Raw genomic sequence first — 48,472 nt, 5'->3', positions numbered from 1 at the left:
AATAACGGGCTTGCGAAAGCCAACTTGCACGGGGCGAATGATCAAAAAGTGCTCGCTGGCGGTGATAGGGAAAGTGTCGGCGCCGGCTTCACGGATTCAGGAATAATTCTTGACGACGAAAACCACGAAGACGCTGGCGTTAGTATTGCCAAGGGGGATCCTGATAATCTCAAAGTTGGGGATGTGATCGAGATAAGGATTTCTCAACCAAGGCCAGGCCTTGGGGTTTTGGCATTTGATATTGATGATATCTTAAAAGCAGGTGTTATCCAGGAGCCTAATAACTACTTTTTAGCTTCAGAAAGCTATGCTAAGAAAGATAGCAATCCACCAGATTCAATAGTGAAGTATAGAAGGATTTTGAGTTTTATAAGTTCTCTTGAAAAAGCTGCTGCATATTTTGACAAAGAAAATAAAGAGCTAGTCTTTGTGGATTCCGGAAAAATCTCTATACCTGTGATTTATTCATTTGGAGATGTCGATGATTTAAAAGTTGATGTCGATTTTATTGCATCTTTTTTCGAGGGTGATGTTCACGAAGAACAAAAAAAAGAAATATTATCTTCTTCTCTTATTTCTTTAGTGTCTGGTTTGCCAAAGGAAGAAAGATTTTCAATATTGTTGCGCCGCTTTTCAGATATTGAAGGCAATGCTAAGGAAGGCTATAGAATCTTCTGTTCAGGATTTTCTTACGAGATTGTCAAAGGTAAAATACAGGATGCGAAACTTGATTTTACTAAGCGCATTCATGATATTTTTTCGAGCATACAAAACCAGGTTCTTAGTATTCCAATTGCCACAGTAGTCGTAGCCACGCAAATGAAGGCTTCAGATGACAGTAATAGCCAATTGCTAATAAATCAAGGAGTGCTCTTTGGTTGTTGGATGTTTTCTATAATTGTCTTAACGCTGATCTTTAATCAATGGTCTTCGATTAATGCTATAAAATCCGAGGTGGTTCGGCAAAAAAGAAAAATGGCTGAAGAATATCCGAGTATTGAGAGTATTTTTGAGAGGGATTTTAGTTCTTTGTTAACCAGGATAGTCGTTCAAAAATGTATATTTATATCATTGGCTGTTTTAGTTGCTTTTGGACTGGTTGCTGCACATTTGATATTTAACTCTTTCCTGCCTGAAGCAGATAAAATTATCATGGATGGAGGTCTTAGTATTTCTGGTATTTTTTGTGTTTTTAAGAATTCCTTGGTGAATATGTTTAGTATTAATTGATCATCATAGCCTCTTTATGCCTATGCCTATGCCTATGTCTATGCTTACAATGTTGCGTCCGGCTGTTTTTTGTACAGTGTTAGTTATTAGATAAGTGATAGAACTAACGCTAGTTGAGGTCGCTAAATATTGAGCAGGCACAGGGCCACAGCATGCGAGTGAATTACTTGGGGCCTGCCGTGGTGGGTGTGGAGCACCCCGCGGTAGCGGAGATGGACCGGAGGAAGTTTCCACCGAGTTGTTTTCTGGTCGAGATTAGCGACGAGGTGCCTCCAAGAAGTGCCCCCAGGAGGGCCATGGATGGAAGGCGACGTGCTGGTGGTGGACGAAGCCCGCTCGTAGGGCCACGCCGATCTAGTGGTGGCGGAGGTAGAGGGCGAGTACAGGCTCTTCAAAACTCACCGCTTTGGCAGCCGCTGCCACTTGTTGCCGCCTTGGGTTGATTCATTATGGCGAGCAAGTTTCGTGGTGTAGTGTTCAGTAAGGCGCGGTGTTGGGCGGTGTAGCACCGTCTTGCTTCTGCATAATGCAAAACCGCCCGTTTAGGCTTACTGAACGGACGGTTTTGCTTATGGACTCAATGGGAAAATCTCTCTTCGCATAGTGTTGTGCTGGCTCCGGTTTACAGAGAAAACATACCCTAATATGCCGTCAATCACACTTTCATTATCAGTCAGTAAAGCTTGCTGCCTTAGCTCAATATAACGCTTATTGGTAAGCTTCGTAGTGTGCTGGGAAAGCCCGATATTAAACGCTGTGATTTTCTCAGATACTTGAGGGGCTTTCTTACTACCAAAAAAAAGCCGCGAAGCTTCGGACTTCGCTACGAGTGTATCACTGATTTGTTGCAGCTCAGCAGGGTCGTTACCAGAGATGATAATGTCGTCAACGTAAACACTGACGTTGTACTGGGTTGAAAGGGAGTGAAGATACCTGCCCAAAGCGCTATCGACTAAGCATATTGATGCCAAGATAGTAGACTGCGGATAACCATAGGGAAGATGGTATTCATACCGACCTTCATTGGTCACTCGCACGGTGGATTTAACAGTAATGTCTCTTGCCTTAGCATAGGGGAAACGCTTTTTCAGTGAGCGAGTGACCCTGCTTCGATTGATCACGCCAAAGAAATTCTCAATGTCCACATTCAGGAAATATTGATCATCAACATGCGATTGGATAGCAGCCACATGGCCGCCTTCATGCAAGTGATAGTAGAAAGGTGGGGCGTTAAATTTACTGGCAACGAGCGCTTTGATTTGCCGCCCTTTCTCAAGCGTCTCTTGGGTGGGAATGTATACCCACCTGCCAGGCTTGACCTGGAAGCGGTCTTTCCATGGTGGCGTCATAAATACGTGTGTAGTTAATGGCCATGCTCAGAAGTTCTAATATCTGCATCGCTTTTTCAGAGCACCACCAAGAAAGGTGGATAATCTTAATTGCGAGCAGTAGGCGCTTCTGAGCTAGCCGAGAAGGCTTATCTATCTTCATTTTCTCGGACTCCTCTGCATGTCTTGGCTTTTCTAGCGCAAAGCGCATGGCTCAATAACCAACCGGCGATAACCATGGAACATCGTAGCAATGTTACAGGGAAGCCCAGCAAGTCACATTGTGACACGAGGAGAATAGGCGGCATGCAGCAACAGCCTATCGCCAAGACCCTCTCATTAATACCAGCAAAGCAACCTTCGATGCAATAAAAACAAGCGGGACGGACTCCGCCTCGCCAGAAGGATGCGGCACCGATACCCCCGGCCATGGAATGGCTGGGGGTTTTTGTTTAAGGCTTAGCTGGCTTGTTTGTTCCTGGCCAGTTCGGCCATGGCAACGCGGGATAGAAAGCCGGAGCGCGTTTTGTCGCCGGGGTGGCGGGCCACGAAGTCGTCGATCTGTTTGACCAGGAGGTCGGGCAGGGTGACGTTGATCTTGTGGCTTTTGCCCAGGTACGGGGTGACGTCGATATCGACGACGGCCCAGATCCAGCCGGTGAAGTCGGGATTGTCCATGTGGTGTTCGATGGACGTGGCTTCGGGGAGGGGATCGCCGTACTCGACCGCGACTTCCAGCCAGCCATCGATGGCTTCTTTGGCGTTGGCCAGGGCCTCTTCGAAGGTGTCGCCTGCGGAGTGGCAGCCGGGCAGGTCGGGTACGATGATGCCATAGGCGTGTCCTTCAAAGCACTTCTCAAGCCTGGTCTGATATTGGGTAAATGCTTGCATCACTTTGCGTTTTTTGTGGTCAAAAGCGGTATGGTAGGTATCCGCCAATAACAAGGGGAAGACGTGGTGATGGGGAAAGCGCTAGGTTACGCAGGAGCCGCTCTGCTGGGTGCGTTGATGTTGCAGGGCTGCAGTGGTCCCGAAGAGGAGGCGCCGGCAGAGGCGGTGCAGGTGGAAGAGACCTCCGCGGCCGAGCCAGTGGCGGAAGCCGAGCCTATCGAGCCGCTGGAGGTGGAAGTCTCGACCTCTGCTCAACTACTCTCTGACCGCCGATTGATGATTGCGGGCCAGACCAACTTGCCGGACGGAGCCCAGGTGCAGGTCGTGGTCGAGCGTGAGCTGAGCCGCGTGCGCTGGCAGGCACGTACTCAAGTCAGGGAAGGGCAGTTCGAAGTCGGGCCGCTGGGTACGGGAAGTGGGTTGCCGGATGGCGGTTACGTGGTGCGAGTACAGCTTTCCGAAGCCGCTGTACAGCCAGCCAGCGTGCGGGCACGCATTGGTGATCTGGGTGAGCATTTGGCGGGAGAGCTGGTCAGCCAGTCCCGCCATGGGTTGGGTCAGGTGGCCACCTACTCGCGGCGTCTCTTGATAGGCAGTGAACCAAGACGAACGCGCGACCAGGTGGACGTGTTTGAGGACAATTAGGGACGGGGAGGTAAAGATGCTTTAGGCAGCACACCAGTGGGCAAGCAGAACGGCATGGATCGACGTGCTATTGGGCGCTTTTGTATAGTGCTCAATGACGTATTGATCATCCCGTTGTACCAGGTAATGCCCAGCCTTGTGAAACACGTGTGTCGGGCCGAGGAGCAGCAGGTCTCCCGCCGACGCTGGTGAAAAATCTGTTTCCTTGGCAGGTGTCACCATCACGCAAGGTGCTTTCCAGTCGATCTTCAACGGCAGGTGATGCGGCACGGTGATAGCAGTGGCCTGAACCTGTTCCCAGGGGAGGGGACCAGTATGGTTCAGGGTGAGCAGTTGCGGCGCGCTGTCTCCTTCCAATAGGGTAGCAAGCGAGCAATCCAGTGCGTCCGCGAGCGCCACCAGGCGTTCATGGCCGATCTGTTTGATTGCCCCAGATTCCCAATAAGAAATGGTGACATCCGACACGCCAACTTTACGTGCTAGGGCAGCTTTGTTGAGCTTGGCCCTAAGCCTCAGTTGCTTGATACGTGAGCCTAGCGATTCCATTTCATCTTCCTATCGATGAGCTAAATCAGCTCGTTAAATGTACTTCCACCTATTCGGTGGCGCTCAGAACACGCTGTAAACGATGAGAATCGTTCGCATGCATGAACACGAATCATGGGTACTTCACCATACTAAGCGATTGTGCTTTAACGCGCATCTTCCACACCGTGAACATTGAGCTTGGGTTATGACGCTTTTGAGGCAAACTCGTTCCCCTGCGGGTGCTGTTGGATATAGCTGGGGCGCGTATAATGTGGCGATGCATTTACCGCCACAAGGATAGATTGATGACCGTACGTACTCGTATTGCGCCTTCCCCCACTGGGGACCCGCACGTAGGCACGGCCTACATTGCGCTGTTCAACCTCTGCTTTGCCCGTCAGCACGGTGGTCAGTTCATCTTGCGCATTGAAGATACCGATCGGGTGCGTTCTACCCCTGAATCAGAACAGATGATTCTCGACTCGTTACGGTGGCTGGGGCTCGAGTGGGACGAAGGCCCTGATGTAGGCGGCCCGCATGGCCCTTACCGTCAAAGCGAGCGCGGCGAGATCTACGCCCAGTATGCGCAGCAGCTTTTGGATGTAGGCCATGCCTTCAAGTGCTATCGCACCAGTGAAGAGCTGGACGAGCTGCGTGAATCCCGCAAGGAAGCAGGCCTGCATCTGGCCCTGAAGCCTGCAGACCTGGCGCTGGATGCCGCCGAGCAGGCGCGTCGTGAACAGGAAGGCTGGCCGTATGTCATCCGCATGAACGTGCCCAGTGAAGGCGTTTGCGTGGTCAGTGACATGCTGCGTGGCACAATAGAAGTGGACTGGACGCAGGTGGATGCACAAATCCTGATGAAGTCCGATGGTATGCCCACCTATCACCTGGCCAACGTGGTCGATGACCATTTGATGGGCATCACCCACGTGCTGCGTGGTGAAGAGTGGATCAACTCGGCACCCAAGCACCAGCTGCTCTACGACTACTTCGGTTGGGAAATGCCGCAGCTCTGCCACATGCCGCTGCTGCGCAACCCGGACAAGTCGAAGCTCTCCAAGCGCAAGAACCCGACCTCGATCAACTATTATCGTCGCATGGGTTTCCTGCCCCAGGCCGTCACCAACTATCTGGGTCGGATGGGGTGGTCGATGCCGGATGAGCGCGAAAAGTTCAGCCTGAGCGAAATGATGGCTGAGTTCGACATTCAGCGGGTATCGCTGGGTGGGCCGGTATTCGATCTGGAGAAGCTGACCTGGCTGAACGGCGTTTATATTCGTGAAGACCTGGATGACGATGCGTTGCTGCTGGCGCTGCGCGAGTGGGCGTTCAACGATGCCTATGTCAAACAGATCCTGCCCCAGGTTCGCCCGCGGGTAGAGACGCTCTCGCAGGTGGTTCCGCTGGCGGGCCATTTCTTCTCTGGGCTGCCCTCGTTGGAAAAGCAGGATTTCGATGCTATCAAGCTGGAAGACGAAGAGCTGGTGAAGCTGCTGCAATTCCTGGTATGGCGCTTCGAAGCCGTCAATGCCTGGCACAAGGAAGCGCTGCTGACGGAAGTCAAACACCTGGCGGAACACTTCGAGCTCAAGATGAAGGCGTTTCTGGCGCCGGTGTTCATTGCCATTACGGGCAGTGCTTCCAGCACGTCCGTCATGGACGCCATGGCGATTCTCGGGTCGGACGTGACGCGGGCTCGCTTGCGCCACGCTATCGAGGTATTGGGTGGCGTATCGAAAAAGCAGGCGAAACGCTTCGAAAAAGAGTTCCGCGACCTGTAAACACTCGACCTGTACAGAGGGGCAGGGAGCGTCAGATGAGCGGCAAGCGAGATATTTGACGCTTCTTGCGAAAACAGGGTTGACGAAGGCGAGCGTAATCAGTAATATACGCTCCGTCTTCACGACATGTGGGGCCTTAGCTCAGCTGGGAGAGCGCAACACTGGCAGTGTTGAGGTCAGCGGTTCGATCCCGCTAGGCTCCACCATCATTAGCCCATGCTAACGATGTATCATGATGTAAAAAGGTAGATACGTCCCATTCGTCTAGTGGTCTAGGACACCGCCCTTTCACGGCGGGAACAGGGGTTCGAACCCCCTATGGGACGCCACCTTCTTCTGGTTTTTTGTATTTCCCCCTTTTAAAAGTCTCGATAGCAACCCAATGTCGCGTTGCTTTTTCGGCTGCTTCCTGTTTGGCGTTTTAGCCAATTTATCGCTTTTTTTGTCAATATTGTGCTTGACTTGTCCACTTTTGCTCGTCTGGGTAAAGGGTTGTGCACAGCCTCGTGAATATGACATAAAAAATCAGCGTCTTAGCTTAATCTCTTTTAAATCAATGGCTTATTAGAGGTTAAAAAATGACCAATTTAAGGCTGGGTCACTGTTCATGGCGATTACGGGACGTTTTGTAGTGGTTGTGAACAGGGTTATCCACAGATAGTGTGGAAAACCCTGATCCGGCTGTCAGCGCCAAAATGTCAAGCGCTATTCGCCTTTGCGGAGACGCTTCAATAGCGAAGAGGTGTCCCATCGGCCACCCTGCATGCGCTGCACGTCGGCATAGAACTGATCCACCAGTGCGGTGACGGGTAGCGTGGCGTCCAGTCTGCGCGCCTGCTCCAGGCAGATGCCCAGATCCTTGCGCATCCAGTCGACGGCAAAGCCGTGCTGGTACTCATCGGCGATCATGGTCTTGTGGCGGTTCTCCATCTGCCAGGACCCTGCGGCACCTTTCGAAATCACCTCGATCACTTGATGCTGATCCAGACCGGCCTGTTCGGCAAAGTGCAGCCCCTCTGCCAACCCTTGTACCAGGCCGGCGATGCAGATCTGGTTGACCATTTTGGTGAGCTGGCCGCTGCTGGCGGGGCCCATAAGTGTGACAGCGCGAGCATAGTGGTCAAGCACGGGGGCGACGGCATCGAAAGGGGTCTGTTCACCGCCGCACATGATGGTCAGCGCGCCGTTTTCTGCGCCCTGCTGGCCGCCGGATACCGGGGCATCGATAAAGTGAAGGCTCTTCTGGCGACAGGCGGCATCCAGCTCCAGTGCCAGGTCGGCTGAGGCCGTGGTGTGGTCCACCAGATAGCTGCCTGGGGCCATGGACTGCAGCACGCCGTGTTCGCCGGTGGTGACCTGACGCACGTCGTCGTCATTGCCCACGCACACCAGCACCAGATCGGCGCCCTGGGCCGCCTCGGCGGGCGTGGCGTGGGCCGTGCCGCCGAACTGATCGGCCCATGCCTGGGCTTTGGCGGCCGTGCGGTTATAAACGCGGGTAGTCAGGCCCTGCTTGGCCAGGTGTCCTGCCATGGGATAGCCCATGACGCCCAGGCCGATAAAGGCAACGGTAGTAATAGAAGACATAAAGCACCTTTGTTGTTGATGGGGGAGTGGTGTCATGAAGGGGGTAGGCTGCACGCAAAAGGCCACCCGTGGGTGGCCTTTGTGTCGTTCAGTCATCGCCGTACAAGCCGCCGATTACTTCTTGGGGTAGTCACGCTGGTCATGACCAATGTAAAGCTGGCGCGGACGACCGATCTTGTAGCTTTCGCTGAGCATTTCGTGCCAATGGGAGATCCAGCCAATGGTACGGGATACCGCGAAAATCACGGTAAACATGTTGGTCGGAATGCCCATGGCCTTGAGGATGATGCCGGAGTAGAAGTCGACGTTCGGGTACAGCTTGCGCTCGATGAAGTATTCGTCTTCGAGGGCGATCTGCTCCAGGCGCTTGGCGATCTTCAGCTGCGGGTCATCGGCCAGGCCCAGCTCGGCCAGTACTTCGTCGCAGGTCTCTTTCATGACCTTGGCGCGCGGGTCGAAGTTGCGGTAAACGCGGTGGCCGAAGCCCATCAGCTTGAACGGGTCGTTCTTGTCTTTTGCCTTGTCCACGAAGCGCTGAATATTCTCTTCGGAATCGTCGCCGATTTCGTCGAGCATGTTCAGCACGGCTTCGTTGGCGCCGCCGTGTGCTGGGCCCCAGAGTGCCGCGATGCCCGCACTGATACAGGCAAACGGGTTGGCGCCGGTAGAGCCTGCCAGGCGTACGGTGGAGGTGGAGGCGTTCTGCTCATGGTCCGCATGCAGCATGAAGATGCGGTCCATGGCTTTGGCGTACACCGGGTTGATCTTGTACTCCTCGCAAGGGTTGCTGAACATCATGTAGAGGAAGTTCTCTGCATAGCTCAGGTCGTTGCGCGGGTAGTTGAAGGGTTGGCCAACGTTGTACTTGTGCGACATGGCGGCCAGGGTAGGCATTTTGGCAATCAGGCGAATCGCGCTGATGACGCGGTCTTCTTCCTGAGTGATGTCCATGTGGTCATGGTAGAACGCTGCCAGACCACCGACCACGCCACACAGGATCGACATCGGGTGTGCGTCGCGACGGAAGCCCTTGAAGAAGTTGTTGATCTGGTCATGCACCATGGTGTGATTGCGAATGCGCGATTCGAAATCGGTGTACTGCTCTTTTGTGGGCAGTTCACCAAACAGCAGGGTGTAGCACACTTCGACGAAGTTGGATTCTTTTGCCAGTTGGTCGATGGGGTAGCCGCGGTGCAGCAGTACGCCCTTGCCGCCATCGATGTAGGTGATTGCGGACTGGCAGGAAGAGGTGGCCATGAAGCCGGGGTCGTAGGTAAACAGGCCTTCGGCGCCCAGGCCGCGCACGTCGATGACGTCGGGGCCAAGTGTGCCGGAATACATGGGTAGTTCGATCGTCTTGTCGAGACCGTCTACCGTCAATGTCGCTTTCCTGTCAGCCATGATGGCCTCCTTTCGAGTTCGGTTTGGGACGTAAAGTCGTTGTTTCGCATGCCGCGCCGGCGAAAAGGCTTGCCCACTATAGAAGTGTGCGACATTTTGTCAATTAGCCTAAATGCTAGACATGCTTATACAGGATGTGTTGTTTTGGATAATAATTGTATATGATTGATCGGGATCTATAGTACCGAAGTGACAGAGGATTGACGATACGTTAACAGGCTTATCAAACCGTCCATCTAATGTCACTATAACCATGCTGCATCGCAAAATCGACTCAGACCATTGGCTATTTTCTTGCACCATGGTCGAGTTAAGTCTGAGATCGGTTTGTCAGCAGGGGCTAAGGTTCTTATAATCCACGGCGCGCGACCGGCAGGTAGGTGGTCGTGCCCGACTTGGCAACGGCCGAGCCCCTTCCAGCAACCACTGCCCGCTCGGGTTATGCCCGACCGTCGCTGAGCGGGCCAAGAGAGTGTGTATAACGCCGTGAATAGCAAACGACCCGTAAACCTAGACCTGACTACGATACATTTCCCACTGCCAGCGCTGACGTCGATTACGCACCGTATTACCGGCGTGATCCTGTTCGTCGGGCTGATCTTCGCTTTCTGGGCGCTGGGTAAATCCCTGTCATCTCCGGCTGGCTTTGACGCTGTCAGCAATGCCCTGGCGAATAACGTCCTCGCCAAGTTTGTGGCTTGGGGGCTGCTGTCTGCCCTGGCATTCCACTTTGTGGCAGGCATCAAGCACCTGCTCATGGATGCCAACATTGGCGTGACCCTGGAGGGTGGTGTGAAAAAAGCACAGGCTACGGTCGTAGTCAGTGCGGTTCTGATTATTCTGGCAGGAGTTTGGGTATGGTAACCAACATCACGAGTTTTGGCCGTAGCGGTCTGTCCGATTGGCTGATGCAGCGGGTATCCGCCGTCATTCTGGCCCTTTACACGGTCTTCATCGTCGCTTACCTGCTGTTTAATCCGAACCTGGATTACTACACCTGGAGTGGGCTGTTCGAGCAAACCTGGATGCGTATCTTCTCGCTGCTGGCCTTCATTTCCATTGCAGCGCACGCCTGGATCGGTTTGTGGACAGTCACTACCGATTACCTCAAGTCCACTCGCCTGCGCGTGGGTGCCCAGACGCTGATCATTCTGGCCATCTTCGTATACCTGGTGTGGGGCATCCAAATTCTGTGGGGAGCTTGATCTATGTCTAACCTTCGTAGCCTGACGTTTGACGCCATCATCGTGGGTGGCGGTGGCTCTGGCCTGCGTGCCGCTCTTGAACTGGCCAAGTCCGGTAAAAAGACAGCGGTACTGTCCAAAGTGTTCCCGACACGCTCCCACACGGTTTCTGCTCAGGGCGGTATCACCTGTGCGATTGCCTCCGCCGACCCGAACGACGACTGGCGCTGGCACATGTATGACACCGTCAAGGGCGGCGACTATATCGCTGACCAGGACGCTGCCGAGTACATGTGTTCGGAAGGCCCCAAGGCCGTCTTCGAACTCGAGCACATGGGCCTGCCGTTCTCGCGTTTCGACAATGGCCGCATCTATCAGCGTCCGTTCGGTGGTCAGTCCAAGAACTTTGGTGAAGGTGGTCAGGCGGCACGTACCTGCGCCGCCGCCGACCGTACCGGTCACGCGCTGCTGCACACCCTGTACCAGAACAACCTGAAGAACAACACCACGTTCCTGAACGAGTGGTACGCGGTGGATCTGGTCAAGAACGCCAACGGTGACGTGGTGGGCTGTATCGCCATGTGCATCGAAACCGGCGAAGTGGTGCACGTCAAGTCGAAAGCCACCGTGCTGGCGACCGGCGGTGCCGGACGCATCTACGCGTCGACCACCAACGCCCTGATCAACACGGGTGACGGCATCGGCATGGCGCTGCGCGCTGGTTTCCCGATGCAGGACATGGAAATGTGGCAGTTCCACCCGACCGGTATCTACGGTGCGGGCACGCTGGTCACCGAAGGTTGCCGTGGTGAAGGTGGCTACCTGGTCAACAAGGATGGCGAGCGTTTCATGGAGCGCTATGCGCCCAACGCCAAAGACCTGGCGGGCCGTGACGTCGTGGCGCGTTCCATGGTCATGGAAATCCTCGAAGGCCGCGGCTGTGGCGAGAAGGGCGACCACGTGTTCCTGAAGCTGGATCACCTGGGTGAAGAAGTACTTGGCAAGCGTCTGCCTGGCATCGTCGAGCTCTCCAAGACCTTCGCTCACGTCGACCCGGCCAAGGACCCGATCCCGGTCGTCCCGACCTGCCACTACATGATGGGCGGTATCCCGACCAATATTCATGGTCAGGCGATCACCCAGGACGAGAGCGGCAACGACAAGATCGTCAACGGTCTGTTCGCGTGTGGCGAAGCTGCCTGTGTATCGGTACACGGTGCCAACCGTCTGGGCGGCAACTCGCTGCTGGATCTGGTGGTCTTCGGTCGCGCCGCGGGTATGTTCATCGAAGGTGCACTGAACGAAGGCGTCGAATACCTGGATGCTTCCGAGTCGGACATCGAAACCGCCATGAAGCGCATCACTCGCTGGAACGAGTCTGAAGGCGGTGAAAGCATTCCTGAGCTCAAGGCCGAGCTGCAAAGCATCATGCAGAACTCTTTCGGTGTATTCCGTGAAGAGAAAAACATGCAGGAAGGTGTCAAACAGCTGGCGGAACTGCGTGGCCGCATCGACAATGCGCACCTGCCGGACAAATCCAACGCCTTCAACACTGCCCGTGTCGAAGCGCTGGAGCTGGACAACCTGATGGAAGTGGCAGAAGCAACGGCGATTGCTGCCCTTGAGCGTAAAGAGAGCCGTGGTGCCCACTCGCGCTACGACTACCCCGACCGTGATGATGTCAACTGGCTGAAACACTCGCTCTACTTCCCGGCTAGCAAAGAGCTGAAGCAGCGCGACGTCAACTTCAAGCCGAAAACAGTCGATACGTTCGAGCCGAAGGTTCGCACCTACTAATCTCCGCACCGACGAGAGGGAGACACCATGTCAAATCTTCAGGTATCCGTGTATCGCTACAACCCGGAAACCGACTCCGCGCCCTACATGCAGGAGTTCCAGGTCGATACCAAAGGTCGCGATCTGATGGTGCTGGATGTACTGCACCTGATGAAAGAGCAGGACAGTGGCCTGGCCTATCGCCGCAGCTGCCGTGAAGGCGTGTGCGGTTCCGATGGCATGAACATGAACGGCAAGAACGGCCTGGCGTGCATCACGCCGCTGTCGGACGTCGTGAAAAACAACAAGCTGACTCTGCGTCCGTTGCCTGGCCTGCCGGTCATCCGCGACATGGTCGTGGACATGGGCTTGTTCTACAAGCAGTACGAGCGCATCCAGCCGTATCTGCAAAACGACACGCCAGCGCCTGCCATCGAGCGTCTGCAGTCGCCGGAAGAGCGCGACAAGCTGGACGGCCTGTACGAGTGTATCCTGTGCGCCTGCTGCTCCACGTCCTGCCCGTCGTTCTGGTGGAACCCGGACAAGTTCGTGGGCCCGGCGGGTCTGCTGCAGTCATACCGCTTCCTGGCCGACAGTCGCGATACCGCCACGCGTGAGCGTCTGACCAGCCTGGAAGACCCGTTCTCGGTATTCCGTTGCCGCGGCATCATGAACTGCGTGGCGGTATGCCCGAAAGGTCTGAATCCGACTCGTGCAATTGGTAAAATTCGTGAAATGTTGCTCGCAGATGCGACGTAACTCATTAATCCTGTGAAAAAAAAGCGACTACCACGTAAGTTGCATCACAAAGCTACTTAAATCGTGGCGCTTCGCTTGTTATCATAGGGGCTGTCATGGTGCGGCGACGCGCCGCACCATGGATCAGCCAAGTTTAAAAGCCGGTGCGACGAGTACCGGCTTTTGAGCATGAACTGGTAATGAAACGCGTCATCATACGTGTATGAACAAGGGCTACCGGCCTCAGGTCGGCGCCGCCGGCAAACGTCCCGCCCCGCCGGCAGGGCAATAGCGATGTCGTTGCACGCATGCAGCGATGCCGATACCACCCCATCAGTGCAGGGTGACCGAGAGATGCAACAAGGCATAATGGAGTTGATGTGGCGTTCCTCTCACGTTAGTGGTGGCAATGTCCACTACGTGGAAGCGCTTTACGAGCAGTACCTCGCCGATCCTGATTCTGTCTCAGACGAGTGGCGCAGCTATTTCGATCAGTTGCCGCGTGCTGAAGGCAGTGCCTCCCACGATGTTCCACTAAGCCCCATTCGTGATCAGTTCTACCAGCTTGGCCGTGAAAGTCGCCCATGCCGGGTAGTCGCCGCGTCCGACAGCGGTGAAAACAAAAAGCAGGTCAAAGTCCTGCAGCTGATCAACGCGTATCGCTTCCGTGGCCATCAAAAGGCCAATATCGACCCGCTTGGTCTGCGTAATCCCACCCCCGTCCCCGACCTCGACCTGTCATTCCATCAGCTGTCCAAAGCTGATCTTGATACCGAGTTCCAGACAGGTTCTTTCTTCCTGGGTATTGATAAAGCACCGCTGCGCGAGATCGTCGACGCGCTGGAGCAGACCTACTGCCGCTCCATCGGCTGCGAAATCATGCACATCGTGGATACCGAAGAGAAGCGCTGGCTGCAGCGTCGTTTCGAATCGGTACGCAGCGCGCCCAAGTTCAGCGATGACGTGCGCAAGCACGTACTGGAGCGCCTGACGGCTGCGGAAGGTCTGGAAAATTACCTGGCCTCCAAGTACCCGGGTACCAAGCGCTTCGGCCTGGAAGGTGGCGAGTCGTTCGTACCGATGATGGACGAACTGATTCAGCGCGCCGGTGGCTACGGCACCAAGGAAGTCGTGATCGGCATGGCCCACCGTGGCCGCTTGAATCTGCTGGTCAACATCCTGGGCAAGAACCCTGCGGATCTGATCGACGAATTCGATGGCAAGAAAGTCATCGAGCGTGGTTCTGGTGACGTGAAATACCACCAGGGCTTCAGCTCCAACGTCATGTCGCCTGGTGGCGAAGTCCACCTGGCCATGTCGTTCAACCCGTCGCATCTCGAAATCGTCGCGCCGGTGGTGGAAGGCTCGGTACGTGCCCGCCAGGATCGCCGCAACGACGCTGACGGAAGCAAAGTGCTGCCGATCAACGTTCATGGCGATGCTGCCTTCGCGGGGCAGGGTGTGGTCATGGAGACATTCCAGATGTCCCAGACCCGCGCCTACAAGACCGGTGGCACGGTACACATCGTCATCAACAACCAGGTGGGGTTCACGACCTCCAACCCGGCCGATGCACGCTCCACCGAATACTGTACTGACATTGCCAAGATGGTTCAGGCGCCGATTTTCCACGTCAACGGCGATGATCCGGACGCGGTCATTCACGCCACCCAAGTGGCCCTGGATTACCGTCAGCAGTTCAAGAAAGACGTCGTCATCGACCTGGTGTGCTACCGCCGTCGCGGCCATAACGAAGCCGACGAGCCATCGGGCACCCAGCCGCTGATGTACGCCAAAATCAAGGACCACCCCTCCTCACGCACGCTGTATGCGCAGCGTCTGATCGAGCAGGGCGTGCTGTCCGAAGACGACGCCAAAGCCATGGTGGAAACCTACCGCGATGATCTCGTGGCAGGCAATCACGTGGCTAACGCGCTGGTTCAGGAACCCAACAAGTCGCTGTTCGTCGACTGGGCTCCCTACCTGGGCCATGAGTGGACCGGCAATGCCGACACCACCTTCGACATGAAACGCCTGCAACAGCTGGCGGCGAAGATGTGTGAGATCCCTGACGGTGTCGAAGTACAGCGTCAGGTCGCCAAGATCTATGAAGACCGCCGCAAGATGCAGGCGGGCGGCATGGGGCTCAACTGGGGCTTCGCCGAAACGCTGGCCTATGCCACGCTGCTGGATCAAGGCCACCCGATCCGGATTACCGGTCAGGACGTTGGCCGTGGCACGTTCTCGCATCGTCATGCGGTGGTGCACAACCAGAAAGACGCGACGACCTACGTGCCGCTGCAGAACATGGCCGATGGTCAGCCCCGCTTCACCATCCACGACTCCTTCCTGTCGGAAGAAGCCGTGCTGGCGTTCGAGTATGGCTACTCCACCACGGCTCCCAACGATCTGGTGATCTGGGAAGCGCAGTTCGGTGACTTCTTCAACGGTGCCCAGGTCGTGGTCGACCAGTTCATTTCCTCTGGTGAGACCAAGTGGGGTCGCCTGTGTGGCTTGACCATGCTGCTGCCCCATGGCTATGAAGGCCAGGGCCCCGAGCACTCTTCGGCACGCCTTGAGCGCTTCTTGCAGCTGTGCGCCGAGCACAACATGCAAGTGTGCGTACCGACGACGCCTTCACAGATTTACCATCTGCTGCGCCGTCAGGTGATTCGCCCGCTGCGCAAGCCGCTGGTGGTCATGTCGCCCAAGTCGCTGCTGCGCCACAAGGAAGCCGTGTCCAGTCTCGAAGATCTGGCCCATGGCAAGTTCCACATGGTGCTGCCCGACCAGGGCAACCTGGATGCCGAGAAAGTCACTCGTGTGATCATGTGCGCTGGCAAGGTCTACTATGATCTGGCCAACTGGCGTGCTGAGAACGAGCGTGACGATACGATCATCCTTCGTCTTGAGCAGCTCTACCCCTTCCCGAAAGAAGAGCTTCTGGAAGTGCTCCAGGCATACGCCAATGTGGAAGACATCGTCTGGTGTCAGGAAGAGCCGCTGAATCAGGGCGCCTGGTACTCCAGTCAGCACCACATGCGTGCCGTGGCCGACCTGTTGAAAGACGGCCTGGGTCGTGAGTTGAAATTCGCAGGGCGTCCTGCCTCGGCTGCTCCGGCAGCGGGCTACATGTCCGTCCACACTGAACAGCAGCGCCAGCTGGTGGAAGACGCTTTTAATATTTAAGCGTCCGCCAGGCTTAGAGAACATATAAGGGAAACGACATGGCTACTGATATCAAAGCGCCAACCTTTCCGGAATCCGTTGCCGAAGGCACCGTGGCCGCGTGGCACAAGAAGCCGGGTGACAGCGTCGAACGCGACGAGCTGATCGTTGAAATCGAGACCGATAAAGTGGTGCTTGAAGTCGTCGCACCGGAAGCGGGAACCCTGACCGACGTGATGGCCGAAGAAGGCGATACCGTCGAGTCCGAGCAGGTATTGGGCAAGATCGGCGAAGCGAGCGGTGCTGGCAGCAAGAAAGAGAGTGCCGCCAGCGATGACAGCGCCGAGAAGGCCGAGTCCAAAGAAGCCGCCAAGCCAGCCGGTGGCAAGCAGCACGACGTGAAGGCGCCCAGCTTCCCTGAGTCCATTCAGGAAGGCACCGTGGCGACCTGGCACAAGAAAGTAGGCGAAGCGGTCAAGCGTGACGAAGTGCTGGCCGACATCGAAACCGACAAAGTCGTGCTGGAAGTCGTGGCGCCTGCCGATGGTGCCCTGGCGGAAATCAAGGCAGAAGAAGGCAGCCAGGTTGAGTCCGAAGCGATTCTGGCAACTTTCGTAGAAGGCGGTGGCAGTGACCAGGCCAGCGCTTCTTCTTCCAGCAGCGCTTCCAACGACGCTGACGATGAAGGCGCCGATGAGAAGGTGGGTGACAAAGTGTTGGCACCGGCTGCTCGCAAGATGGTTGCCGAGCACGATCTGGACGTTTCCAAGATCGAAGGTACCGGCAAAGGCGGTCGCATTCTGAAAGAAGACGTTCAGAAAGCCGTCAAGGATGGTTCGGCCAAGAAAGCTGCCAAGTCCTCTGCGCCGGCCAAGGCTGCGGCGGCTCCGGCGGTGGCGGGTGAGCGCGAAGAGAAGCGCGTACCGATGACCCGTCTGCGCCAGACCATCGCCAAGCGCCTGGTTCAGGCACAGCAGACCGCGGCGATGCTGACCACGTACAACGAAGTGGACATGACGGAAATCATGGCCCTGCGTGCCCAGTACAAGGACACTTTCCAGAAGACCCACGATGTCAAACTGGGCTTCATGGGCTTCTTTGTAAAAGCCGCTTCCGAAGCGCTCAAGCGCTTCCCGGACGTCAATGCCTCCATCGACGGCACCGACATCGTCTACCACGGTTATCAGGATATCGGTGTCGCCGTTTCCACCGACCGTGGCCTGGTGGTACCGGTACTGCGTGATACCGACAGCATGAAGATCGCTGACGTCGAGCGCAGCATCGTCGACTTCGGCAAGCGTGGCCGTGACGGCAAGCTGGGCATGGACGACATGATCGGTGGTACCTTCACCATCACCAACGGTGGCACCTTCGGTTCACTGATGTCGACGCCGATCATCAACCCGCCGCAGACCGCTATCTTGGGCATGCACAAGATTCAGGATCGCCCCATGGCGGTGAATGGCAAGGTCGAGATTCGCCCGATGATGTATCTGGCGCTCTCCTACGACCACCGCATGATCGATGGTAAAGATGCGGTAAGATTCCTGGTGACTATCAAAGAGCTGCTGGAAGACCCGGCTCGCTTGCTGCTGGACGTATAACGAAGCGCGTTGATCCGCCTTCGCTGTTGATGAAACGTTCTCTGCAATCGCACTTTGCCTCCTGCCCGGTTTAGATCAACCCGGGAGGGGGCAACCAAGCTAAAGGAGCCAACATGGCTGACAAGTTTGATGTGATCGTTATCGGTGCTGGCCCTGGTGGCTACGTAGCGGCTATCCGCGCTGCGCAGCTGGGCCTGAAAACCGCCTGTGTTGAAAAATGGATTGGCAAGGAAGGCAAGGTCGTCCACGGCGGCACCTGCTTGAACGTAGGCTGTATCCCGTCCAAAGCGTTGCTTGAAGCGTCGCACAAGTTCGTCGAAGCCAAGCACGATTTCGACGACATGGGTATCGAAGCCGGTGACGTCACCATGGACGTCAAGAAAATGATGGCCCGCAAGGACAAGATCGTTAAGAACTTGACCGGCGGCATCTCTGGCCTGTTCAAGGCCAACGGCGTGACCGCCATCGAAGGTACCGGCAAGGTCGTATCTGGCAAGCAGGTCGAAGTCACCGATCTGGACGGCAACACCACCGCCTACGACGCCGACAGCATCGTCATCGCGGCAGGCTCCGTACCGGTGGAAATTCCGCCCACGCCGCTGACCGAAGGCCTGATCGTCGACTCTACCGGCGCACTGGAATTCCAGGAAACGCCCAAGCGCCTTGGCGTGATCGGCGCTGGTGTCATCGGCCTGGAGCTGGGCAGCGTCTGGAACCGTCTGGGTTCTGAAGTCACCGTTCTGGAAGCGATGGACTCCTTCCTGCCGATGGTCGACACCACGATTGCCAAAGAGACTCAGAAACTGCTCAAGAAGCAGGGTCTGGATATCAAACTGGGCGCCCGTGTGACCGGTTCCGAGACCAACGGTGAAGAAGTCATCGTCAAGTACACCGATGCTGACGGCGAGCAGGAAATCACCTTCGACAAGCTGATCGTATGTGTCGGCCGTCGTCCTTACACCAAAGGCGTTGTGGCCGATGGCGTGGGCGTCGAGCTGGACGAGCGTGGCTTCATCTTCGTGGACGACCAGTGCCGTACCAACGTGCCGGGCGTTTACGCGATTGGCGACTGTGTTCGTGGCCCGATGCTGGCCCACAAGGCCTCTGAAGAGGGCATCATGGTGGCGGACATCATCGCCGGTCACAAGGCCGAGATGAACTACGACACCATCCCCAGCGTCATTTATACCTTCCCGGAAGTGGCCTGGGTCGGCATGACCGAGCAGGACGCCAAGGCCAAGGGTATCGAAGTCAAGACCGGTAGCTTCCCCTTCGCAGCCAGCGGCCGTGCCATGGCCAACAACGCCACCGAAGGCAGCGCCAAGATCATTGCCGATGCGGAAACCGACCGTATTCTCGGTATGCACATCGTGGGTCAGCACGCCGGTGAGATGATCGCCCAGGGCGTGATCGCCATGGAATTCGGCTCCAGCGCCGAAGACCTGGCATTGACCTGCTACGCGCACCCGACCATGTCGGAAGCCGTGCACGAAGCTGCTCTGGCGGTAGAAGGTCATGCCATTCACATGGCCAACCGCAAGAAGCGCAAGTAATTCGCTAAGCAACAACCAAGCGCCACCGTCAGGTGGCGCACCACTTTCATGGCGGCGTGGCAACTCGCCGTCATGAAAGTACGGGGATGACCAGCACCTGCAAGATGTTCTTCAGGGCGACTGATCATCGTTCGAGTCACATGCAACCAATGGCATGAATCGATGAACCTTCACGAGTATCAAGGTAAACAGCTGTTTGCCGATTATGGTCTGCCAGTGTCCAAAGGCTTTGCCGTGGACACTCCCGAAGAAGCAGTAGAAGCGTGCAAAAAGATCGGCGGCGACATGTGGGTCGTCAAAGCCCAGGTTCACGCTGGCGGCCGCGGTAAAGCGGGCGGCGTCAAGCTGATCAAGGACCCGGCAGAAGCCAAAACCTTCGCCGAGCAGTGGCTGGGCAAGAACCTGGTCACTTACCAGACTGACGAAAAAGGTCAGCCGGTTGCCAAGATTCTGGTAGAGACCTGCACCAACATCGCCGACGAGCTGTACCTGGGCGCGGTCGTTGACCGTACCACTCGTCGCGTCGTGTTCATGGCCTCCACCGAAGGCGGTGTCGAGATCGAAACCGTCGCCGAAGAGACGCCGGAAAAGATCCTCAAGGCCGAAATCGATCCGCTGGTCGGCGCACAGCCCTACCAGGCGCGTGAGCTGGCGTTCGCGCTGGGTTTGGAAGGCGATCAGGTGAAGCAGTTCACCAAGATCTTCCTGGGTCTCTCCAAGCTGTTCCACGACAAGGATCTGGCGCTGCTCGAGATCAACCCGCTGGTGATCACCGACGAAGGCAACCTGCACTGCCTGGACGCCAAACTGGGCCTCGACAGCAACGCCCTGTACCGTCACCCGGACCTGCAGGCGATGCGCGATCCTTCCCAGGAAGATCAGCGTGAAGCCGACGCCGCGAAGTGGGAACTGAACTACGTGGCCCTCGACGGTAACATCGGTTGCATGGTCAACGGCGCTGGCCTGGCCATGGGCACCATGGACATCGTCAACCTGAGCGGCGGCAAGCCGGCCAACTTCCTGGACGTTGGCGGCGGCGCGACCAAAGAGCGCGTAGCCGAAGCGTTCAAGATCATCCTGTCTGACGACAACGTCAAAGCCGTTCTGGTGAACATCTTCGGCGGTATCGTTCGTTGCGACATGATTGCCGAAGGCATCATCGGTGCCGTTGAGCAAGTCGGCGTCAACGTGCCGGTCGTCGTTCGCCTGGAAGGTAACAACGCTGAATTGGGCGCTGAGAAGCTGGCGTCCAGCGGTCTGAACATCATCGCTGCTACCAGTCTGACCGACGCGGCTCAGCAGGTTGTCAAAGCAGCGGAGGGCAAGTAATGAGTATCCTGATCGATAAGAACACCAAGGTCATCTGCCAAGGGTTCACCGGTGGCCAGGGCACGTTCCACTCCGAACAGGCGATTGCCTATGGCACGCAAATGGTCGGCGGTGTTACGCCGGGCAAAGGCGGCCAGACGCACCTGGGCCTGCCCGTGTTCAACACCGTGAAAGAAGCGGTCGAGAAAACCGGCGCAGAAGCCAGCGTGATCTACGTACCGGCAGCGTTCTGCAAAGACTCGATCCTTGAAGCGGCCAACGCTGGCATCAAGCTGATCGTGTGCATCACCGAAGGTATCGCGACCCTCGACATGCTCGAAGCGAAAGTAAAATGCGACGAGCTGGGCGTACGTCTGATCGGCCCGAACTGCCCCGGCGTGATCACCCCGGGCGAATGTAAAATCGGCATCATGCCGGGTCACATTCACCAGCCGGGTAAAGTGGGCATCGTATCGCGTTCCGGTACTCTGACCTACGAAGCGGTCAAGCAGACCACTGACCACGGTTTCGGCCAGTCTACCTGTGTCGGCATCGGTGGTGACCCGATTCCGGGCTCCAACTTCATCGACATCCTGGAGATGTTCGAGAAGGACCCGAAAACCGAAGCGATCGTGATGATCGGTGAAATCGGCGGCACCGCTGAAGAAGAAGCCGCGGCCTACATCAAGGCCAACGTTTCCAAGCCGGTGGTTTCCTACATTGCCGGTGTGACAGCACCTCCTGGCAAGCGTATGGGCCACGCTGGCGCCATCATCTCTGGCGGTAAAGGTACTGCCGACGAGAAATTTGCTGCCCTGGAAGACGCCGGTGTCAAAACCGTACGCTCCTTGGCGCAAATTGGCGATGCACTGAAAGAAGTGACCGGCTGGTAAGCCGCGCACTTTTTCACAGCGCTAAAAAAGGGCACCTTCGGGTGCCCTTTTTGCGTTTTATGAAGGCTGTCGGAGTATTGGAGTGGGTCAACCCTGGCGCAATAGGCGAGTGCTGTAGAGCAGTAGCAGCGGTGCTCCGGCAGCAAGATAAAGGTGGTAGCTGATGAGCCGCCACACCAATACGGCGGCCGCGGCCTGCTCACGTTCCATCAAGGGTAGCAGCAGGCTTCCCACCCCCACTTCAGCAGCCCCGGCACCGCCAGGAAGAAAGCTGAACTGGCTGGCAGCCATGGCCAGCATCTGGGTTAGAAAGGTCCAAAGCCAATCGGCATGCCCGCCGATGCCAATCACCGCCAGATAGAGCAAGCTGTAGCGCAGCAGCCAGTGCATGGCCGTCAGCACCAGCATGGCTGCCAGCGTGGCGTTAGGTAGTGCCAGTGTGATACGCAGCGCGTAGCGGCAGCGCAACAGTCTCCGGACCAGCCAGCGCCTGCGGCCAGGGCGGAGCCATGCCAACAGTCCGATCAGCCATTGACGACGAGTCCGCAGCAACTTGGGTAGGTAGCTCATCATCAGCGAGACACCTACCGCTAACAGCACGAGCCCTAGTAGCGAAAGCTGAACCAACCCTTGGTGCGGCCATTGGGCGTTACCGAAAACTGATATTGCCATCAAGCCACTGAGCATCACCAGAAAGAACAACAGGTCGCACCCCTGGTCGATGAGGAACACCGCTGCGCCTTTTGAGGGAGAAAATCCCCGCTGGGCAAGTAGCAGCAGCAAGGTGGCCGGGCCGCCGCTGCCGCCGGGTGTTGCGCATAGTGCGCACTTGGCGGCCAGTTCAATGCCCAGCGCACCACGCTGACCAAGCTGACCAGCACGGCCGTTGAGCATCAGGCGCAGACGGGTGGCGTTCAAATTCCAGCATAGCGCCGCCATGGCGATCATGAGCAGCAGCAGGCCCAGAGGGAACTGCGCTACGTGTTCGAATGCCTGTCTGCCTCCTGCAAGCGATGTCAGTACCAGCGGTGCCACCAGAGCTACTAGCAGTAGCACACCGTGAAGCGGGCGAAAGCGCAGCAGTCGTTGAGGTTTAGCGACGGAGGGCGAGGGCATGGGGCTGTTCGAGTCCACAGAGGTCGACATAGTGTGTGAGCAGCGAGCCAATCACGCTATCCCAGCTGAACTGACGCTCCACATAGTGGCGTGCGAAGCGTCCGCTGGCGACAATGTCATTGCGAAACAGCGCGGAACAGGCGTCCGCCATCGCGGCTGGGTCAAGTGGCTGGCAGAGCACCCCGGCTCCAAGCGGTACGTTTTCCATCAGTGCGCCCGCCCGGGCGCCAATCACTGGTATGCCACTGGCCATTGCTTCCTGTGCCACCAGTCCAAAGGTTTCCCGAGTCCCCGCATGCAGCATCGCATCGCTGCTGGCAAGCGCCCTGGCGACCTCATGGCTTCCGCAGCAACGGTTCACCACCGTGACATTGCTTGGCACTTGGGTGGGCATTCCAGGGCCCATCAACAGCAGATGGTAGTCGCTGCCAAGTGCTCGCATGGTGGCTAGCAGCACATCGATATTTTTTTCCCGAGAGAAGCGGCCAACAAAAATCAGCAGCTTCTTATTCTCAGGAATGCTCATGGCTGCTCGAAAGTCGGGGTCGCGTCGAGAGGGATGGAACTGCTCCAGATCGACCCCTAGTGACTGCACGCGTACGTTGGGAACACCCCATTCAGTCAGGCGTTCAGCCATGGCGTGGCACGGCGCCAGCACGCTATCAAAACGCTGGTAAAGGTCCACCACATAGCGAACCAGCCGCTGACGAACATGGCGGCCAAATCGGTCACCCATCAAGTGAGGTAAGTCAGAGTGGTAGAACCCCACGACTGGCACGCCCAAGTGTTGGCCAGCTTCCAGCGCTGCCCAGGCGGTGACGTAAGGGTCGCCTGCTTCGATCAACGTGGGGGAGAGATTGATCAGCGCATCTTGCCAAGGGCGACGGCGGACTGGAAATCGATAGCCTTGGCCAAGAGGTAGATGCAGCGCTGGCAACGTATGGTGATCCCCTAAGCTATCACGCTCAGCTCCAGGCACCAGCAGGCTTGTGCGCAGGCCTGCCGTTCGGGAGAGCACGCGATGCTTGGCCTGCAAGTAGGTGCGAACCCCGCCACTTGCTGGGGCGTGAAACATGGTCACATCGGCGATATGCAAGGTAACCTCCGAGCCACATAAGGGTCAAAGAATCACCTTAGGGAAGAATTACGTCAATTCTGCGACAATATCCTGGCGCGGTAGAAATAAAAACGCCACGGACGAACCGTGGCGTTAGCAGACGCTGGGCTGCAAATGAGTGATTAAACAGCGGGTTTCGCCACCAGCGAGCGGGTCTCTTCACGGGCTTCCGTGAGCGAGACACGCAGGCTGTCGCCCAGTTTGAAGCGCTCTTCGCCTTCGATCTGAATGCGGCCCTCTTTATCGTCGATCACCACCTTGTCGCGGTCGCTATGCATCAAGGGGGCAGGCACGAAGGCCGTGGCGCCGTTTTCGATCAGACGCACCCGCATGCCGCCACGATTGATGGCCATGATTTCGGCCTCGAAGGTATCCTGGTTCTGTGCTGCCGGGGTCAGGTAGCGAACGTAGAGCCAATCTTTCACGTCACGCTCGGCCATGCGGTTCAGGCGGCGGCGTTCGGTGAGCTGCTCGGTGAGCTGCTGGCTGGCCTCTGCCGGGGCCTGTTCACCCTTGAGCACGCGCTTGATCAAGCGGTGGTTGACCATATCGCCATACTTGCGGATCGGCGAGGTCCACGTGGCGTAGGCGGGCAGCCCCAGGCCGAAATGCGGGCCAGGCTGGGCCGACATGCTGGTGAAGCCCTGGAAACGGCGCAGGCGGGCATCCAGCCAGGCGTCGTCACGGCTTTCCAGTGCGCGCTTGAGCTCTTTGTAGTGCGCCAGCTCGGTCAGTGCTTCCTGGGCCACGTCGATCTCCTGACTGGCGAGGAACTCCTGGGCCGCTTCGGCTTTTTCGGGCTCGAAGGCGCGGTGCACGTTGAAGATGCCGTGGCCGATATGGCTGGCCAGGAAGTCTGCACAGCAGGCGTTGGCCGCAATCATCGACTCTTCGATCATGCGGTTGGCGATGCGCCGGTCTTCGGTACGCACGCCCAGCACGTTGCCTGCTTCGTCCAGATCGAACACGTAATCCGGACGGTCCTTGAACACCAGCGCGTGCTCGTTGCGCCAGGCGGTGCGGGCTTCCGTCATGGCCTGCAGCGCTTTGAGCTGCTCGGCAATCTCTTCGGCCGGTGCCCAGTCGCCCTGGCCTTCGATCCAATCAGAGACGCGCTCGTACACCAGCTTGGCGTGGGAGGTCACGTTGGCGGCAAAGAAACGGTAATCGCCCAGGCTGCCGTCGGCGTTGATGTCCAGCGTACACGCCAGGGCCGGGCGCTCCTGGCCTTCCCACAGCGAGCACAGGTCATCGGCCAGCTGCTCCGGCAGCATGGTGACGTTCTGGCCCGGCAGGTAAACCGTGAAGGCACGCACACGCGCTTCCAGGTCGGCCGCGTGCTCCTCATCCACATACGCCGTGGGGTCGGCAATGGCCACGCTCAGCTGCCAGCCGCCTTCCGGACGCGCCACCACGTGCAGGGCATCGTCCATATCGCGGGTCTTCTCACCATCGATGGTGAAGAAGGGGCGTTGCGTCAGGTCTTCCCGAGTCAGGCCCTCATCGCGCAGCGGCCAGTCGCTACCGGCATCCGGGCACTCCTGCTCCAGCGCGTGGCGCGCCAGGGTGACACGCCACGGCACGGCGGGGTTGTCGACCTTGGCGACCAGCTCGTCGATTTGGGCAAAGAAGCCGCGATCGTTCTCCTTGAGCGGGTGACGCACCAGACGCGCCACGACCCAGTCGCCGTCGCCAATGCTGTCTTCGTCCAGGCTGTTCTTGATGCGGGCTTTCAGCACATTGCGAATCGAGGGGTGATCGGGCACCACTGCCAGGCGGCCTTCGCGCTTTTGCACGCGGGCGATGAAGCGGTCCAAGCCCGCTTCGATCAGCTTCTCCGGCTCGACGGATTTTTTGTCGCCGTTCTCATGAATAACGGCTTCGACGCGGTCGCCGTGGAGCACCTGCTTCATGGCAGGCGGCGGCACGAAATAGGATTCGCCGCTGTCGGTTTCAAGAAACCCGAAGCCTTTTTCGGTGGCTTTGATCACCCCTTCGGCGCGGGGAGTGGTTTCACGGATCTGTTGCTTGAGCTGGGCAAGCAGGGAGTTATTTTGAAGCATGTGTTCGATCAGTTGGCGAGAGTAGGGTGCCACTATACGGATTCCCGTTGGCTGCGCCAATCGTTGCCCTTGGGTAAGTCACGCCCGCTCAGGCGGGTCAATGACTTACCCGCTTGCGGATGAATCGGTTAAGCTGAGGCTCACTTCATGCGCCACGCCCAAGGAGCCTGTATGACCCCACGCCTGATTGTTTCCGACCTGGACGGTACGCTGCTGGGTAGCGACCACCGGTTACACGACAGCACGGTAGACGTACTGCGCGCCCTGGTGCAACAGGGTCACCATGTGGCGCTGGCCTCGGGCCGTCACTACCACGACATGCGGGTGTTTCGTGAGGAACTGGCCATTCCGGCCCATTTGATCAGCACCAACGGTGCTTACACCCACGCCCCGGATGACCGCTTGATCAGCGCGTCTCACCTGGCACCTGAACATGCACACACCTTGATTCATCTGCCCCGGCCTCCGCAGGTGCGCCTGAGCCTGTATCGCGATGATGGCTGGCATGTCGATGCCGAAGCGCCGCACCTGCTGTCGCTGCATGCCTCCACCGGGTTCACCTATGACGTGGTGCCACCCGAACAGATGGACCGCCACGGGGTGGGCAAGGTGCTCTATCTGGGTGACCCTCAGGCGCTGGCCGAACTGGAGGCCCAGGCCCACGCGGCACACGGTGAGGGGCTGCACATCACTTACTCCACGGTGGACTCACTGGAGATCATGGCGGGCGGGGTGAACAAGGGCGTTGCGCTGGCGGCGCTGCTGGAGTCATTGGGCCTCACCGCCGCCGACTGCCTCGCCTTTGGCGACAACCTCAACGACACCGAGATGCTGACCCTGGCCGGGGAGGCGCAGGTCATGGCCAACGCCCACCCGGCGCTGTTCGACCGTGTGCCCGATGCCCGGCGCATTGGTCATCACGGGGAAGCGGCGGTGGCCCAGTGGTTGGCTGAGCGTTTCGGGCTGTCGGGTTAGCTCTGCCACCTTAGTCGAGAGCCGCTTGCGGTAGCGACAGCGCTCCACCATCATCTAGCCCCTAAAACGATAACAACCCAGGGGCGCTTTCCACGATGACAACCACGCCTGCGACCTTGATGGTGGTCGATGATGACCCGGAAATCCGTGAGCTGCTGGCGGATTATCTGGGGCGCCACGGTTATCGGGTGTTCACGGCCGAAGGGGCGCAGGCGCTCTATCAGCAGCTTGCCGAGCAGACGCCGGATTTACTGATCGTCGATGTGATGATGCCGGGGGATGATGGCTTTACCATCTGTCGCGAGTTGCGCAAGCACAGCGACTTGCCGATCATCATGCTCACCGCCAGTGCGGACGATACCGACCGTATCCTGGGGCTGGAACTAGGCGCCGACGACTATCTTGGCAAGCCCTTCAACCCCCGTGAGCTGCTGGCGCGTATCAAGGCCGTGCTGCGTCGAAGCCGCACGGCAGTGGGCCCTCAGGAGGCTCGCTGGGTGCGCTTTGGCGAGTGGCAGCTGGACCGCATGACCCGTGAGCTGGTGGACCAGGCGGGCGAGCGTACGGCTCTGTCAGGTGCCGATTTCCAGCTGCTTCAGGTATTTCTGGAACGTCCCGCCCAAGTCATTACCCGTGACGACCTGTACGCCTTGACCCGGGGCCGAGACGCCCCGCCTCTGGACCGTTCCATCGACGTGCACGTGTGTCGGCTACGCCAGCGGCTGGGTGAAGATGCCCAGCACTCGCAGCTGATTCGTACGGTGCGCGGGGCGGGCTACGTGTTGACCGCTCAGGTAGACACCGCCCTGTGAAGCGCTGGCGACGCTGGCTGCCCGCCAGCCTGCGCGGTCGTTTCGTGATCATCATGATTGCAGGAGTACTGGCCGCCCAGGTGGCCAGCTACGCGATCTGGACCTCGCAAATGCGCGCTAGCCAGCTGGAGCAGCTCGATGAGCTCTCCAGCAACATGGCCTTCAGCATTGCGTCCACCATGCGCTTTTTTCGTTCGCTGCCGGTGGACTATCGCCATATCGTGCTCGACCAGCTGCGCAACATGGGAGGCACGCGCTTTTTTGTCAGCGTCAACCAGCGGCGCATCCCCGTGGAGGACATTGGCAGCGGCCCCGAAAAAGCGGTGGTGGTGAACAATGTCCACACGATCCTCACCCAGCAACTGTCGATCGACGATGTCGTGGTGGAGTTCTCCCGCCCCGAGACCCTGCGGGTATTCAATAATGAAGTGCTGCTCTACGACCTGCCGCCGCGCTGGGGCCAGCACAGCCTGCTGATGGAGCCGCTGTCGCCGCCCATTCTGGTGGTGCAACTGGAGCTGGCCCCGGATACCTGGCTCTACGTGGCGACCCTGCTGGGCGTACCGGACATTTTCAGCGGTTACCGCTGGCTCTCTGAAGAGCGTCTGCTGGCGGGGCTGGTGGTACTGCTGACCGTGCTGGCGCTGTCGCTGTTGGGCATCACCAGCGTGACCCGACCATTGGCACGGCTGTCGCGTGCAGCCCGTCGGCTGGGCGATGATCTGGACAGCCCGCCGCTGAGAGAGAGCGGCCCCAGAGAGGTGGCGGCCACCGCCGTTGCCTTCAACCGCATGCAGCGGCGTATTCGTGAGCAGGTAGAAGAGCGCGAACGGCTCTTTTCGGCGATTTCCCACGACCTTAAAACGCCCATCACCCGGCTGCGCTTGCGGGCCGAGATGCTCGATGACCCGCAGCAGCGAGAGCGCTTCTGCGCCTCACTGGATGAACTGGCGGAGCTGGTCAAGGGCGCGCTGGCCTCCGTGAAAGGGCTGGACCTCCACGAAGAGCCTGAACCCACTGACATGACGGCGCTTCTCGAGGCGTTGGCAGACGAGCTGCGTGTGCAGGGGAGCGACGTGCGGATCAGCGGTCAGGTGCCGCCGCTGACCGTCAAGCCGCTGGCCATGAAGCGGTGCCTGGCGAACCTGCTGGAGAATGCCGTGTTCTACGGCCAGCACGCCAACGTGGTATTGGAGGAGCAGGCGGGTGAGGTCAAGGTTCAGATTCATGATCGTGGCCCCGGTATCCCGGCGGAACAGAGGGAGCGGGTGTTCTCCCCCTTCGTACGCCTGGAAGCTTCGCGCAGTCGCCATACCGGGGGCAGTGGGCTGGGCCTGGGCATTGCGCGGCACATTGCTCGTGCCCATGGCGGCGACATTCGCTTGGCCAACCACCCCGCAGGGGGCCTCGTGGCCACCTTGACCCTGCCGCGCCAACCCACCGTGACAACCCTGTAAGCCCGACTATTACAAGGTTGTAATACTATGCAGGATTCGGTAACTCCCGTTGTGACGTAGGGTGACGTACTCTGCCATGAGCCGCTGCCTGCCAGTTGGGTTGTGCAGGTAGCGCGGCACTCTGTGTTCTTCATGACACCTCATAACAACAACAGCAGGAGCTATCTCATGCGTATTCTCTCACCCGTCTTCAAAAAATCTGCCCTCGCGCTGGCCTTGGCGGCTGGAACGGCCATGGCAAGTACTGCCCAGGCCAGCGAGGTGGAAGTGCTGCACTGGTGGACCTCCGGCGGTGAAGCCCGCGCCGCCAACGTGCTCAAGGAGCTGCTCGAAGCCGAAGGCTATGGCTGGCAGGATTTCGCCGTGGCCGGGGGCGGCGGTGAAACCGCCATGACGGTGCTGAAGTCTCGGGCCATGTCGGGCAATCCGCCGTCGGCTGCACAAATCAAAGGGCCGGAAATTCAAGAGTGGGGCGAGCTTGGCCTGCTGGGTGACTTGAACGACGTCGCCGAGGCCGAAGGCTGGAACGACCTGCTGCCGGGCATCGTGGCCGATATCATGCGTTACGACGGCCAGTACGTGGCCGTCCCCGCCAACGTGCATCGGGTCAACTGGCTGTGGGCCAACCCGGACGTGCTGGAGGCCGCAGGTGTCGAGATGCCCACCACGCTGGAAGAACTGTTTGCTGCCGGAGAAGCAATCCGTGAAGCGGGCTTCGTGCCGCTGGCCCATGGCGGCCAGGCGTGGCAGGACGCCACCGTGTTCGAAAGCGTAGTGCTGGGCAGCCAGGGCACCGAGTTTTATCAGCAGGCGCTGGTGGAGCTGGACCCGGAAGCCCTGGGGGGCGAGCAGATGGTTGCCGCGCTGGAAGATTTCAAACGCCTGCGTAGCCTGATGGATGAAGGCATGCCGGGGCGCGACTGGAACATTGCCACGGCCATGGTGATCGAGGGAGCCGCCGGTTTTCAGCTGATGGGCGACTGGGCGAAAGGCGAGTTCACCGCAGCGGGCCTGACGGCGGGAGAAGATTATCTGTGTGCTGCCGCCCCGGGTAGCGAAGACGCCTTTACCTTCAATATCGACAGCCTGGCCATGTTCCGCGTCACCGATGACGAGGAGCGGGATGCCCAGCACACGCTGGCCCGGCTGGTGCTGGAACCCACCTTCCAGGAAGCCTTCAACCTGGCCAAGGGGTCCATCCCCGCGCGGCCTGACCTGGACATGAGCGATTTCGACAGCTGCGCACAGCAGTCGCTGGCAGATTTCCAGCGTACTGCCGAGCAGGGCGGGCTGGTGCCCAGTATGGCCCATGGCATGGCCGTGCGTGCGGATGTGCAGGGCGCCATCTTCGATGTGGTGACCAACTACTTCAATGACGCCAACATGCCCGCCGAACAAGCCGCCCAGCGGATGGTCAGCGCCGCCCAGGCAGCGGCCTTTTGATCACGTCACCCTGACGCGAAGCGCCAAACGCGCTTGACCTTGGTGATCGGCGCCGCCGCAATGGCGGCGCCGACGGATGACGGGTGAGGAATTCCCATGACGAAACCTACTACGCGTGCCGCGTTGCCGCCTACGGCGTCCGGTCGGCTGCAGGCGTGGCTGCCGAAGCTGGTGCTGGCGCCCTCTGTCGCGGTGTCGCTGTTCTTTGTCTATGGCTTCATGCTATGGACGTTCGTGCTGTCGCTGACCAACTCACGCATGCTGCCCAGCTACCAGTTCGTCGGTTTTGGCCAGTATGCCCGGCTGATGGCCAACGAGCGCTGGTGGGTCGCTTCCACCAACCTGATGGTATTTGGCGCGCTGTTCATACTGATCTGCCTGGTGCTGGGAGCGCTGCTGGCCATTCTGCTGGACCAGAAGATTCGCCAGGAAGGCGCGCTGCGTACGGTGTATCTCTACCCCATGGCGCTGTCGTTCATCGTCACGGGAGTGGTGTGGAAGTGGCTGCTCAACCCGCAGCTGGGCATTCAAGCCATGGTGCGCAGTTGGGGCTTCGAGTCGTTTCGCTTTGACTGGATCGTGGACCCCAATATGGCCATTTACACCCTGGTGATTGCCGCCGTCTGGCAGGCCTCCGGGTTCGTGATGGCGCTGTTTCTGGCGGGGCTGCGTGGTATCGACGACAGCATCGTCAAGGCCGCCCAGCTCGATGGGGCCAGCCTGCCGCGCATCTACTGGCGGGTGGTGATGCCTTGCCTGCGTCCGGTGGTGTTCAGCGCGGTGATGATTCTGGCGCATATCGCCATCAAGAGTTTTGACCTGGTGGTGGCGCTCACCGGCGGTGGGCCGGGCTATGCAACGGACCTGCCGGCCACGTTCATGTATACCCATGCGTTCAACCGGGCGCAGATCGGGCTGGGGTCGGCCAGCGCCATGCTGATGCTGGGGGGCGTGCTGGCCATCCTGATTCCGTACCTCTACTCCGAATTGAGGAGCCGCAAACATGGCTAACGTGATCCGTCGCCAAACGCTGGGCGCGCGGCTGCTGCGCGGGGTGCTTTATGGCGTGCTGGTGCTGGCGGCCCTGTTTTATATTCTGCCGCTGGTGGTCATGCTGATGACCTCCATCAAGCCACTCAGCGAAATCAGCGCAGGCACTTTGCTGTCGCTGCCGCAAAACCCGACGCTCGAACCCTGGGCCAAAGCCTGGGGCGAGGCGTGTACCGGCATGCGCTGCGAGGGCGTGGGTGGCTACTTCTGGAACTCCTTTGCCATCGTCATCCCCGCCGTGCTGATCTCCACCGCCGTGGGCGCGTTGAACGGCTATGCGTTGACCAAATGGCGCTTCAAGGGCTCTGAACTTGTCTTCGCGCTGATGCTGTTTGGCTGCTTCATTCCGTTTCAGGTGGTGCTGCTGCCCATGGCGCAAACCCTGGGCTGGCTGGGGCTTTCCAGCTCGCGGGCGGGCTTGATTCTGGTGCATGTGGTGTTTGGTATCGCCTTTACCACGCTGTTTTTCCGCAACTTCTACGTGGGCATTCCCAACGAGCTGGTGTCGGCGGCCAAGCTGGACGGGGCCGGGTTCTTTCGTATTTTCTGGCGCATTCTGCTGCCGGTCTCGGCGCCGATCATCGTGGTGTCGGTGATCTGGCAGTTCACTCAGATCTGGAACGACTTCCTGTTCGGTGTGGCGTTCTCTTCCCATAACACCCAGCCGGTCACCGTGGCCTTGAACAATCTGGTCAATACCTCCACAGGCGTACGTGAATACAACGTCGACATGGCCGCCGCCATGATTGCCGCGCTACCGACGCTGGTGGTCTACGTGCTGGCGGGCAAATACTTCGTGCGTGGGCTCACGGCAGGCTCCGTAAAGGGCTAATAACAATAGGATTTTGATCATGGCAGCGTTAGAAATTCACAACGTACGCAAAGAGTTTGGCAGCGAACGGGTGCTGAAGGATGTCAGCATCTCCATCGACTCCGGCGAGTTTTTGATTCTGGTGGGGCCGTCCGGGTGTGGTAAATCCACCCTGATGAACGCCATTGCCGGGCTAGAACCCGTCACCAGCGGCAATATCTATATCGACGGCGAGGACGTCACCTGGCGGACCCCCGCCGAGCGCGATATTGCCATGGTGTTCCAATCCTACGCCCTCTACCCCAGCATGACCGTGCGCCAGAACATCAGCTTTGGCCTGGAGATGCGCAAGGTGCCCAAGGCCGAACGGGAGGCCGCCGTGGAGCGGGTGGCCGACCTGCTGCAGATTTCCCACCTGCTGGATCGCAAGCCCGCCCAGCTGTCCGGTGGACAACGCCAGCGGGTGGCCATGGGGCGCGCGCTGGCGCGAGAGCCCAAGGTCTATCTGTTCGACGAGCCGCTCTCGAACCTGGACGCCAAGCTGCGGGTAGACATGCGTACCGAGATCAAGAAGCTGCACCAGCGCTTGGGCACCACCATCGTGTACGTCACCCACGACCAGGTAGAGGCCATGACCCTGGCCGACTGCATCGCGGTGATGCGCGATGGGCATATCTTGCAGTTGGGTAGCCCCGACGAGGTCTATAACAACCCCGTGGACATGTTCGTGGCGGGCTTCATGGGCTCGCCGTCGATGAACTTCATCCTTGCCACGCTGGTGGCGGCCGGGGAGGGTTACGCCCTGCGCATTGCCACGCCGGGGGAGGCTGATCTGCTGCTGCCGTGGCCTGCCTCTCGCCATTCGCCAGGGCTGGTCGAGCGGCTGGAGAAATCGGTCATTCTGGGCCTGCGCCCGGAGCATTTCAGCGAGGAGGACCTGCGGCTCGCCGAGCAGGCGGAAGGCACCTTGCTGGAGGCCACGGTGAGCGTGGTAGAACCTACCGGGGCAGACATTCTGCTGCGTCTGCCGTTGGGCGAGCAGGAGATCACCGTGCGAGTCGGCCCCAAATGCCCGGTCGCACCCGGCGAGCGTTTGGCACTGCGGGTGGATATGTCCCGGGCGGTACTGTTCGATGCCGACACCGAGCAGCGGCTGGCCTGAATCGCTGCCTGACGCGCTGTGACAGGCTTACTCCTTGTGCCGCGTGGTGGCAGGGGCGGGCTCCTTGTCCAGCCGTTTGAGCTGTCGCCAGAGATCCTGGCGCAGGTCGGCCAGCCGCGGCTGCTCTTCCGGGCTGAAAGCCACCGGCCGACACAGGCGCTGGGCGCGCAGCCCCAGGCGGGCGCTCAGCAGCCCCGTGGCCAGCCCCTGGCCTGCGCGTGCCGACAAGCGCCCTGCCAAATCCAGCGAGAGCATGTTGACGCTGGCATCGGTGGCCAGTTCGCTGGCTCCGGCAAAGGCCATGTTGTGCAACACATGGCGAAACAGCCGTAAGCGGCTGGCGTAGCCGAGCTCCAGCCCGTACAGGCGGCTGAGCCTGTCTACCATGGCCAGGCTGCGCCAGGCCACCAGGGCCATATCCACCAGCGTCAGCGGGCTGACCGCCACCATGATGGCGGTTTCACCCGACATGCGGGTAATCAAACGCTGGGCTTCCCGGTCTCGAGGGGCCAACAGGTGGTAGCGCAGCAGCGTATGGATCTCTTCCCCGCTATGGTGGGGCTGGCAGGCGCGCTGAAAGGCCAGCCAGTGAGGGTCGTCGTTGCCGAGCTTCAGCTGCTGGCGAAGCTGTTCGGCCATGGCCAGCGCCTGCTTGCCGGAGCGCTGGGGCAGTTCGGCCAGATTGGCCCGCAGCCGGTCATGGCGCTTGAGCCGCCCCAGACGGCCAATTTCCTTCAACAGCGAGACACCGCCCAGGCCAATCAGGCTGATACCGAAGAGCTGCCAGGCCATGGTCAGCCACTGGGACTGGGCGAGCGCATCGGGGATACCGGTGACCAGTTCCACGGTGCCCAGCGTGGCACCGCCTGCCAGCGCAAACATCAGCCCCCAGCGGCGCTTGCGGGGAGCGCCCAGGGTTTCTTCCGGCAGGGCTTTCAGCTCGGCCTGTGTGGCCAGCGGCTGGTGGGTGTCCGTGGCGGCAAAGCGCTCGTGCTGACGCAGGGTCTCTGCGGCGGGCTCGGGGGGCGCTTCGCTATGAAAGTCGCGGCGGGGCTGAGGGTTGCTCATGACAGTTTATCTCCAATCAGCCAGTCGATCACGGCGTCCATACGGATGTGGGGCAGCGCCTCGCCGTTGGCGGGCATCGGGCGGAAACTCGGGAAATCGAACCCCTGCTGCTGCCAGAAATCGGCCTTGGGCAAGCGGCTGGGCACGTCGCCTGGGTAGACCAGCACCTCTTCGTCTTCCAGGGTGGTGCCTTTGAGGGCCGGGCTGCGCTGGCCGTCGTGGAGCACTTCCCGGGCCTCGGTGGCGCGGATGGCGGCCAGCGACAGCGCTTTGACGGGAATGTCCGCGTAGCGCAGGTCCTTGAGCGGCTCCGCCAGCAGCGCTTCCAGCAGGGTCACCACATGGGGGTGCTGGTCGGGGGTGACATGGTCGGCTTTGGTGGCGGCAATCGCCAGCCGGTCGATTTTGGGCGCAAACAGCCGGGTCAACAGGCTGCGCTTGCCGTAATCGAAGCTCTGCATCAGCTGATGCAGCGCTTTGGAAAGGTCCTCGAAACGCTCCGGCCCCGCGTTGAGCGCGCCGAGCACATCCACCAGCACGATCTGTCGGTCAAAGCGCCGGAAGTGGTCGCGATAGAAGGGCCGTACCACTTGCTGCTGATAGTAACGAAAGCGCGATGCCAGCGTGGCGTAGAGGCTCGTGGCCGGAAGCGCGTCGAGGCGCTCCTGGGGAGTCTCCAGTCCAGGCAAGGGAAAGAACTGCAGCACCGGCGCGCCGTCCAGCTCGCCCGGCAGCAGGAAACGGCCCGGCTGCAGGTCGGAAAAGCCCGCCTGCTTCGCACGACGCAGCCCCAGCGCATAGGCCTCCGCCAGGCGCGCCAGGTGCGCTTCATCCGCCTCGGCGCTGGGGTCCAGCTGTTCGGCCTCAGCCAGCCACTCACTGAACAGCGCCCGGCGGTGCGGCCCCAGATGCTGGGTCTGCTGCTGGCTCCAGCTGTAAAAGTCATGCTGCAGCAGGGGAAGATCGAGCAGCCACTCGCCGGGATAATCGAACAGGTCCAGGGTCAGGTGGGCGATCTCGGGGGTGAGCCAGCCCGGCCTTGCTGGGCGATAACGCAGCTGCAGGCGCAGCTCACTGATGCCTCGGGTCGGCTCCGGCCAGCGCGGCGGGGTGTCGTTCAGCGCGCTCATGCCCGGGTCGTAGGGGAAGCGCGGCACGCCCAGGTCAGGCTGGCTCAGCCGCTGGGCGCCCAGCAGCCTGCCTTCCCGGGCCACGGGCAGCAAGTCAAGCTGTGCTTCCACGCCGGCGTGGCGTAGCTGATTGACCAGCGAGGTCAGAAAGGCCGTCTTGCCCGCCTGGGAAAGGCCGGTGACGGCCAGACGCAGCTGGCGATCTCGGCTGCGTTCCAACAGGTTGCCTAGTTCACGACTCAACGGCTGACGCATAACGACTCTCTCGCAGGCAGGGCATGGGAAGCAGGGCAGGGCGGCATCAGTAGCGTAGCATCAGCGTCAGCTGATAGAACATCGGCATCGTGGCAATCTGAAAGCCGATGACGGCAATCACATAGCCTGGCCACTTGCGCGACATTTTTTGTGCCAGCGTCAGCCCCACGATACACACCACCATACCCACAAGATTGAACGCGATGGTCGCGGCCTCAAGCATATCTTGAGGGTTCATAGTAGCTCCTTACTCGATGGCAGACAGGCCTACCTTACCAAGGGCTGGATGAATCCAGCATTAACCGCGACTTAATGTCGTACCCAGCAGGTGCTGGGCGCCGGGCACCAGCCATACGGGGTCCAGGCGCGTATTGGCCGCCTCTACGCAGACGAAATGGCGGCCTGCCTCGGCGGGGGTGTCGCTGGGCAGGTCGCTGTCGGGATGCCATACCACCGTCGAGTCGCTGGACTGCTTGGCGATGCGCAGAGCGCGTACACCGTCGTTGAGCAGGACGGCTTCGTTGGTGTGGTAGATGCGGTCGACGGCGCCCCGGATGGCCAGCGTGCCTTGCTGCTGTGCTTCGCTGAAGTCGCGCAGCTTGTCCAGATAGCGGGCGCCGGAAAGCCCTTCCAGGCGGCACTGATGCACGTCATCGACAGCCAGGTAGGTATGCAGTGCGCCACTGGTCTTGACCGGCGCCTCGCCGATGTTTTCGGTGATCAGCTCGACATTGAGGCGCTGGGCGTTGGCTTGAACCACCAGCCGAGCGGTCAGTTGGCTGTGCAGGGGCTGGGTGGGTGACAGGTGCACCTCGATGCCTTCCGCATGATCGTCCACGGCGTCCAGGCGCCACTGGGCGTGGCGAGCCAGGCCGTGGAAGGGGCCGTTGCGCTCGGGGCTTTCGTCGGCATAACGCTCGTCGGCAAACCAGGGCCAGCACAGTGGGATGCCGCCACGAATCGCTCCCGGCATTGTCTGGGGTGTGGGCGTCACCCATAGCCAAGGCTGCTCGTTGCGCGGTTGAAAGTGCAGTACCTGGGCACCCTGCAGGCTGATCGCCATGCTGCCCCAGTCCGTGTTGAACAGCGCGACTTTGCGCCCTTGCCAGGTAGCCGGTTGGTGGCCATCGACATCGGCAAGCAGCTGTGTGAGGGAGTCGGGAATCATGGGAAGTCCTTGTAAGAAGGCCTTGTGAGTAAAGGCAACAAATGGGCAGCACCCTGACGCTGTGTGCTATGGTAGAACAACCATAGGCGAAAGTTAAAACCCCAGGCTAGGTAAAACCAAGGAGGATGTATGGGCTTTATTGCGTGGTTGATCATTGGTGGTTTGGCTGGCTGGATTGCTGGCAACATCATGCGTGGCGGCGGTTTTGGCGTGCTGGGCAATATCGGGGTAGGTATCATTGGCGCCTTGGTCGGGGGCTTCTTGTTCAGTCTTCTGGGCCTTCAGGCGGGCGGTTTCATTGGCTCGCTGGTGACGGCGACCGTGGGGGCCGTGGTGTTGTTGTGGGTCATCAGTAAAGTCAAAAGCGCTTAGCGCTTCTTTCGGCTGTTCCCTACGCTGCCCGGCCCTTGTGCCGGGCAGCGTTGTTTTGTGCGTGGGCTATCGGTCTTGGCGGTAGTTTCCGTTACACTATGGCGCTTTTAGCAGCCCTGCCTCCGCGCGGTATTGCTTTCATGGATTGCTTTCTGTTTCTTCGAGGTGTCTTTTGGCCGATGCACTAAATGCCTGGTGGGCTCAACAGCTGGTGCTGTGTGATTGGGCTTTCACACCGCACCCCTTGGCGGTAGATGCAGTGGCGGCCGAACAGCGCCTGCTGCAGCTGGGCATCACGGACCGTGGGCTGCTGGCGGATCAGCTGTTTTTTGCACTGGGCGCTCCTGCAGGTCACGCAGACCGACTGCTGAGCGCCCTTGAGTGGGCCGCATTGGGTGGCGCCGCTGGCTGGCTGGCACCGGATCAGGCTCAGCGCTGGGCGCATCACGTGGCGCGGCGTATCACCACGGATTACAGCGACCTGCGCGGCTGGCTGGCCGACCTGCGCCGGGCCATGGGTGCCAAGGGCTGGGAAACCGGCGCCGATGACCGATTCATCGACGCCTGCCAGGCGCTGGCCGACCTTGAAAGCGACGGTGAGGGCATCACCTGGCCTGCGCTGGAGGCGGCTTTGGCTAAGTTGCCGCCGCCCGCCTCGCTGTGGCCCGATGCGCCTGAGGCGCGGCCCTGGCGGCTGGGCGCCCTGTTCCGGCCGGTGATGTGCTATCCCGCCAGCGCCGCCGACTGGCCCGAGGCCCGCGCCTGGATGGAGCGTGTCTGGCAGGTCTACGACCGCGAGCAACTGCTCGAAGTGATGCTATGGCTGAGCGCTCAGGGCGAGCGTCAGCGCTGGGACATCGAGGCCCGAGAGCTGTTGAGCATGGATCATGCCCAGCGTCAGGAGTGGCAGCGCGGTGTCGAGCAGGAGTCTGCCCATGCGCCCGTATTGACCACCTTCGTACATCAGGGGGAGCCCCTGGAGTGGGCGGCCTGGGACTGGCTGCGGCTGGTCGAACTGGCCTGGGCGGGCGTTTGCAGCGGCTGGCTGAGCCAAGCCGAAGCAGACGATCTGGCGGCCCACGCGGCTGACCTGGTTGGCCGTCGTTACCATGACTGGCATGCCATGCTGAAGGCTTACCTGCGTGGTCAGAGCCTGTTCGAGGGTGTCGATCGCCGGGGCATGACGCCTTCGCCACGCCACAAGCTGTTGATGCACGCCCCGTTCAGCCCATGGAAACAGGCGCCCAGCGCCCTGCTGGACGATGCCACCCGCGACGCTTCACGTCAGCGCATCCGCAGCTGGCGCAATACCCCTCATCATTGGCTGCTGGCGCTGGCAGGGGTGCGTGAACCCGATGTAATGCTGCGCCAACTGAACCCTGCGGCACCGATCAGCGAGCAGCGCCGCACCGATGCAGCGGTGTATCTGCAAGAGTCGTTGGGGCTGCATGCCGACGAAGGGCATCAAGTGCTGGCGCGCTACTGGTTGCCAGCTCAGGCACACCACCTGAATCAGCTGGCGGCAGATGCCGTCCATGGGGTGATGCCGCCTTCGCAGACCCATTTCGGCCAGCCTACCCCCGACGAGCTGAAGCAGCGCAATGCGGTGAAAGGCGTCAGCCGACACGCCGCCACCATTCACATGGCCGAGAAGTTCGCGTTTTATCTCCACATGGCGCTGGACAGTGGGCTGTTCGAGCGCGAACCGCTCATGGAGCATGCCAGCGCGTTGCGCAGCTGCCTGTGCCGTTTCTATGCCTCGCCCAAACGCTTGCTGGAAGCATGGTTTGCCTGGGAAAGCTGCCTGCCGGAGCCCGAGCACGACTCCTTGATCAGTGAAATTGCCTGGCACCTGGAGGATCCCGGCAGCCTGTTTCACTGGCTGAACTGGCAGCCAGACGCCTGGTGCGAGCCGGGTGAGCGGCCTACGCTGAGCCACTTTACGGCGATGTCTCTGGTGGGGCCATTGAATAGCGCCGTATGGAGCGAGCCACAGCTGGAGAGCCCGCGCGAATGTGCAGATATTCGCGAGTGGGTCGAAAGCCACTACCACCTGACCAGCGCCGACGACATGCAAGAGTTCCTCAGCTTCATGCTGGAGGCCGGGGACCGTCAGGAGTACCAGATCAATTACGCGCCCTACACGTTGAACCCTGAGCGGCTGGCGGCAGAAATCGCCATTCTCGAATCGGGCGACTGCGGCGAAGAGGAGCGCCACCATCTGCTACGGTTGCGCCGAGTGAGCGCCAACGAGGACGGCTGTAACGACGTCGACATGGCCGCGTGGGATATTGCTCAGCTCGTGGATCTGGCCATCGCTGCCCGGCAGTTGGGCTGGCTGGACAAGCAGGCCTTTGCCGACGTGCTGGATCGCGCCTATCAGCTGGCCGCAGACCATTATGCCGGTTGGCAAGAGTATGCGGCGGGGATGTACGCCGGGTTCTCGTTCTTCATGGGGGAAACTCCCGAGCGTGAGAGCTTTCTGGCGGGCTTTCGGCAAGCGCTGGTGGCCTGGCTATGCGGCGCCCCCATTCTGGCGGGGCCTTGGGCCAGCCTGGATTTTCCGGGCAATAAACCGCGCCATTTTGCGCCGCTGCATATCGATACGTTGCCGGGAGATCAACGTATTTTGCATTGAGACTCGCCAAGCATAGGAGAACTGGCTTATAGTCCAGGCTTTGTGTAAATGAGTTTTCTCATGCTCGGCCCACTTTTTCTTATACATTTGTCACGAGGTTAATCGCATGGTTGCGTTGCCACACCCCGCTGTGACCGCTGTCCGTGTTGTAAGTGTTTGTGTTTTCGTAGCGTTGTTGGCTGGTTGTGCAGGCTCCGGCACACGCCAGAACATGGAGCCCCCCGAGGATTACTTCTCGATGGTGCTGCCAGGCATGGGCGGCGCCACGCCGCAGATGTCGCCAGCCGATCCGATCATGGCGCAATTGCGCAGCATGCAGACCCCACCACCTACGGTGATTCGCCAAGCCCTCCTCGAACAGCACCAGCGTTGGGCAGGCACTCCCTACCGAGTCGGGGGAACCACCGAAAGGGGTATCGACTGCTCCGCACTGGTTAGACATGTTTTCCGCGATACGTTCAATATGGAGCTTCCTCGCTCCACCCAAGATCAGGTGCATGAGGGACGCTCGATCGACCGCCAAGAGCTGCAGGCGGGCGATCTGGTCTTCTTCCGCCCCCCAGGACGCTACAACCATGTCGGGATCTACGTCGGTGACGGCTACTTCCTGCATGCTTCCACCTCGCAAGGGGTGATCATCTCGAGCCTGGATAACAGCTATTGGCAGCGCTACTACTGGCAGTCACGCCGAGCGCTGGAACCGACCAATCTTGCTCAGCTGAATGGTCGTTTCGAACAATCCTATCTTCCGTAGCCTTGGGCCCCTTGTGTATCGGGGGCCGTCGCGCCAATTGACCATGGACATGGCATGATTGAAGCGAAAACGCGCGCCTGGTGGCGCGCGACGGCAGCACTCTGCCTCGGCTCTTTTCTGGTATTCATCAACCTGTATGCCCCGCAGCCGTTGCTGCCCGAGTTGAAAGAGGCATACGGTGTTTCTACCTTGGGCATCAGCCTGCTGATGTCGGCTTCTACCTTGTCGTTGGCACTGGCCCTGCTGGTCTTTGGGCCGCTTTCCGATGCCATTGGCCGTGAAGCGATCATGCGCTTCACGCTGCTGTTGGCGGGTGGCCTGTCCCTGGCGCTGGCTTTCGCGCCCACCTTTGAAAGTCTGCTGCTGTTGCGCTTGCTGCAGGGCTTCGTGCTGGGTGGACTGCCCGCCGTGGCCATTGCCTGGATGGGCGATGAGTTCGACAAGCCTGCCCTGCTGAGCGCCGTGGGGCTCTATATCGGGGCCAATTCGCTGGGGGGCATCAGCGGCCGCATCGTTGGCGGGGGAGCGTCGGCAGTGGGTGGCCCAGGCGCTGCGTTTCTGGCCGTGGGCGCCATGACGATCATCGGCTGCGTGCTGTTCTGGCGGCTGCTGCCCAACAGCCGGGCCTTCCAGCCCAAACGGTTCGAACTACGCCAGGCGCTGAGTGATCTGGCAGGCCACCTGCGTACGCCCGTACTGCTGGCAGCTTACTGTCTGGGCGGCATCAATTTTCTCATTTTCATCAATCAGTATAGCTACATCACTTTTCGCTTGGCAGAAGCGCCTTATCATTTGTCGGCCAGCGGGTTGGGGCTGATCTTCCTCACTTACCTGGGCGGCACCCTGGGTTCGACGGTCTCCGGCAAACTGGCCGGACGTTTTTCTCCCGCCAGCTGTATTGGCATGGGCATCGTCATCCTGATGCTGGGGACGGCCATTACCTTGGCGGAGTCGCTGGTGGGGATTCTGGTGGGATTGACCATCAATGCGTTTGGCTTCTTTCTGGCCCACTCGCTGGCTTCCAGCTGGGTGGGGCGCTACGCCCAGGGCGCCAGGGGCAGTGCATCGGCGCTGTATCTGGTGTTTTACTACCTTGGAGCGAGTATCGGGGGCTTCTGGCTGGAGCCGTTCTGGCGTTGGGCGCAGTGGCAGGGGGTGGCCGTAGGGTCCTGGCTACTGCTGGCCGTGACCCTGATGATTGCGCTGGGTATGCGGCGCGTCGAGCGGCGCCTGGCCAGCGCTTAGCGGCTCCTTAGCTGCCCATCCGCCAGGTGCAGGTGCCGGGTACAAAGCCGGTTCAATAGCGCCGTGTCGTGGCTGATGACCAGCACGCCCAGCGCCTGGCGTTCGGCGTGGGCCTTCACGGCTTGCCACAGGCTGAGTTGGGTCAGTGGATCCAGCATCGTCGAAATCTCATCGGCGATCAGATAGCGCACACCCGGGGCCAGGGCGCGTAGCACGCACACCCGCTGCAGCTCGCCCCCGGACAGCTCCCCCGGAAAACGCTTCAGCCACGCGGGCCGAATACCGAACGCTTCCCTCAGCGTCTGTGGCGGTGTCCAGGCCTCTTCCAATAATCGTGCCACCCGCCAGCGCGGATTGACCGCCCGTTCCGGCGATTGAGGCAGCCACTGCACGGGGCGTAGGCCCCGTGATGCCAAGGGCTTTCCATCGATGTGCAAAAAGCCGTGACGTGGTGCCCAGTGGCCCGCCAGCACTCTGCCCAGCGTCGACTTACCTGCCCCGGAAGCACCGCTCAAACCGACCCACTCGCCCCGTGCCAGCGCCATCGACAGCGCCTGGAACAGCGGTGGCTCGCGGCCAAACCCGAAGGTGAGCTGGTGGGCTTCAAGCAAGGCTGGGCTCCTGAACATGAGGCTGGATGGGTAAGGTGCCGAAGGCGTTGTCGGGCAGCGCTTGCCACAGTGCTTTGGCATAGGCGCTGTGCAGCTGCTCCCCTTGGCCATGGAAGGCCCGGGCCGAGGTCGTTTCCACGGCGCGCCCTTGGCGCATGATGGTCACTCGGTGGGCAATGGGCAAGGCATGGCGCAGGTCATGGGTGATCAGCAGGACAGCTTTGCCCTCTTTGGCCAGTGCCTGCAGGGTAGCCAGCACGCGGTCTCGCTGGGCCGGGTCCAGCCCGACGCTGGGCTCGTCGGCAATCACCACGCGGGCATGGCCGGCCTGGGCCATGGCCACCAGCACCCGCCTGGCCATGCCGCCGGAAAGCTCATGGGGGTAGCGCCGCGCTGCATGGGCGAGCTGGTAGTGCTGCAGCAGGTCGTGGCTGCGTGCTTGAGCGCTGACGCGGGAAAGGCCTGCGCGGCGAGCAGCCCAGCGTATCTGGTGCTGGCTGCGGGCCAATGGGTCCAGGGCGTTCAGGGTCTGTGGAATCAGTGCCAGTTCACGGCCACGCAGCTGGCGCTGGCGCTCGGGCGTCAAGAGGTCGCCCTGGAAGGTCAGAGTGCCGTGCTGCCGTGCTGCGGGCGGCAGCAGGCCCAGCAGGGCGTGGGCCAGCAGGCTTTTGCCGGATCCGGACGCGCCGACCAGGGCGTGTACTTCCCCCGCCTGAATGTCCAGCGAAAGCGACTCGATCACGGGTGACCACTCGCGCTTCCACCAGCGGGGGTAGTGGGGCAGGCTCAGGCTCCATTCGGTGATCTCCAGCATGTTCGGCTCCCTTGATGGTTGAAAACGCTGGCCTTACAGGGCCTGGCGTAGCTGGGTGGCCAGCCGTTGAATGGCCAGCACCATCAGCAGCAGTCCTAGCCCGGGAAACACGCCCAGCCACCAATAGCCGCCGCTGAGATAGCGCATGGCGTCGGCCAGCAGCACGCCGATGGCGGGCTGGTTGGGGTCCAGGCCAACGCCGAGAAAGGTCAGCGCCGCTTCGTGCAGAATGGCGTGGGGAAACAGCAGTAACGCACCCACCACGCAGTGGGGCCAGAGATGGGGCACGAAGTGGCGGGCGACGATGTACCCCGGCCCTTTGCCAAAGCCTTTCGAGAGCGCCACGTACTCGGCCTCGCGCAGGCTGAGCAGCTCGGCGCGAAACACCCGCGCCAGGCTTGGCCAGTGGGTGATGGCCACGGCGATGATCACGGCCTGGGTGCCCCCGCCCAGCGCAAAGGCAATGAGCAGCAGTAAAATGAGGTGGGGCACGCTGAGCAGCGTATCGATCAGCAGCGACACCAGCGCATCCAGGGTGTTCGATAGCGCCGCCAGGCTGGCCAGCAGCAGGGCGATGGCCGTGCCCAGCAGGGCCGCGCTCAAACCGACCCAAAAACTCAGCGCCAGCCCCGCCAGGGTACGCGCCCATAGCTCCCGGCCCAAGGCATCGGTACCGAACCAGTGGAGCAGGCTGGGTGACTGTAAACGTGCCTCGAACTGCATCTGCTGGGGGCTGTCACCCAGCCACCAACGGCTGCTCAACAGCAGCATCAGCAGGGCACTGAAGAGCACCAGGTAAACGGCGGCGGCCAGGCGTGGCTGTGTGTTCATGGGCTGTGTGCCAGACGGATGCGCGGGTCGGTGACCCGTGCCAGGGCATCGGCGGTCAGGTTGCCGATACTCACGAACAGCGCGGTGAACAGGGCGATGGCCAGCAGCAGGGGAACATCGCTGCGCAGCCCCGCCGCCACGGTGGCCTGGCCCAGCCCCGGGTAGGCGAAGACCTGCTCCACTAGAATGGAGCCGCCAAACAGCTCGCCCAGCGAGGCAAAGGCCAGGGTGATGGCCGGGAGGCTGGCGTGGCGCAGCCCGTGCCGCCAGGCGATATCGGTGCGGCTAGCGCCCTGGGCAAAGGCGTGTAGCGCCGTGTCGGAGCGCATGAAGGCCACCATTCTGGCGCGGGTGTGCAGGGTGATGGTGGCCATGCTCAATAGCGCCAGGGTCGTCACCGGCAGCACCAGGTGGTGCAGACGAGTGGCGAACGTGACATCGCGGCTGACCACCCCCGTGGGGCCTGCGCAGCAGGTGGGGGTCCAGCCCAGGGTCACCGAAAACAGCAGCAGTGCCAGAATGGCCAGCCAGAAAGTGGGCGTCGAGGCGGTCACGAAGGCGTAACCGCTGATCAAGCGGTCGAGCAGCGAGCCTTCCCGGCTGCCTGCCACGATACCCAATGCCACGCCCAGCACCAGTGACAGCAGCCAGGCACTGAACAGCAGCCAGAACGAGCGCTGAAAGCGCAGGCTGATGACGTCACCTACTGGCTGTTGGTACACATGGCTCCAGCCCAGCTCGCCGCTGGCCAGTTGACGCAGCCACTGGCCGAACTGCACGGCTACCGGTTCATCGAAGCCCCATTGTGCGGCGATCAGGGCGCGCTGCTCGGGGCTTACCTGGGCCATCTGCGGGCCCAGGTAGGCGTCGATGGGGTCGATGGGCGAGAGCATCATCAGGCCGAAGGCGAGACCGGCCACGCACAGCATGACCAGCCCCAGCCGCAGGCTTCTCAATAGCAGCCAGCGGGCTAGTGGCACGTCCAGCGCCACTCGAGCAGGTTGGCGGTAATCGGCCAGCCGTGTCCATGGGGGGCCACGCCCAGCTCGCCAACGTCCAGGCACGGGTCAGTGGCATAGACATGGGTCAGGTTGACCATCCAGGCCCAGCTGGCGTCGCCCTGCAAGCCATAGCCGGTGCTGCCATCCCATTGAGCTGCTTGCCAGTGTGGGTTGGCTTCTTCGGCGCTGGCGGCGGCCTGGGCGGCCTCCAGGTGCTGGTCGACGCGCTCATTGGTGTAAAAGCCGCTGTTGTAGAAGCCAAACCCGGCGTGTTCGCTGTGGAATAGATAGTAGATCTCTTGCGGGCTATGGCTGCCAAAGCCAAACACGATGGCATCCTGGTGCAGGGCTTCCCGCTGTATTTCATCCCAATGGCGGCCGGTGGGCTGCATCTCGATGCCCAGCGGGCGCACCATCTCTGCGCTGACTTGCGCGAGCTGCTGGCGAGTCGTATCACTGGCCGGGTAGGTGAGCCGGAAGCGAGCAGGCTGCCCTTCCTTGTAGCGCAGGCCATCGTCTGCGCGCAGCCAGCCTGCTTCCTCCAGCAGGGCATTGGCCTGCTCCAGGTCGAAATCGATGGTTTCCTCGGGGTGCCCCCAAGGCAGACCATCGGCAGGGCCATACGCCGGGCGGCCAAACCCGTTCAGGGCCACGTCCACCAGCGTGTCGCGAGATAGCGCCAGGTTGATGGCCTGGCGAATGGCCGGGTCGGACGTGACATCGTTGCCAATCGGGGCGCCGTTAGCCGCGCGCTCCCCGCTGTCGGGCTGCATGGGAAACAGAATCCCGCGATTATCGACGCTCTCCATCAGGACCCGCTGCATCTGGCCCGGCATGGTGCTGGCCAGCGCCTGGGGAATGACGGCCAGGTCGAGCTGACCTGCCTGAGCAGCGCTTAGCGTGCCTGCCTCATCGGTAAACAGAAATACCAGGCGCTCGAAGGCCGGAGCGGGGCCGTAAAAATAGGGGTTACGCTCGACGATCAGCTGCTCACCTTCCTGCCACTCCACCATGCGGTAGGGTCCAGAGCCCAGCGGCTGGCGGCCGTAACCCGCATGATGGCCATTTTCCCGCTCGGCATCAGGTACAATGCCCAGAGTCATCAGCTGGTCGATGAAGGTGATGCGAGGGGATTTCAGGGTAAGCGTGACGGTGTGGTCATTCACGGCGTCGGCATGTGCCAGCGCGCTGAGGTCGGCTCGGCCCCCCGCCGTGGCGGCGGCATTGAAGGTATATGCCACATCCCGGGCGGTGAGCGGCGTGTCATCGGCAAACCGCACGTCCTCGCGCAGATGCAGTGTCCAGGTCAACTGGTCGTCCGACAGGGACCATTCGGTGGCCAACCCCGCTTGAGGGGTAAAATCCTGGCCACGGGTGAGCAGCGTGGACTGAAACAGCGGGCTACCGTATTGCCCCCAGCCCAGCAGCGGGTCGAAGCCTTGATCTGGCTCGCCGCCGATGGCAAGCACCAACTGCTCTTTGGCCAGCGCGGGAGCGCCGAGCGCCAGGCATGTGCTGGCAATGGTCAGTAGTATCGAACGACGCATGGAGCACCCTGTGATGAATGAGTATGATGTTTTTACAATAACATCATACTCGTGCGGCGGGTAGTCAACAGGCCCATTCTACGCTCGGGTGAGCAAAGGAGAACGTATGCAACGTATTACCGTGACGCTGGATGAAGAGCTGCTGCGCGAGGTGGATGCCTTGATGCAGCAGCGTGGCTATCAGAACCGTTCCGAGGCCATTCGAGACCTGACCCGCAGCGGGTTGACTCAGGCCAAGGAAGAGGTCGCGCCGGATGCCCCGTGCATGGGGGCTTTGGTATATGTCTACGACCATGCGGCACGGGAGCTTTCCAAACGGCTGACCCGGCACTCCCACGACCACCACGACCTCACGCTGTCGACGCTGCATGTGCATATCAATCATGACAGCTGCCTGGAAGTGGCGCTGCTCAAAGGGCAGGGGAGTGCCCTGAAGCAGTTTGCCGACGAAGTGACCTCGTCACGCAGCGTACGCCATGGGCAGCTGGTACTGATTCCTGGCGAATAAGGGGCAGGGAAACGGCCACAAAAAAGGCGGCCCGCAGGCCGCCTGGATGACGATGGCTTACGCTCAGTGGTGAACGCCGCCTTCGCCGTGCACGTGTCCGTGCTGAACTTCTTCTTCGCTTGCTTCACGAACGGTAGCAATCTCAACGTCGAAGTTCAGGTGCTGACCTGCCAGCGGATGGTTGCCATCCACGACGACGGTGTCACCTTCCACTTTCGTGACGGTGACCATCAGCGGGCCGCCCTGGGTCTGGGCCTGGAACTGCATGCCCGGCTCGATGCTCTCGACGCCCTGGAAGGCATCGCGAGGAACTTCCTGCATCAGCTGCTCCTGAACTTCACCGTAACCCTCGGCAGGGGCTACCTTGACGTTCAGTTTGTCGCCTGCGGCGCGGCCTTCCAGCTCTTTTTCCAGGCCCGGGATGATGTTACCGGCACCGTGGAGGTAGGTAAGCGGCTCACGGCCTTCGGAACTGTCCAGCACTTCACCTGCATCGTTGGTCAGAGTGTAGTGAAACGCGACAACCGAGTTTTGCGCAATTTGCATTGAATAACCTTTCGGTGAGTGCATGTCCCAACATGGTAACGCGTGTGGGCTGGCTTGTCAGGGGGTAAGCCGGGTTTTTAACCCCCACGCCTTTGGCACTATTGCGCCCGGCAGTGACCAGCGATACCCTACCTTTACCCTTTTTCCATAAGCTAACGAAGTGTGATCGGAGCTTGATATGACTGTTTTCCTGATTTGGGTGGTAGCCTTCGTGCTGATCGCCTACTTTGCCAACAAGCGTTGGGACAATGGCTTTAGCCAAGGGCTGGACAAGTTGTTGCCCGGTGTCTTGAAGACCCATGGCGAGAATCGCCACTTGTGGGTAGCGGCCATTGCGATCCTGGGGGCCACCACACTGGT

At 60.1% G+C, this 48,472-nt stretch carries 43 protein-coding genes and 2 tRNA genes (1 of these 45 running past the window's edge); 27 read left to right on the top strand and 18 right to left on the bottom strand.

Annotation, left to right across the window (positions count from 1 at the left end; translation table 11 throughout):
• On the top strand, positions 1-1,230 hold a 1,230-nt coding region (locus tag IE091_RS12125; RefSeq protein ID WP_189463749.1), incomplete at its 5' end, for a hypothetical protein.
• Positions 1,231-1,799: 569 nt separating this feature from the next.
• Here the strand turns inward: IE091_RS12125 and IE091_RS12120 are convergent.
• Positions 1,800-2,579 carry a reverse transcriptase domain-containing protein gene (locus tag IE091_RS12120; RefSeq protein WP_189463748.1) on the bottom strand — a complete coding sequence of 260 codons (780 nt, stop codon included), beginning with the start codon at positions 2,577-2,579 and terminating at the stop codon, positions 1,800-1,802.
• 438 nt (positions 2,580-3,017) lie between these two features.
• On the bottom strand, positions 3,018-3,449 hold the full coding sequence (locus IE091_RS12115; protein ID WP_189463747.1) for a type II toxin-antitoxin system HicB family antitoxin: 432 nt from the start codon (positions 3,447-3,449) through the stop codon (positions 3,018-3,020).
• 69 nt (positions 3,450-3,518) lie between these two features.
• On the opposite strand from IE091_RS12115, the gene IE091_RS12110 reads away from it, so the two are divergent.
• Positions 3,519-4,094 carry a hypothetical protein gene (locus tag IE091_RS12110; protein WP_170919472.1) on the top strand — a complete coding sequence of 192 codons (576 nt, stop codon included), beginning with the start codon at positions 3,519-3,521 and terminating at the stop codon, positions 4,092-4,094.
• A 21-nt stretch (positions 4,095-4,115) separates the two neighbouring features.
• Here IE091_RS12110 and IE091_RS12105 read toward each other — a convergent pair whose 3' ends face one another.
• Positions 4,116-4,640: a helix-turn-helix domain-containing protein gene (locus IE091_RS12105; RefSeq protein WP_189463746.1), complete on the bottom strand. Its 525-nt coding sequence runs from the start codon at positions 4,638-4,640 to the stop codon at positions 4,116-4,118.
• 287 nt (positions 4,641-4,927) lie between these two features.
• Between IE091_RS12105 and gltX the strand changes: the two genes are divergently transcribed.
• The 3 genes from gltX to IE091_RS12090 all read left to right on the top strand — a co-directional run bounded on the left by gltX (position 4,928) and on the right by IE091_RS12090 (position 6,735).
• Positions 4,928-6,406: a glutamate--tRNA ligase gene (gene gltX / locus IE091_RS12100; RefSeq protein ID WP_189463745.1), complete on the top strand. Its 1,479-nt coding sequence runs from the start codon at positions 4,928-4,930 to the stop codon at positions 6,404-6,406.
• A 130-nt stretch (positions 6,407-6,536) separates the two neighbouring features.
• Positions 6,537-6,612: transfer RNA gene (locus IE091_RS12095), tRNA-Ala, on the top strand.
• Between the two features lie 47 nt (positions 6,613-6,659).
• Positions 6,660-6,735 (top strand) — tRNA-Glu (locus IE091_RS12090).
• A 376-nt stretch (positions 6,736-7,111) separates the two neighbouring features.
• On the opposite strand, the gene IE091_RS12085 is transcribed toward IE091_RS12090, so the two are convergent.
• Entirely contained in the window at positions 7,112-7,993 is an 882-nt protein-coding gene (locus IE091_RS12085) for an NAD(P)-dependent oxidoreductase (protein ID WP_189463744.1), read from the bottom strand.
• Positions 7,994-8,107: 114 nt separating this feature from the next.
• Positions 8,108-9,394, bottom strand: a complete 1,287-nt coding sequence (gene gltA, locus IE091_RS12080; protein WP_039176356.1) for a citrate synthase — start codon at positions 9,392-9,394, stop codon at positions 8,108-8,110.
• Positions 9,395-9,880: 486 nt separating this feature from the next.
• Here gltA and sdhC point away from each other — a divergent pair, with 486 nt between their 5' ends.
• The 9 genes from sdhC to sucD all read left to right on the top strand — a co-directional run bounded on the left by sdhC (position 9,881) and on the right by sucD (position 21,618).
• Complete coding sequence (gene sdhC / locus IE091_RS12075) at positions 9,881-10,258, top strand: succinate dehydrogenase, cytochrome b556 subunit (protein ID WP_170919473.1); 378 nt, start codon at positions 9,881-9,883, stop codon at positions 10,256-10,258.
• Positions 10,252-10,599 carry a succinate dehydrogenase, hydrophobic membrane anchor protein gene (gene sdhD, locus IE091_RS12070; RefSeq protein ID WP_016914532.1) on the top strand — a complete coding sequence of 116 codons (348 nt, stop codon included), beginning with the start codon at positions 10,252-10,254 and terminating at the stop codon, positions 10,597-10,599. Before sdhC ends, sdhD begins: the two co-directional genes overlap by 7 nt.
• A gap of 3 nt (positions 10,600-10,602) precedes the next feature.
• A complete protein-coding gene (gene sdhA / locus IE091_RS12065) occupies positions 10,603-12,375 on the top strand; it encodes a succinate dehydrogenase flavoprotein subunit (protein ID WP_189463743.1) in 1,773 nt (590 codons plus the stop codon).
• A 27-nt stretch (positions 12,376-12,402) separates the two neighbouring features.
• On the top strand, positions 12,403-13,113 hold the full coding sequence (locus tag IE091_RS12060) for a succinate dehydrogenase iron-sulfur subunit (RefSeq protein ID WP_016914530.1): 711 nt from the start codon (positions 12,403-12,405) through the stop codon (positions 13,111-13,113).
• Between the two features lie 333 nt (positions 13,114-13,446).
• A complete protein-coding gene (locus IE091_RS12055; protein WP_189463742.1) occupies positions 13,447-16,281 on the top strand; it encodes a 2-oxoglutarate dehydrogenase E1 component in 2,835 nt (944 codons plus the stop codon).
• 38 nt (positions 16,282-16,319) lie between these two features.
• A complete protein-coding gene (odhB, locus tag IE091_RS12050) occupies positions 16,320-17,864 on the top strand; it encodes a 2-oxoglutarate dehydrogenase complex dihydrolipoyllysine-residue succinyltransferase (protein ID WP_039176348.1) in 1,545 nt (514 codons plus the stop codon).
• A 113-nt stretch (positions 17,865-17,977) separates the two neighbouring features.
• Positions 17,978-19,417 carry a dihydrolipoyl dehydrogenase gene (lpdA, locus tag IE091_RS12045; protein ID WP_039176345.1) on the top strand — a complete coding sequence of 480 codons (1,440 nt, stop codon included), beginning with the start codon at positions 17,978-17,980 and terminating at the stop codon, positions 19,415-19,417.
• A gap of 162 nt (positions 19,418-19,579) precedes the next feature.
• The gene (gene sucC / locus IE091_RS12040; RefSeq protein ID WP_016914526.1) at positions 19,580-20,746 is read left to right on the top strand and encodes an ADP-forming succinate--CoA ligase subunit beta; all 1,167 of its coding nucleotides are present in this window, start codon (positions 19,580-19,582) and stop codon (positions 20,744-20,746) included.
• Positions 20,746-21,618 (top strand): succinate--CoA ligase subunit alpha, encoded by an 873-nt coding sequence (gene sucD, locus IE091_RS12035; protein ID WP_016914525.1) that lies wholly within the window; start codon positions 20,746-20,748, stop codon positions 21,616-21,618. The genes sucC and sucD overlap by 1 nt, the downstream gene beginning before the upstream one ends.
• 87 nt (positions 21,619-21,705) lie before the next feature.
• Here the strand turns inward: sucD and IE091_RS12030 are convergent, their stop codons facing one another.
• The 3 genes from IE091_RS12030 to IE091_RS12020 all read right to left on the bottom strand — a co-directional run bounded on the left by IE091_RS12030 (position 21,706) and on the right by IE091_RS12020 (position 25,914).
• Complete coding sequence (locus IE091_RS12030; RefSeq protein ID WP_144981656.1) at positions 21,706-22,734, bottom strand: glucosaminyl phosphatidylglycerol flippase; 1,029 nt, start codon at positions 22,732-22,734, stop codon at positions 21,706-21,708.
• The gene (locus IE091_RS12025) at positions 22,712-23,830 is read right to left on the bottom strand and encodes an N-acetylglucosaminyl phosphatidylglycerol synthase (protein ID WP_144981653.1); all 1,119 of its coding nucleotides are present in this window, start codon (positions 23,828-23,830) and stop codon (positions 22,712-22,714) included. Before IE091_RS12025 ends, IE091_RS12030 begins: the two co-directional genes overlap by 23 nt.
• Positions 23,831-23,973: 143 nt before the next feature.
• Positions 23,974-25,914, bottom strand: a complete 1,941-nt coding sequence (locus IE091_RS12020; protein WP_039176939.1) for an exoribonuclease II — start codon at positions 25,912-25,914, stop codon at positions 23,974-23,976.
• Between the two features lie 171 nt (positions 25,915-26,085).
• On the opposite strand from IE091_RS12020, the gene IE091_RS12015 reads away from it, so the two are divergent.
• From IE091_RS12015 to IE091_RS11985, 7 genes are all read left to right on the top strand, one after another.
• Positions 26,086-26,889: a Cof-type HAD-IIB family hydrolase gene (locus tag IE091_RS12015; protein WP_039176336.1), complete on the top strand. Its 804-nt coding sequence runs from the start codon at positions 26,086-26,088 to the stop codon at positions 26,887-26,889.
• A gap of 95 nt (positions 26,890-26,984) precedes the next feature.
• A complete protein-coding gene (locus tag IE091_RS12010) occupies positions 26,985-27,701 on the top strand; it encodes a response regulator (protein ID WP_016914522.1) in 717 nt (238 codons plus the stop codon).
• A 53-nt stretch (positions 27,702-27,754) separates the two neighbouring features.
• Entirely contained in the window at positions 27,755-29,158 is a 1,404-nt protein-coding gene (locus tag IE091_RS12005; RefSeq protein ID WP_227408122.1) for a sensor histidine kinase, read from the top strand.
• Positions 29,159-29,326: 168 nt separating this feature from the next.
• Complete coding sequence (locus IE091_RS12000) at positions 29,327-30,601, top strand: ABC transporter substrate-binding protein (RefSeq protein WP_039176330.1); 1,275 nt, start codon at positions 29,327-29,329, stop codon at positions 30,599-30,601.
• A gap of 96 nt (positions 30,602-30,697) precedes the next feature.
• On the top strand, positions 30,698-31,612 hold the full coding sequence (locus tag IE091_RS11995) for a carbohydrate ABC transporter permease (RefSeq protein WP_016914519.1): 915 nt from the start codon (positions 30,698-30,700) through the stop codon (positions 31,610-31,612).
• On the top strand, positions 31,605-32,483 hold the full coding sequence (locus IE091_RS11990; protein WP_016914518.1) for a carbohydrate ABC transporter permease: 879 nt from the start codon (positions 31,605-31,607) through the stop codon (positions 32,481-32,483). The genes IE091_RS11995 and IE091_RS11990 overlap by 8 nt, the downstream gene beginning before the upstream one ends.
• A gap of 19 nt (positions 32,484-32,502) precedes the next feature.
• The gene (locus IE091_RS11985; RefSeq protein WP_189463740.1) at positions 32,503-33,624 is read left to right on the top strand and encodes an ABC transporter ATP-binding protein; all 1,122 of its coding nucleotides are present in this window, start codon (positions 32,503-32,505) and stop codon (positions 33,622-33,624) included.
• 27 nt (positions 33,625-33,651) lie between these two features.
• On the opposite strand, the gene IE091_RS11980 is transcribed toward IE091_RS11985, so the two are convergent.
• Genes IE091_RS11980 through IE091_RS11965 form a run of 4 tightly spaced genes read right to left on the bottom strand, consistent with a single transcriptional unit; the run spans position 33,652 to position 37,245 of the window.
• Positions 33,652-34,692 carry a YcjF family protein gene (locus IE091_RS11980; RefSeq protein WP_096922580.1) on the bottom strand — a complete coding sequence of 347 codons (1,041 nt, stop codon included), beginning with the start codon at positions 34,690-34,692 and terminating at the stop codon, positions 33,652-33,654.
• The gene (locus tag IE091_RS11975; protein WP_189463739.1) at positions 34,689-36,077 is read right to left on the bottom strand and encodes a YcjX family GTP-binding protein; all 1,389 of its coding nucleotides are present in this window, start codon (positions 36,075-36,077) and stop codon (positions 34,689-34,691) included. The genes IE091_RS11980 and IE091_RS11975 overlap by 4 nt, the downstream gene beginning before the upstream one ends.
• A gap of 46 nt (positions 36,078-36,123) precedes the next feature.
• The gene (locus tag IE091_RS11970) at positions 36,124-36,315 is read right to left on the bottom strand and encodes a hypothetical protein (RefSeq protein WP_016914514.1); all 192 of its coding nucleotides are present in this window, start codon (positions 36,313-36,315) and stop codon (positions 36,124-36,126) included.
• Positions 36,316-36,375: 60 nt separating this feature from the next.
• Positions 36,376-37,245, bottom strand: a complete 870-nt coding sequence (locus IE091_RS11965; RefSeq protein WP_189463738.1) for a D-hexose-6-phosphate mutarotase — start codon at positions 37,243-37,245, stop codon at positions 36,376-36,378.
• Positions 37,246-37,374: 129 nt separating this feature from the next.
• Here IE091_RS11965 and IE091_RS11960 point away from each other — a divergent pair, with 129 nt between their 5' ends.
• From IE091_RS11960 to IE091_RS11945, 4 genes are all read left to right on the top strand, one after another.
• Positions 37,375-37,617, top strand: coding sequence for a GlsB/YeaQ/YmgE family stress response membrane protein (locus tag IE091_RS11960; protein ID WP_009098790.1), 243 nt, complete (start codon positions 37,375-37,377; stop codon positions 37,615-37,617).
• A 172-nt stretch (positions 37,618-37,789) separates the two neighbouring features.
• On the top strand, positions 37,790-40,255 hold the full coding sequence (locus tag IE091_RS11955) for a DUF1266 domain-containing protein (protein ID WP_189463737.1): 2,466 nt from the start codon (positions 37,790-37,792) through the stop codon (positions 40,253-40,255).
• A 211-nt stretch (positions 40,256-40,466) separates the two neighbouring features.
• Positions 40,467-41,009, top strand: coding sequence for a C40 family peptidase (locus IE091_RS11950; protein WP_039176298.1), 543 nt, complete (start codon positions 40,467-40,469; stop codon positions 41,007-41,009).
• Between the two features lie 54 nt (positions 41,010-41,063).
• Positions 41,064-42,254 carry an MFS transporter gene (locus IE091_RS11945; protein ID WP_189463736.1) on the top strand — a complete coding sequence of 397 codons (1,191 nt, stop codon included), beginning with the start codon at positions 41,064-41,066 and terminating at the stop codon, positions 42,252-42,254.
• Here the strand turns inward: IE091_RS11945 and IE091_RS11940 are convergent.
• Genes IE091_RS11940 through IE091_RS11920 form a run of 5 tightly spaced genes read right to left on the bottom strand, consistent with a single transcriptional unit; the run spans position 42,251 to position 47,058 of the window.
• Positions 42,251-42,865 (bottom strand): ATP-binding cassette domain-containing protein, encoded by a 615-nt coding sequence (locus IE091_RS11940; RefSeq protein WP_189463735.1) that lies wholly within the window; start codon positions 42,863-42,865, stop codon positions 42,251-42,253. The two genes, IE091_RS11945 and IE091_RS11940, sit on opposite strands and share 4 nt — an antisense overlap.
• Entirely contained in the window at positions 42,858-43,679 is an 822-nt protein-coding gene (locus tag IE091_RS11935; protein WP_016914508.1) for an ATP-binding cassette domain-containing protein, read from the bottom strand. Before IE091_RS11935 ends, IE091_RS11940 begins: the two co-directional genes overlap by 8 nt.
• A gap of 33 nt (positions 43,680-43,712) precedes the next feature.
• Positions 43,713-44,510 (bottom strand): ABC transporter permease, encoded by a 798-nt coding sequence (locus tag IE091_RS11930; RefSeq protein WP_189463734.1) that lies wholly within the window; start codon positions 44,508-44,510, stop codon positions 43,713-43,715.
• Complete coding sequence (locus IE091_RS11925) at positions 44,507-45,490, bottom strand: ABC transporter permease (protein ID WP_268246872.1); 984 nt, start codon at positions 45,488-45,490, stop codon at positions 44,507-44,509. Before IE091_RS11925 ends, IE091_RS11930 begins: the two co-directional genes overlap by 4 nt.
• Complete coding sequence (locus IE091_RS11920) at positions 45,481-47,058, bottom strand: ABC transporter substrate-binding protein (protein ID WP_189463733.1); 1,578 nt, start codon at positions 47,056-47,058, stop codon at positions 45,481-45,483. Before IE091_RS11920 ends, IE091_RS11925 begins: the two co-directional genes overlap by 10 nt.
• Positions 47,059-47,164: 106 nt before the next feature.
• Here IE091_RS11920 and nikR point away from each other — a divergent pair, with 106 nt between their 5' ends.
• Entirely contained in the window at positions 47,165-47,566 is a 402-nt protein-coding gene (gene nikR / locus IE091_RS11915) for a nickel-responsive transcriptional regulator NikR (protein ID WP_016914504.1), read from the top strand.
• 63 nt (positions 47,567-47,629) lie between these two features.
• On the opposite strand, the gene IE091_RS11910 is transcribed toward nikR, so the two are convergent.
• Positions 47,630-48,112: an FKBP-type peptidyl-prolyl cis-trans isomerase gene (locus IE091_RS11910; protein WP_081195595.1), complete on the bottom strand. Its 483-nt coding sequence runs from the start codon at positions 48,110-48,112 to the stop codon at positions 47,630-47,632.
• Between the two features lie 178 nt (positions 48,113-48,290).
• Between IE091_RS11910 and IE091_RS11905 the strand changes: the two genes are divergently transcribed.
• Positions 48,291-48,472, top strand: the 5' portion of a protein-coding gene (locus tag IE091_RS11905; RefSeq protein WP_039176271.1) for a hypothetical protein. The gene runs 100 nt beyond the window's last position; the window shows 182 of its 282 coding nt (coding positions 1-182); the start codon lies at positions 48,291-48,293; its stop codon lies off the right edge, out of view.

This window comes from Vreelandella hamiltonii (genome assembly GCF_014651775.1).
Classification (GTDB): Bacteria; Pseudomonadota; Gammaproteobacteria; order Pseudomonadales; family Halomonadaceae; genus Vreelandella; species Vreelandella hamiltonii.
This window is presented reverse-complemented; position numbering and strand designations above follow the sequence as displayed.

Coding starts and splice junctions, on each gene's coding strand:
- IE091_RS12120 (WP_189463748.1), bottom strand. CDS start 2,579: ATGACGCCACCATGGAAAGACCGCTTCCAGGTCAAGCCTGGCAGGTGG.
- IE091_RS12115 (WP_189463747.1), bottom strand. CDS start 3,449: ATGCAAGCATTTACCCAATATCAGACCAGGCTTGAGAAGTGCTTTGAA.
- IE091_RS12110 (WP_170919472.1), top strand. CDS start 3,519: ATGGGGAAAGCGCTAGGTTACGCAGGAGCCGCTCTGCTGGGTGCGTTG.
- IE091_RS12105 (WP_189463746.1), bottom strand. CDS start 4,640: ATGGAATCGCTAGGCTCACGTATCAAGCAACTGAGGCTTAGGGCCAAG.
- gltX (WP_189463745.1), top strand. CDS start 4,928: ATGACCGTACGTACTCGTATTGCGCCTTCCCCCACTGGGGACCCGCAC.
- IE091_RS12085 (WP_189463744.1), bottom strand. CDS start 7,993: ATGTCTTCTATTACTACCGTTGCCTTTATCGGCCTGGGCGTCATGGGC.
- gltA (WP_039176356.1), bottom strand. CDS start 9,394: ATGGCTGACAGGAAAGCGACATTGACGGTAGACGGTCTCGACAAGACG.
- sdhD (WP_016914532.1), top strand. CDS start 10,252: ATGGTAACCAACATCACGAGTTTTGGCCGTAGCGGTCTGTCCGATTGG.
- sdhA (WP_189463743.1), top strand. CDS start 10,603: ATGTCTAACCTTCGTAGCCTGACGTTTGACGCCATCATCGTGGGTGGC.
- IE091_RS12060 (WP_016914530.1), top strand. CDS start 12,403: ATGTCAAATCTTCAGGTATCCGTGTATCGCTACAACCCGGAAACCGAC.
- IE091_RS12055 (WP_189463742.1), top strand. CDS start 13,447: ATGCAACAAGGCATAATGGAGTTGATGTGGCGTTCCTCTCACGTTAGT.
- odhB (WP_039176348.1), top strand. CDS start 16,320: ATGGCTACTGATATCAAAGCGCCAACCTTTCCGGAATCCGTTGCCGAA.
- lpdA (WP_039176345.1), top strand. CDS start 17,978: ATGGCTGACAAGTTTGATGTGATCGTTATCGGTGCTGGCCCTGGTGGC.
- sucC (WP_016914526.1), top strand. CDS start 19,580: ATGAACCTTCACGAGTATCAAGGTAAACAGCTGTTTGCCGATTATGGT.
- sucD (WP_016914525.1), top strand. CDS start 20,746: ATGAGTATCCTGATCGATAAGAACACCAAGGTCATCTGCCAAGGGTTC.
- IE091_RS12030 (WP_144981656.1), bottom strand. CDS start 22,734: ATGCCCTCGCCCTCCGTCGCTAAACCTCAACGACTGCTGCGCTTTCGC.
- IE091_RS12020 (WP_039176939.1), bottom strand. CDS start 25,914: ATGCTTCAAAATAACTCCCTGCTTGCCCAGCTCAAGCAACAGATCCGT.
- IE091_RS12015 (WP_039176336.1), top strand. CDS start 26,086: ATGACCCCACGCCTGATTGTTTCCGACCTGGACGGTACGCTGCTGGGT.
- IE091_RS12010 (WP_016914522.1), top strand. CDS start 26,985: ATGACAACCACGCCTGCGACCTTGATGGTGGTCGATGATGACCCGGAA.
- IE091_RS12005 (WP_227408122.1), top strand. CDS start 27,755: ATGATTGCAGGAGTACTGGCCGCCCAGGTGGCCAGCTACGCGATCTGG.
- IE091_RS12000 (WP_039176330.1), top strand. CDS start 29,327: ATGCGTATTCTCTCACCCGTCTTCAAAAAATCTGCCCTCGCGCTGGCC.
- IE091_RS11995 (WP_016914519.1), top strand. CDS start 30,698: ATGACGAAACCTACTACGCGTGCCGCGTTGCCGCCTACGGCGTCCGGT.
- IE091_RS11990 (WP_016914518.1), top strand. CDS start 31,605: ATGGCTAACGTGATCCGTCGCCAAACGCTGGGCGCGCGGCTGCTGCGC.
- IE091_RS11985 (WP_189463740.1), top strand. CDS start 32,503: ATGGCAGCGTTAGAAATTCACAACGTACGCAAAGAGTTTGGCAGCGAA.
- IE091_RS11980 (WP_096922580.1), bottom strand. CDS start 34,692: ATGAGCAACCCTCAGCCCCGCCGCGACTTTCATAGCGAAGCGCCCCCC.
- IE091_RS11975 (WP_189463739.1), bottom strand. CDS start 36,077: ATGCGTCAGCCGTTGAGTCGTGAACTAGGCAACCTGTTGGAACGCAGC.
- IE091_RS11970 (WP_016914514.1), bottom strand. CDS start 36,315: ATGAACCCTCAAGATATGCTTGAGGCCGCGACCATCGCGTTCAATCTT.
- IE091_RS11965 (WP_189463738.1), bottom strand. CDS start 37,245: ATGATTCCCGACTCCCTCACACAGCTGCTTGCCGATGTCGATGGCCAC.
- IE091_RS11960 (WP_009098790.1), top strand. CDS start 37,375: ATGGGCTTTATTGCGTGGTTGATCATTGGTGGTTTGGCTGGCTGGATT.
- IE091_RS11950 (WP_039176298.1), top strand. CDS start 40,467: ATGGAGCCCCCCGAGGATTACTTCTCGATGGTGCTGCCAGGCATGGGC.
- IE091_RS11945 (WP_189463736.1), top strand. CDS start 41,064: ATGATTGAAGCGAAAACGCGCGCCTGGTGGCGCGCGACGGCAGCACTC.
- IE091_RS11935 (WP_016914508.1), bottom strand. CDS start 43,679: ATGCTGGAGATCACCGAATGGAGCCTGAGCCTGCCCCACTACCCCCGC.
- IE091_RS11930 (WP_189463734.1), bottom strand. CDS start 44,510: ATGAACACACAGCCACGCCTGGCCGCCGCCGTTTACCTGGTGCTCTTC.
- IE091_RS11920 (WP_189463733.1), bottom strand. CDS start 47,058: ATGCGTCGTTCGATACTACTGACCATTGCCAGCACATGCCTGGCGCTC.
- nikR (WP_016914504.1), top strand. CDS start 47,165: ATGCAACGTATTACCGTGACGCTGGATGAAGAGCTGCTGCGCGAGGTG.
- IE091_RS11910 (WP_081195595.1), bottom strand. CDS start 48,112: ATGCAAATTGCGCAAAACTCGGTTGTCGCGTTTCACTACACTCTGACC.